Genomic DNA, 57,671 nt, shown 5'->3' on the forward strand with positions numbered 1-57,671 from the left:
CTTCATGGCATGGTTTTCCAAACTGACGTCGGCAAACATTTTTTTGAGCTTGGCATTTTCTGCCTCTAGCTCCTTGATGCGCTTCAGTTCAGACGCGTCAAGCCCACCATACTTGGCTTTCCAATTGTAATAAGTTGCGCTGCTGATGCCGTGTTGGCGACAAATATCGTCAACTTTCATGCCTGCGTCGGCTTCTTTGAGGATCGTGACTATCTGTGATTCAGTAAACCGTGACTTCTTCATGATGATCTCCTGCTTTTTCTGTGGCAGAAAACTCCAGTTTAGACTGTCTCAGCATAGGGGAAGTGGACACTTTGGCAAGCAGAGAGACTGCTGCTGATAACAATACAATGTCTTTCAGCAGGAATTGCCCGGGTGCGACTGAGATTGCAGGGAAGCCACCCAAACTTGCTTCGGCTATCGGTGCAGTGAACAATAAGCTAGTGGTAACAGCAAATGTCACTGTCGCGCCAGCCGCACCAATAATGGTGATAGTGCGATGAAACGGAGCAAGCAACAGAGCAACGGCGGTGGCAATTTCAACAGTACCAATCAAGTTAGAAGCACCTTGTAAGCTGAATACGCTATAAAGCCAGTTTGTCAGAGGGCTTGAGGCGACAAGACCTTGGATCGCACCTGCTTCATAACCCGTAAACTTCATGGCACCAATCCATGCCAATACAATGACGATGGAAAAGCGCACTGCATTGTCTGCAATATGGTTGAGTGCGTGAGCGCGTTGGTTGTTGATTCGGCCGTGTACATTATTAATCGTTGTCATGATGCTTCTCCTAACATTTTCGTTTTCTTAATGGGTTGGATTAAACCGCGTTGGTTTGGCTTTCCAGAATTTTTTGAAACTGACCTTTTCTTATTGCGCTTTGTAAGTCGTCGTTACCGCCTACATGAATGTTTCCGACGAAGACTTGCGGCACTGTTCGGCGTTGGCTTCGCGATGTCATTTCATTGAACAATGCTGCGTCATCACTCACTTCAATTTCGCGATAAGCAAGACCCATACGGCCTAGTGTCTGTTTTGCCGCTCGGCAGTGAGGGCAGTAGCTCTTGGTGTAGATTTCAATCATCGGCATGGTTGTGCTCCGTCGTGTTTGTGTATGGTTCTACTTTAGGTGTTGCGCTTCGGACTATCTATGCACAATAATCTTGAATAAATACATCGATCGTATATTGGTAAGGAAGGTACACAATGGAAGTGATGAGCGATATTCTCCGCGCCATCCGCGTGGCGGGCAGTGTGTATTTCTGTAGCCAGGTCGAGGCTCCGTGGACGAAAACGTTTCAGGATTTGGATTACGCCAGCTTCCACATGATTCGCCGTGGCGCATGTTGGGCGAATGTGGATGGGCAGATTGAAAAGCTAGAAGCTGGAGATTTGATTTTCCTCGGCCCCGGTCAAAACCATGTACTTTCCAGCCTTTCACCCGAGAAAAGAAAGCCGGATCTGGATGACACGATCTTACTGCTTTGCTGCTCCTTCAGTTTCTCGCGCACGGCAACAACGCCATTGATGGACGTGTTCCCCCGTATGACGATAGTGCGAGATAAAGACTTTCTCGATCACCCTTGGCTGCGCAGTACCTTTGATCAACTGAGTTCGGAATATATGTCGCAAGGGCCAGGCTCTGAGCTTATCGTCAACAAACTCACGGAGATCATACTGGTTGAGCTCATACGGATTAACTTCGGGCGCAAGCAATCCAGTTCGTTTTTGGATGCACTGAACGACAAACGCATTTCCCGTGCACTGCAACTTCTTCATGATAACCCTGAACAAAGTTGGACATTGGCTGCGGTTGCAAGTCAGATCGGTATGTCGCGTGCAGCTTTTGCTAGTCGGTTTTCTTCCTTGGTTGGTCAGCCAATGTTTGGTTACCTCACCAACCTTAGAATGCAAAAAGCGCAAGAATTACTGCGCGAGTCTTTGCTGCCGGTTTATGAGATTGCAGAACAAGTGGGATACGACTCGGAACGGGCGTTTACGCTCGCTTTTAAAAAACACATTGGAATTACGCCGAGACAGTTTCGGGCGCAGTAAAACGTAGATAGGCACTTTTGGATGATTATCGTGTTGTCAGTTTCACGGTTTCGATTTTTTTGGTTTATAAACCTGCATCGCTTATCAATGGCGATACTCGATTTTCATCTTCCCTTAAAACTTCATCGGTGCATTGGTTTTCACTTCTCTTACTACAAAGAAGGTTCGTGCTTGTCGAACGCCGGGCAGGGCGATGAGGTTTTGTGCGAGGAAGTGGTGATAATCTTCCATGTCTTTCACGCGTAGCCGCAATAAATAGTCAAAATCCCCTGCGACCAAATCACAATCTAGGATGGCATCTAGCACATCAACGGCCGCTTCAAATGCGGCGATGCTCTCTGGTGTTGAACGATCAAGCACGATGCCCACCATCACGAGCGTGTTTAAACCCAAGCGTTTGGGGTCCACCAACGCTCTCACACTTTTGATATAGCCTTCATCAAACAACCTCTGCGTGCGCCGATGGCAGGTTGCCGCGCTCACGTTCACTCTCTGTGCCAGCTCTGCGTTGGTTAAACGTCCGTTGTCTTGAAGCAACCGAAGGATGTTGAGATCGATGCGGTCTATTTCTGATGCGTAATTATCTTTCATAAAATAACCCAATAATTATCAGATATTCCATTCATAAACTAAATACTACGTCATTAGGGAATTATTAATGTGAATTTGAAAGCACATTTCAAACACTGATTGGTAGGATTTTTATAGGGTTCAGCAAGGGCGTTCTCTGAATAATGCCGAGTCGACAGCATTCAATGCGTCTGGTTCTTCGCCTTGCTTGAATATTTCTCTATCGAAAATCAGGACGATTCATATGCATGGAAACCGAGAGCAACAGAGCGACATTGATCCTTCAGAAACACAGGAGTGGGTCGATTCACTGTTAAGTGTGAAACAAGAAGACGGCGTGGATCGCGCAAAGTACCTATTAAAGACGTTAGAAGACACTGCGCGTGTTGAAGGGCTGAATGCGACAGAGCAACCTTACTCTTCTTATCGAAATACGATTTCTCTCGAACAGCAAGGTGTGTATCCAGGTGATCTTGCGGTTGAACATCGCCTAACTGCCATTATGCGCTGGAATGCGTTGGCAATCGTCGTGCGTGCCAATGAAGCTTATGGCGGACTAGGGGGTCATGTTGCCAGCTACGCGTCTGCGGCTGAAATCTTCGAAATGGGCTTTAACCATTTTTTCCGGGCTCGAACGGATACCTTTGGCGGGGATCTGGTTTATTACCAACCGCACTCAGCCCCAGGGGTGTATTCGCGCGCATTTTTAGAAGGCCGTCTGACGCGCACGCAAATCGACAACTATCGACAGGAAGTAGGGGGCAACGGCTTATGTTCTTACCCGCATCCATGGTTGATGCCTGATTTTTGGCAATTCCCAACAGGCTCTATGGGGATTGGTCCGTTGAATGCCGTCTATCAAGCGAGATACATGCGATACACACAAGCACGTGGTTTGTTGAATACAGATGATCGCCATGTATGGGGTGTATTTGGGGATGGCGAGATGGATGAACCCGAATCCATTGCAGGGCTGACGCTAGCGGCACGCGAAGGGTTGGATAATCTAACGTTCATCGTAAACTGTAATTTGCAACGGCTTGATGGCCCTGTTCGAGGTAACGGTCAGGTTATTCAGGAACTGGAGTCGCTGTTCATTGGTGCGGGTTGGAATGTCATCAAAGTGCTTTGGGGATCAGAGTGGGATGACATTTTTGCGCGCGATAAAGACAATGTTTTGCTCCGCCGCTTTGCGAACACGGTCGATGGTGAGTATCAGAACCTTGGTGCGAAAGACGGCGATTACAACCGCGACAAATTCTTCAATACCGATCCGCGCAGCGCCTCCTTGGTATCACACATGTCAGATGACGAGATAAACAACCTTAAACGCGGTGGTCATGATTTTCGTAAGCTTCATGCTGCGTTTGCTACGGCGAAAGCGCATAAAGGTCGTCCGACCGTGATCTTAGCAAAAACCAAAAAAGGCTTTGGCATGGGCGGTGCGGGTGAATCACGAATGATCGCTCACCAAGCCAAATCATTGGATACCGATGCGCTTTATCAATTTCGTGACCGCTTTAACCTTCCTATTTCGGACAGCGATGTTGAGAATCTCAACATTTTTGTGCCTGATGCGCACAGCGAAGAGATGACGTATTTGCACGCCCGCCGAAAAGCGCTGGGTGGGTATATGCCAGAACGGGTGCGGGCTGCGCCAACAGAAACCTTAGTCGCGGTGCCTGATATCAATACCTACGGGAAATTCGCACTAAAGGCTGACGGAAAAGAAATGTCGACCACCATGGCTGCCGTCCGCATGATGGGAGGGCTGTTAAAAGATCCTGCGTTTGGACAGCGCGTAGTCCCCATTGTGGCAGACGAAGCGCGTACCTTTGGCATGAACAACTTGTTTCGTCAGATCGGTATCTATTCACCAGACGGACAGCAATATGAGCCTGAAGATGCGGGCTCAATGATGTACTACAAAGAATCATCCAGCGGCCAATTGTTAGAAGAAGGCATCACGGAGGCTGGGGCTCTTTCATCTTGGGCTGCCGCTGCGACGTCTTACTCTATCCATGGCATGCCCATGCTGCCCATTTACATCTACTACTCGATGTTTGGCTTTCAACGTGTTGGCGATTTGATCTGGGCGGCGGCAGACCAACGTGCGCGCGGTTTCTTGCTGGGGGCAACGGCTGGTCGAACGACCTTATCGGGTGAGGGACTGCAACACCAAGACGGCACGAGCCAGCTCATTGCATCAACCATTCCTAATTGCCGAAGCTATGATCCTGCGTTTGCCAGTGAGCTTGCTGTCATCTTTGACTACGGCACAAAACGAATGATGGAAGCGCAAATTGATGAGTTCTATTACATCACGGTCATGAACGAAAACTATGCTCAGCCTTCACTAGTAAGCGGTGACGAAGAAGACATCATCAAAGGGTTGTACCAACTGCGTGGATACGAACAGAGCAATGCCATGATCAATTTGGTAGGCGCAGGCACGATCATGATGGAAGTGATTGCGGCCGCTAGGCTGTTAAACGAAGAGTTCGATATTCCGACCAAGATGTTCAGTGCCACGAGCTTTTCAGAACTGGCGCGTGATGCGGAAAATGTCGAGAGGCAACGACGACGAAATCTGGATGCCGCATCGCCGACGTCGCATGTGGAAAAAACCCTTGGGGTTACGTTACCCACGGTTGTTGCCACAGACTACGTGAGGGCGGTGCCTCAGATGATTGCTCAATACCTTCCTCGGCGTTTTGTCGCGCTGGGTACAGACGGGTTTGGTCGCAGTGATCAACGAGAGAATCTTCGCGCGTTTTTTGAAGTCGACCGCTATAACATTGCCCTAACAGCGATTGAAACATTGGTGAGAGAAGGGAAAGTGGATAGATCTGTGCAAGCCGCGGCGATTGACGCCTTTAACCTTGATCCAAACAAACCGGCCTCTTGGACACAATAAAGCGGTGTCGAGGCCGAGTGCGCTGTCGCTGGCATTGGATTTACTGTCTTTGTTTCGCCTTGCTCGCCAACCTTTTCGCGGCTTCACGATGGCGCGCGATCAAGGCGTGTTTATCAACATCAACAAGCGCGCCATTTTTCACTCGCCATTCCCCGTTGACCATCACATGATCGGCTTGCTGTGCGCCACAGAGTACCAACGCGGCGAGAGGATCATGGCTGCCAGAAAATCGAATGTCATCGAGGGTGAACATGGCGATGTCAGCCATCATGCCGGGCGCGAGTGTGCCGATATCGTTTCGGCCAATGTTACGCGCTGAGCCTTGTGTGGCCCAGCGGAACGCATCCAAATGGCTCACGTTGGCAGAGCCGTAACGCAGGCGTTGAATGTAGGTCGCCATGCGCAGTTCGTTGACCAAATTTGAACCGTCATTGGAGGCGGAGCCGTCAACCCCTAGACCAACGGACGCGCCCGCAGCTTCGAGCTCTAAGTTCCGACAAATGCCCGAAGCGAGCATCATATTCGAGCTCGGGCAATGGCAAATGCCGATGCCTGCGGCACCTAAACGAACAATCTCCTCATCATTGAAGTGAATGCCGTGCGCTAACCATGTTCGATCGTGTAACCAACCCACATCTTCTAGGTAATCAACGGGGCGTAAACCGAATTTTTCTAAGCAAAATGCTTCTTCATCGATGGTTTCACACAAGTGGGTGTGAAGCATCACATTGTGCTGTTTGGCAACGCGCGCCGTTTCTTTCATCAAGTCGGTGGTGACGGAAAAGGGCGAGCAGGGGGCGAGCGCGATTTGTGTCATCCCGCCGTGTTCCGGCTGGTGGTAGCGATTGATCAAACGAATGCTGTCATCAATGATGGCTTGTTCCGTTTGAATGGTATGTCTGGGTGGCAAACCGCCTTGATCTTCACCGAGACTCATTGAACCGCGCGTGAGTACAGTCCGAATGCCCATTTTCTGCGTTGCTTCTATCTGTACATCAATGGCATGTTCTAGGCCAGTTGGAATCAAATAGTGGTGGTCAGAGGCCGTTGTACAGCCCGACAGTAGCAATTCTGCAGAGGCAAGTTCCGTACTCAGCTGCATCATTTCTTCATCAAGACAGGCCCAAACCGGGTATAAGGCTTTTAGCCATTGAAACAGTTCTTTGTCCAACGCATCGGGGTAAGCACGTGTGAGTGTTTGGTAGAAATGATGGTGGGCGTTAATCAGCCCCGGAAGAACCACATGTTGGGAAGCGTCCACAACATGATCAATGGCGACAGAAGGTTGGCCATCTCTCGATATCAGTTCAACGATGTTTGCACCGTCGACGACAATCCCGCCTGCTGCGTCGTTTTCTGTGCCAGTCCAAATGGCGAGCGGGTGCTTTATCCATGTTGTTGCCATAGCCAATGTCCTTTATGAGTTTACGTGACTGTCGTTAGTCGACACCAGTGCGTAAAACACACCCTCCGATTCTGCAGAGGGTGTGTCGGCGGGTTGCGCTATTGAATAGGTTTTGTTGGAGGATCGCCGTCAGTTGTGCCTGCGCTGGTGGTTGGTGATGACGGAGTTTGAGAATTTGCCTTAGGGGTATCATCATCCAACGATGAGAAATCGCTGTTCTGTTGCGCGAGCTCTTCTTCCTCTGCCTCTTTTTCTGCCACCACGTCCTCTTTGGTTTTTGGCAATACGAGGTTAAGCATGACTGCCACGATCGTACCTGTGGTTATGCCAGAATGAAGAAGCTGTGCGATGTCATGGTGTAAGTGTTGAAGAATGTTGGGTTGAACAGTAACGGCGAGACCTGATGCGAGCGATACACAAATCACGAGCGCATTACGGCGTGTATCAGCGGCTTTGATCAACATGCGAATACCCGCGTAGGCAATCATGCCGAACATAATAAAGCCGACACCGCCCAGTACGGGTTTTGGCACGGTAACCGCCAGTGCGCCAAATTTAGGGAACAGACCCGCGAGAATGAGCAATGCGCCTGTTGCGCCAACCACAAATCGGCTTGCTACACCTGTTATGCCCACAATCCCGACGTTTTGACTGAATGATGCCAGTGGCAACGCATTGAACATGGCGCCAATGGCACTACCAATACCATCCCCAAGCAGGCCTCGTTTCAGATCCTTCCCTGAAATATTCTTGTGACAGTTGCTGGCAAGCGCGAGGAAATCGCCCGTCGCTTCTGCAATCACCACGATATAGGCCAACGACATACTCACGATGGCGGTAAGTGAAAATGTGAAGCCGTATTTAAAGGGCTCGGGCGCTGCAAACCAGCCTGCGTTAGCTATTTGTGTTAAATCCACCATGCCCATGCTGAGGGCCACCAAATACCCACCGGCCAAGCCAATGACGATGGCAGATGCCGCTATCGCGCCTTTTGCATAGGTTGATACCAACAGCACAACGCCCAGAGAAACGGCCGCTAAGAAGAGTTTGGGTAAAGTGGCAAAGTTTTCACTGTCGGCGGGGGCATCACCTACCCAATTCATTGCAACGGGCAAAATGGTTAAACCAATAAGGGTGACGACGACACCGCTGACAACAGGAGGAAACAATTTCCGTATTTGTTCCATGAAAAAGCTGGAAATGATCACCAAGAAAGCACCCACTAAGGACGCCCCGAGAATGCCTGACATGCCATCGACTTTACCGATGCCGATGGCAATGCCGAGAAAGGCAAAACTGGAGCCCATGACCACGGGCAATCGAATACCCACAGGGCCAAGGCCGAGACATTGAACGATAGTGATAGCACCTGATATAAACAGGGCTGCGTTGATCAATGTGACGATTTCTGAGCCCGGAAGACCAATGGCAGAACCCACAATCAGCGGCACTGCGATTATTCCTCCGACGGATGCAAGCATGTGTTGCACAGCGAGCATGAAGGTGACGCCCGTGGGCGGCTTGTCATTCAATTGATATAAGAGCTTCATCGTGCTTTCCTTCGTGATACTTTCTCGAATGGTTAAAGACACCGACACATAGTGGCACCACGTGTCGAGCTACTGTTTACGCTTCCAAATTGAAAACATTACTGTCTGAAAACGTGTTTTTTTATTGAATCGATAAAGATAAAGGGGCGTATTGCCCCTCAATTTTATTATCCCAGTAACACCAACTTGAACGCGAACAACACGCTCAATGCATACATGGCGATTGAGATATCAGAGAACTTACCCGTTCCCGCTTTGAGCACGGTATAGGTGATAAAACCCAGTGCTATACCGTTAGAAATTGAGAAGGTTAGCGGCATCATGAGGGCGGTTACGGCGGCAGGAACTGAGTCAGTAAAATCTTCCCAGTTCACGTTTTTGATGCTGCTCATCATGAGAAAAGCAACATAAATCAACGCCCCTGAAGTGGCGTAAGCAGGGATCATGCCAGCCAGAGGGGAGAGGAAGATCGCAGCCAAGAAAAGGAAGCCGACGACCACTGCGGACAAGCCTGTGCGAGCACCAGCGGAAACACCCGCTGCACTTTCCACATAGCTGGTTACCGGTGGGCAGCCAAAACATGCACCAATAACGCTCGACATGCTGTCAGCTTTTAGTGCACGAGGCAGGCCATCAATCTTACCCGTTTCTTTGTTCATCAAATTGGCGCGCTCCGCCACACCCATCAAGGTGCCAGCGGTGTCGAACATGTTAACGAACAAGAAGGCGAGAATGATGCTGATCATGCCAACATTCAGCGCGCCAGCGATGTCCATCGCCATAAAGGTGGGGGCAATGCTCGGCGGTGCAGAGAAGATGCCGTTGTATTGGAACAAATCCAGCCCAAGACCAATTAAAGTGACGCTGAATATACCGATGAGCACAGAGCCAAAGACTTGTTTGACGGAAAGCACAGAGATGATGAAAAAGCAGACTGCTGCAAGGATAGCTTCAGGTTTGGTGAAGTCGCCGAGCGTGACTAAGGTAGCCGAGCTGCCAACAACAATACCTGCGCTTTTCAAACCAATGATACCCAAGAATAAGCCGACTCCTGCCGTCATGGCGTAACGAAGGCTGCTTGGAATGCTTTCGATGATCCACTCGCGAACACGAGAGACGCTCAAACCAACGAAGATCACCCCTGAGATAAAGACTGCGCCTAACGCGACTTGCCATGAATACCCCATTTCACCAACGACGGTAAAGGCGAAGAAAGCATTCAAGCCCATCCCCGGCGCGAGTCCGACAGGCCAATTGGCGAACAGTCCCATCATTAATGTGCCAATGGCAGCACCAATACAGGTCGCGACAAACAACGCGCCCGGATCCATGCCGGACGCAGACATAATGTTTGGGTTTACAAAGATGATGTACGCCATGGTGGCGAAGGTGGTGACGCCACCTATCACTTCATTTTTTACTGATGTCCCGTTTTGGCTTAATTTGAACCACCTTTCGAGGAGGCCTTTTGGGGTTGATGACGTCTCAGTCGAGTCTTGCTTTTCCATGTGTATGCGTCCTTTTTATCGTGAATTGGACAGAATAAATTCCTTTGTCAACGTTGTTTTACATGCACATAGCGGGGTGGAATAGAAAGGTGATGTGTGCATGTAAGCTATATTTTTGTTAGCTACCTCTGTATGTCGAAAAGCTGTAGGGAGAAACTAAAAGAGGGACATGGTAGTGGGCGTGACGATCACTAATACCAAAGCGAATGACGACATCATCAAGAAAAGGAATGTCGTCTAAAGAAGTGCCTCGGTTGATAAAATATTGCGCCGTGTTGAATTGAAGCTGATATTTGCCGGGCTCAATGTTGGCATCTTCAAGGAGAGGCGAGTCGGTGCGTCCATCTTGGTTGGTGAGCGTACGAACGATGGGTATAAAACCATCACTTGTTTGGCGAAATAGCGTGATTTCTATCCCTTCTCCGGGCGTGCCATTTGCTGTGTCTAAAACGTGTGTCGTGAGCCTGCCCATTCGTTCAATCCTTTTTTAATTGTGTACATTCCTTAGAAATTCACCGTGATAATAGAAGCGCTATAAGGTGTGACTTTCCTTAATTAACAACATTGAATACATTGCCATTAACTAAATGTACACAATTAATTGAGCGTGTGAAGTGCTCCATTTTTGGGAATTTAAGACATTGCATGATTAATTTATGGGTTTAAAAACAATGGCTAAGTTTAATTTTGTGTGATGCCGTAGCGAACAAAGTGAGTTTTCAAAAACTTGATCTTCATAACAAACCGTTTACTTGTTCTTGTGAATTGTATACAAAATGCGGATACTTGAATTGTTCTTAGGTTTTAACGAAAAGATGTTTCGCGCTAGATGAAGCAAAAGAACATAACGCGATTGTTGCGACTGTTTAAAAGCGTGAGTGTTGGAGAGTTGGCACTATGAGTAGTGATTACCCAAGAGACTTGATGGGCTATGGAGAGCATCCTCCCCATCCGAGATGGCCTAACAATGCAAAGATCGCGGTATCGTTTGTGTTGAACTACGAAGAAGGTGGCGAGCGTTGCGTTCTTCATGGAGACAAAGAGTCAGAAGCATTTCTGTCTGAAATCCCGGGTGCGCAACCTTTAGCTGGCGTGCGTCACATGAGCATGGAATCCATTTATGAATATGGATCGCGAGCGGGAGTGTGGCGTGTATTGCGTTTGTTTAGGCAACAAGACGTGCCATTAACCATCTTTGCGGTCGGTATGGCTGCGGAGCGACACCCCGACGTGATCAATACAATGATGGCGGATGGGCATGAAATATGCAGTCATGGATATCGTTGGATTGATTATCAATATGTGCGTGAAGACGATGAAAGAGCAGATATGCAAAAAGCCATTGCCGCGATTGAATCCGTCACTGGCGAGCGTCCGTTGGGATGGTACACAGGAAGAACGGGACCCAATACGAGAAAACTCGTTGCCGAGGAGGGTGGATTTCTTTATGACTCCGATGCTTATGACGATGATCTTCCGTATTGGCACGAAGAAGGCACACAGCCTGGAAAACCACAATTGGTGATCCCCTATGCATTGGATACGAATGACATGCGTTTTTCGACGTCCCAAGGCTTTAACTCGGGCGAGCAATTCTTCCAGTACTTAAAAGACAGCTTTGATGTGCTTTATGAAGAGGGTCAAGATGCGCCGAAAATGCTGTCCATCGGGCTGCATTGTCGATTGGTGGGTCGTCCTGGGCGGCTTGCTGCACTCAAACGTTTCGTTGAGTACGTAAAGCAACATGACGATGTATGGATGACGCGGCGCATTGATATTGCAAAGCATTGGCACACGCATCACCCCCATCCGTCAATGAAGTAAACCAATAGACGCTGAGTCTTAGCGTGATATTGATAGGTAAGGAGAATTCATACATGGCACGTTTTACACGTTGTGTCCCAAACCAAATGAGTGAATCTGCGTTCTTGGACATGTTTGGTGGTATCTACGAACACAGCCCTTGGGTTGCCCAGCGCGCATTCAATAAAGGGCTAACGGAATCTCACAACGACCATAACGGGCTTCATGACAGTATGGCGGCAATATTGAACCATGCGACGGTCGACGAAAAAAGACAGGTCATTTTGGCTCACCCTGATTTAGCGGGTAGAGCAGCCGTTGCAGGAGAGTTAACGCCTGAATCTACATCTGAACAAGCAAGCGCGGGCATAAATCAATGCAACGATGAAGAGTTCGCGCGTTTCACGCGTTTGAACGAACGCTACAAAGCGAAGTTCCAATTTCCTTTCATCATGGCAGTGAAAGGGGCGAACCGACATTTGATACTGGCGGCCTTTGAAGAACGTATTGAGAATGATCTAGACACAGAATTCGACACGGCAATCAAAGAAATCAACAAGATTGCTCTGTTCCGGCTGCAAGACTTGTAGCCAACTCACTGCCGACAACATGTCGGTGCATTGAGCGTCTCGCAAATTGAAGCTGGACAGACACACATGAAGTAAAACATTCGTTCATGTTTGACTGCACAAAGTGAAAGGGGAAAAGACGCATCCTTTTTATCGATCACCTTGCAAACATCGTTTCCTTTGGGGGCGAGTTTAACTTTTGCAGGAGAGAGATAATGACAATGAGAAAGGAAGCAAACACGATGGATGTAACACCACCTGATTTCACCAAATTGGTCAATCTCGCCAGTAGCCGTCTAGGTACACAAGCGATCTTCGCGACAGACGATTTCTTCGCCGATAAACAACGCTTAGTCGATGATAGCGAAGCCCAATGGAAAGAAGATGTTTATGACGACAATGGCAAGTGGATGGATGGCTGGGAATCTCGCCGCAAGCGTGGAGAAGGCTATGACTACTGTATTGTGCGCCTGGGATTAGCAGGCGTTATACACGGTATCGATATCGACACGTCCCATTTTACGGGCAATTATCCGCCTTCCGCATCGCTTGATGCGTGCTATTCCCCTGATGGTGATCCGACTGAAAACAGCGAATGGCACGAAATCCAGCCCTCGACCAGCCTCTCTGGCAATAGTCACCATTTTCTTCCTGTCAGTGATGACCGCGCGTTTACGCATGTTCGATTGAATATCTACCCCGACGGCGGTGTTGCAAGGCTTCGTGTGTTTGGTAATCCAAACATGGATTGGTCCGGCATTTCACCCTATCAAGAACTGGATTTGGTGGCGGTTGAGCACGGTGGCCGTGCACTGGCATGTAATGACCAACACTTTGGCCATATGCGAAATCTCATTATGCCGGGCCGTGGTATCAACATGGGTGATGGCTGGGAAACCGCGCGTCGTCGTGAGCCGGGAAATGATTGGGTGATTCTGTCGTTAGGACACGCTGGCGATATCGCCCGCATTGTTGTCGATACTGCGCACTTTAAAGGTAACTTCCCTGACAGCATTTCCATTCAAGCGGCGAACGTGAAAGGCGGAACGGACGATCAGATCGCAACACAGAGCTTGTTTTGGCGTGAACTACTCCCGAATCAAAAAATGTCCGCAGATAACCTTCACGAATACGCCGATCAAATCAACGACATTGGCACGGTGACGCATGTTCGTGTGAATATCTTCCCCGATGGTGGCGTGAGTCGAGTGCGTTTGTTCGGTACTAAGTTCGATAAAGACTTAGCCTAAATATATTCACGCAGAGAGCATGTTTGTACGCAGGTGTTCGAGTGACACAACCATACAAGTGATACAACCATAAACGAACGCAGCCATTTGACGATGTTTAACCGCAGATGTTGATAGACGATAACCAAGAGAGTGAAAAATGCGCACCGATGTTTTGTTAAAGATAGAGCCGTTAACCCGAGCAGCATTCGCTGAGTTTGGGGATGTTATCGAAGCAGAAGACCGTGAGTTTTTCATGATCAATGGTGGGTCGACAAGTCGCTACCATAAATTAGCAACGACAGAAGTGGATGAAGGAGCCCGTGTCATCATCAATATTTTTGAAGCGATGCCACTGCAATATCCGCTTCATATCGCCATGTTGGAAAGGCATCCGAAAGGGTCGCAAGCGTTCATTCCGTTACAATGTAACAACTATTTGGTTGTTGTTGCGCCGCGTGGCAATCTGCCAGAGAAGGCGGGTATTCGCGCGTTTTATGCCAAAGGCACACAAGGCGTGAATTACCACGCTGGTGTATGGCATCACCCTGTTTTAGCGCTGAAAGATCATGACCGATTTTTGGTGGTAGATCGCGAGGGTGAAGGGAATAACTGCGATGAGCATTTCTTTTCTGCTGAGACGAAAGTGGTTTTAGCGTTGGACGGTATTAGCATGTGAATGTAGCTGATGCTTTGCTCGCGAGAACACACATAGAGACAGGATAACAACGCGGACGTTGAACAGTGTCTGCGTTGATACAGGAGTTATATATGGATCCGTATATCACAGAGTGGCTAAATCTGGCGATACGATGGGCACACATGATCACTGGTGTTGCGTGGATTGGCGCGTCGTTCTATTTCGTATGGCTAGAAAACAACTTAAATCGAGTCAATCCAAAAGATGGCCTTTCGGGTGACCTTTGGGCCATTCACGGCGGCGGGATTTACCATCTTGAAAAATACAAGCTTGCGCCACCAACCATGCCTGAAACGCTGCATTGGTTTAAATGGGAAGCGTATTTTACTTGGCTAACAGGTGTGGCATTGCTGACCGTGGTGTTCTACTCCAATGCCGACCTTTACTTAGTTAAACCCGGTTCTGGGTTGTCATCAGGCACGGCGATAGCGATGGGTATCGGCGCTCTGGTAGCTGGCTGGTTTGTCTATGATCTTCTTTGTGACTCTCCGTTAGGTAAAAAGCCGTTGCTACTTGGTGTCGTCTTGTTTGCAGGTTTGGTCTTTGCGGCGTGGGCGTTGAGCCTTGTGTTCAGTGGGCGAGGCGCTTACATTCATGTCGGTGCGATCATCGGTACCATCATGGTGGGCAATGTTTTTCGCGTCATCATGCCAGCACAGCGTGGTTTAGTGAAAGCCATAGAAGAAAACCGAGAGCCTGATCCAGCATTGCCCGCGAAAGGCTTGTTACGCTCACGTCACAACAATTATCTCACATTGCCTGTTCTGTTCATCATGATCAGCAATCACTTCCCAAGCACGTATGGGCATGAATACAACTGGGCAATTCTAGCGGCTTTGTCGGTGCTCAGTGTGATGGTTCGTCATTACTTCAACACACGCCATGGAAGCCAAAAGTTTGCGTGGACAATTCCAACCGCTGCATTAGGTCTGGTGTGTTTGGCCTTTGTGTCATCGCCAGCAATGAAATCAGGTTCTGGAGTTGTGCCTGCACAAGCACAAGTTGCCCCTGTGTTTGTCGAAGTGAATAACATCATTGCTGAGCGTTGCACTGTGTGTCATTCGCAGAGTCCGACACATCCTGCTTTTGCAGTTGCTCCCGCTGGCGTCATGCTGGATACACCAGAACAAATCAAATTGGAAGCCGCGAGAATTGTGGCGCAGTCGGTTACGACCAACATCATGCCACTTGGTAACATGACTCAGATGACTGACGATGAACGATCATTAATTGGACAATGGGCAGAGGATGGGGCGCAGATTCAGTAAAAGGCACTGATATAGTATGTCATTCCTTAAATGTAATTTAACAGCCTGTTAACAAAGTCGCCGAGTATCTCGGCGACTTTTCAATTTTGCGCACTATATCCTATAAAATTTAGCGAGTTAGGCGCGCCGTCATAGTCACAAACGACGATGTTTCACTATAATATTGCTTGTCTGATAGCGTTAAAACGTAAATTCACGTGGAAAACACCAATTAGCAGACAAATAATTAACAATTCCTAATTTCTTGCAACTAAAATTACTGTATACTCTTGCGCAATTTATGTTCAATGGCATGTAAATCCGAAGTATATAGTCAGTGAACAGCGCATTTTTAACGCCCAATAATCGAAAGGAACATATCGTGGAAACACTACTGGTAATCGCATTTATCGTTGCAGCATTCTTCATCGTTAAGAAAGAGCGTTCTTCACGTTCATAAGCGATACACACTGAACGATTTGCTGCTGATAGACTTTTGAGTACCACGTTTCAGTTGCGATAGAGTCAGTTTTACTATTGACCAGCGATCCAAATATCGCCGGTGAATAGATGTTGTCTTTGTGCGTTTTGTTGAAATTCGAAAGACAGTGTAGAAAGATCCCGAGCATCGATTTCTATGAATGGCTGATGACTGACATTGGCCGACAGTAGAGACAAAAAAGCAGAGCCCTAGGGCTCTGCTTTTTGTTTTTGGATTCTGTGATTGTTTTTTATTACGGCACTGAATGGTGTGGGAGCGGTGAACAATCACGTCACTGTCTATTCTCAGGCTATAGCACCTCACGGGCTATGAAACTTTGCAGACGATGCAATTCCAAGTCGATGCAATCTCAGAGACTATGTAATCTCAAAGACTATGCAGTCTCACAGACGATCGTATCCGCCGATGTTGATGTGAAAACATGTGCCAACGCCGCACGTTTGGCATCTTCGTTTACACCAAACACATCGTATATTCCCGCAACACTTCCCGTCTCTTCTTCACTGGTAAATACCATGCCTGTCGCAACAGGTGTTCCCTCTGACATGGCAACATATAAGGTAATGTCTGTTCCCGGTGCTGGGTCTAAGTCGGTGAGAGATAATTGTGAAAGAAACTCTAGCATCAGCGCCTGATCAGGCTCAGGCCATTTCATTGCCAGCGTTTTGGCATAGCGAACCATGAGTGGGTGGCAATCGACAGCGTAAACAGTAATACCTTCAACAAGGCTGCTGGAATCTTCTTTACCAGGAAGGGCAGGAAGAGATTCAGCCGTTTGGTAAATCGCTAAACCTTGCTTGCTTTCTGCTGTGGGAAATTGCGCAGCGTTTATATGACTCGCCATCCACGCTTGTTTTTTGTGGAAATGCGAAAGAATTGCCGTGTCAGCCATGCGGGCTCCTGCTGCTTTGCATGAAATGCGTAGTGCATGTGAGCCTCGATAATAGCGATCTAGAACAAAATAACAATGCTCGAATTCGAAATAGGGGAAATAAATTGTGAGTATGATCGCGCTATAACCCCTTGATTGTATGAAGCGAACCCGCCGAAATTCGGTTAAAATAGGAAGTCTAAGCGTTATTTTTTCTGAATTTGGGTTCCTCTTTTATGTCAGGCCAACGTCTTCAAGCGCAATTTTCAAAGATCTATGCGCACTTTCGCGGTAAAGACAGCGATACAAACCTTCAAGATATGTCTGAAATATTGTTCTGTACCCGCCGTAATGCACGCATGGTATTGAACAAAATGGCGGAGCAGGGGTGGTTAACCTGGGATCCTGCTGTTGGACGTGGAAAACAGAGTCGGCTAACGTTCCATCGCTCACAATCCGACCTTCAAATGAAGCGTGTGAGAGAATGGGTAAAAAACGGAAAACTCGATGCAGCGTTAGAGCATCTCGATAACGATGCCGCTAAGCTGGCGCAACTCATTCAAGAGCAATTGGGCGTTACTACGCAGGAAGGTAAGCAGATCATTCGCTTGCCTTATTACCGCGCGTTTCCAAGCTTGAACCCTTCTAAACCCCAGCGCCGCTCAGAACGGCATTTAATTACCCAAATATTCAACGGACTTACTCGGATCAATGAGCGAACCAACGACGTAGAGCCTGATTTGGCGCACCATTGGGAAGCTTTGAGTGACATGCACTGGCGTTTTTACCTGCGTCCCGCCGTGAAGTTTCACGATGGCAGTTTGCTGAGTGCCGCTGACGTGATTGCGTCATTAGAAAACCTGCTTGATAACGCATACTTCTCCCACATTGAAACTATCGAATCACCCACTGAGAATGCCGTTGATATCTATCTGCGCTCTCCAGATTGTCGCCTACACGAAACCTTGGCAGTTCCAATGGCGGCGATTCAATCTAAGTCTTCAATGGGGACCAAAAACGCAGAGCGTTTGCCGATTGGGACAGGGCCTTACTTAGTGGCTGAAAACAACAGTCGCCAGCTCGTGTTGCGCGCGCACGATCAATACTTTGGCTTTCGTGCTCTGACTGATGAAATAGAGATTTGGGTCTTGGACAGCGCAGCAATGTGTTATTTGCAGCCCACAGCGTCGCTTGACCCAACGGTATTGGATTCCCGACAGGGCGCTTTGCACCAAAACGTGCTTAGTAATAGCGAAAACGATCGTTTGGCCTTGGATGAAGGGTGTAACTACCTTCTGTTAAACAGGCGTACTGGCATTGCCAAAGATCCGCGTTGGGCGGAATACCTGCATTCTCGTATTGCTTCTTTCTCTTTGATGCCCTATTTGGCGCAAGATGGTATTGGTGAATATCGTCTTACAAACGCTTATGGGCTGATACCCGGTTGGGTGCATACCAATGCGGGATCAAGCGAACTCACTGCGCCAGCAGTCACACGCCTGCGCTTGGTGCATCAGGCTGATAATCCGCAGTTTCCGAAACTCGCCCAGGCGTTGAAAGCCATGCTCGCGGCTGATCATGTTGTCCTTGATATTGACGTTCTGAGTTACGAAGACATGATGCAAGGGAAGTCTGCAAAGAAAGTGGATATATGGCTTTGTGGGATGAGCTTAGGGAACCAACGCAGTGATGCAATACTGCCATGGCTGATGAATTTCAATCATATATCGGTGGCGATGCCAGACGAAGACTACGCAAAGCTGGAAGAAAGCATGATGACGTGGCGCAGGACGCCAAACAAAGCGTTCCCTGCTGAAACTTTGGGCCGGATGATCGTGGAACAACGTCAGATCATTCCTCTGTTCCATATCTGGCTAGGTGTGGTGGACGGGCGTGATTTGGAAGATGTTTCTTCAAACAACGTGGGTTGGTTCGATTTTAAATCTGTATGGAAGAAACCCAGCTTCTAAGCTTTATCCGAATTAGCCAAACTCGGCTCGTACAGGCACCACACTTAAAACCATGCAAATGCAATATACAGCAACGCGGGAAGCGTAATAATGGTCAGGAAGTTGCCAAATAATACCATGGAGGCGACTTCCTCAGCACCTGCGTCGTAACGCTGCGCCAATAAAAAGTTCATCACTGCTGGTGGCAGCATGGTGAACAATACCATCATCCTCATGTGTTCAGACGGCAAAGGAATGAACACATAGATTGTTGCGAAGGCTATTGCCCCTGTAACAAGGCTGAGCAACGTGCTGAGCATACCAATTCTCATACCACTCCATCGTATCGCGGTGAGCTGAACCCCAAGTGAAAGCAGCATGACCGGCACGGCAGCATTCCCAAGTAACACCATGGCTTCATGAAGTGGCTGCCATACCTTGATGTCTGCGAAATTTACCGTCAGCGCTAAACATGCAGCGATAAGAAGGGGCGTTTTCAAAATGGAGAAAAAGCGCTGTGATTGGTTGCTTAGCAGAGAAATACCTACCGTGGTGTGTAGCACTACCGATACCAGAAAAAGCATGATGGCAGGGGCTTCGGCACTTTGACCGAACGCATACCCAAATAACGGTATGGCGAGGTTTCCGCTGTTTCGGAACATCTGTGCGGGGCCCCATACGCGAAAAGGCATATTACAAAACTGCGCCAAGACCGCCATGATCATGCCGGGCAGCAACACGGCGACAACCGCTGCGATGATCAGTGAAGATTGTTCCATGCCAAGCGGCATCACAGACAAAGTAGAGAAAACTAAACACGGCACCATGACATCAATGTTAATACGATTGATGGGACCCATATCTGGTTTAAAGGTTTTTCCTACGATAAACCCTGCCACCACGACGGCAAAAACGGGAAAGAGAATACTAATGACTTTTTCGAGCATCCAAGCCCCGCGAAGAAGAGAAATGACGTTGAAAATCAAAGATACAGTGAGCCTACAGACTTTGTATATACCCAAGCAACCTCAAGGTGCGCGTTCTATGAGAATTTGCCGAGTTTCAAGTGCGGGTGGCGTGAAAAACACAGTGTGTATGTGAGTAGCGAGCACAGTTCCAAGGAACGTTGACCATATAAGGTCAACAGTCATCTAGTCATTGCTTAACGGGTAGACCGCAGAAAGTAGGAGGTATTTAAACAGTGGAAGGCCGTCGCGATGACGGTGGAAAGGGTGGAAAATACGATGCATACCATCGTGTAAGCGACAATCTGCTTGAAGATCGACAGCAAGAGAGTTCGGGGAGTCAACAAGCTTGACGCCTTGAGCAATAAACTCTGGTAGGTGAATGGGCTGGTGGCCCAACCACCAACTTGGGATCGACTTACTTGCCGCGGAACGGTCAATCCAGTGGTCGGAAATAATGATTAAGCGTTTTTCTTTGTTGTCGTTTGCGTCAAGTCGATCGAGCATCCAACAGGTGTCTTGTACCAATCCACGGCGACAAGCAACGTTGGCACTAATTAAATTGTGCGCGACGATATATATTTGGTGATCGGGAGAGTCAACACGAAATACCATTTGTTTTAGTGAAGAGGCATCTTCAAGCTGAACAAAACTGGCTGGGATATCGATATTTTTGTAGGAGTGGATCAGCCGTCGAGACAATGCCTTACCAAGGTGGCTTTCTTTCATTCCACGATTATGAATCGTAGGATAATGTTGTTCACAGAAACGTAAACAATCAGACTGAAAGTCACGTAGACTCTGCGAGATAATTTCATCCAGCAAAAACGCCCACTCCAAAAATAAGAACGACTACATAGGGTTGCCTTAAAGTATGGCAAAAATTATGAGAATTCTAGAAATAGTTAACTCAATTAGGAGATATGGGTCAAAATAGGGCACTAAGTACGACGAACGGCTGGGCGAATAACGATCCTTTTAATCGATTTCCAACGAATTGCGAGCAATCCCACTGACAGCAAGATATAAATTGCGGGTTCAATAAGACCAGATTTTACTGACCAGTAATAGTGAATAGGTACTAATAGCGCGGCAAGATAAACCGTATTATGAAGCTTCTGCCACTTCGCGCCCATTTTACGTTGAATTGCGCTGGTGGACGTCACCGTTAGCGCGAGCAAAATAAGCCACCCGACAGCGCCGACCGTCATGTAAGGACGTGTGACAATTTCTTCCCACAGAAAGGCAAAATTAAATGCCAGATCCAGCGCGAAGAAAGTTGCCATATGCAGGGTTGCCCATGCAAAGCTGTAGATACCGACAACACGACGACACCTCACCAACATGCCTTGTTTTGCAAATTTTGCGATAGGGCTGATCAGTAGGGCAACCACCAAGGTGTTAAGAGCAGCAATGCCCGTAAAATGCGTGATGCCTTCGACCGGGTCTGCGCCAAAACCATTGTTAAAGGTTAGCCAGACTAAATTGATGAAGAAACCAAGGCTGATGAGATGCACACCTGCCTTGATACCCCAAATGTGTTTCTGCGTTAGTCGCATCAATAGTTAGCTCGCAAATCCATACCAGAATACAAACTCGCGACTTCTTCACCATACCCATTGAACATGGCTGTCGGTTTTCTGCGCGAACTGAAGATAGAACCTTCACCAATAAAGCGCTCTGAAGATTGACTCCAACGAGGGTGATCAACTTGCGGGTTTACGTTGGCAAAGAAACCGTATTCGTGACGAGCAAGCAGGTTCCATGTCGTGGGTGGTTGCGCTTCGAGTAAGTGGATTTTGACAACAGATTTTATCCCTTTGAAGCCATATTTCCAAGGCACAACCAAACGAACCGGCGCCCCATTTTGTGGTGCAAGGGTTTGACCATAGAGACCCACGCTGAGCATTGTCAGCGGATGCATCGCTTCATCAAGGCGTAAGCCTTCTACATACGGATAATCAATACCGCCACCTACAAACTGGGAGCGTTGCCCTGGCATTTGATCAGGGTCATAAAGGGTTTCAAAGGCGACGTATTTTGCGCTACCAAGCGGGTCAGCTTCTTTAAGCAACGCCGCCAGCGAAAAACCGATCCACGGGATGTTCATTGACCATGCTTCTACACAGCGCATACGGTACAAGCGCTCTTCGAGTGGGAAGCGCTTCAGTAAATCTTCATATCCTAAGGTAATAGGATTGTTAACCAATCCCGTCACTTCGAGTTTCCACGGGTCTACTTTGAAGTTTTGGCTGTTCTCTACGGGATCGCCTTTCCCTGTACCAAACTCATAGAAATTGTTGTAATTGAGTACTTTGGTTTCCGGCGTGAGCTCTATGCCTGTGCCATACGCGTTGTTCTTAGGTGCTACGATTGGGGAGCGCTGAAAAATCGCACTTGATTCGCTTTTTTTGTCATCACCACCGAAGATATCAAAAATGCCAGCTTGGCTCTGTGCTGCAAAAGGCAATCCAGCGGTAACAATTCCCAGCTTCTTAAGTATCTCTCGGCGCGATTTATAAACCGACTCTGGCGTCAGGTCGCTTTCCTTTAGCTCAGATTTTTTCGTTCTACGGATCAACATGCCCGCTATCTCCTCAAACTAGATACATCCAACACGCCTGCAACTGCAGGTTACGTATATAGACCTATTAAACGTTGTTTTTCTTTCATTAGTTTATGCCTATTGCGAGTAACTGATTATTTTGATGTGTTGAACATCAAACTTTGGGCAATCAGGCTATTAGGTTAAAAAATGCACGCAGACTTTATCAATCGTTGGTCCCATTGATTGGAGGCATGGATTGGAGGCATTGATTCGAGGCATCGATTGGTGGTGTTGATTTGAGGCATTGATGGGAAATTGGTTGCGTTACGCTGGTTTAACTGAGATCCCCAAGGTAAAGTGATTTGGCTTTTTCTCGACGAATGACATTGGACATTTTAGGGGGATCAGTCTTGTTGGCTCGCATTGTTATGCTGACGGTGAATTTTTAGATATGGATAGAGTAATGAAAAGGGTTCTTCTTCTACTGGCATTAGCAACACCAATGTCATCAATGGCTGCTCAAGGGTTTTCTGCGGGTGTATTTTTAGGTGCACCCATGTCAGGTGTGACGGTGTCACAAGATGCAATTCGACTATCCTTCGGGATTGAAGAAACAGGTGTGGCTGTTGATGGGCTTTGGAATCTTGGCGATTGGTTGGCAAGGCCAGAATTTGCGCCAATCTATGGTTATACCGGCTTTCAATGGGTGGACGATGAACACCATGAGTGGGGCCCGCGCGCGGGATTAGGCTTGGCCGTGCCATTGGGCTACGGGAATGTAGAGCTTTACGGAGAAGCGGGTTCAACATGGTATTGGCAGGAAGACGCTGCGTTCAAGTTTGAAGGTTCGCTAGGCGTTCGCATGTACTTCTAAATACGTGGTGATTTTTTCGCCATTCGTAATAGAGCACCTCAAGGTGCTCTTTGTGTTTTGTGTCATTCGCAAGAATAGCGCATTGATATATACATTCTCCCGAAATGTTAGGCACCAGCAAAGGTCATATTGCGTGATATCTTTAATAAGAGAAACATCACGGACAATGAACATAGAGATTGTGGTTAGATGAAAAGCTTTAGATTAACGCTTGCGCTGATATTCAGTGCATTGCTCGTCAACAACGCTCAGGCAACACAGTATGCTTGGCCAGAGGCAAACACGCGTTTGGTTGGGGAAAACCCCGTGCATGTTGTTCAACAGGGCGAACATTTAGAAAAGATTGCCAAACAGTACAATGTTGGCTTTCTCGCACTTTTGTCTGCCAACCCAGGTGTTGACCCATACCTTCCCAAAGCCGGCTCGTTTGTCACTATTCCCCAGCAGCTCTTGCTCCCAGACGTTGATTACGATGGCATCGTGATCAACCTTGCTGAACTGCGCTTGTATTACTTTGATAAAGCCGCAAAGGAAATGTACATCTTCCCGATTGGTATTGGTCGCATTGGTCGAGACACGCCGATCATGACAACCAAGATAAGCCAGAAGCGCGAAAATCCCACATGGACACCGCCGCAGAGCATTCGCAAAGAGTATTTAGAAACCAAGAACATTGTTCTACCAGATGTTGTACCAGCAGGGCCTGAAAACCCGTTGGGTTTGCACGCGTTGCGTTTAGCGTATGGTACGGGAACGTATTTGATTCATGGCACCAACAAAGATTTTGGTATTGGCCTTCGTGTAAGTTCGGGGTGCATTCGCATGCGACCCACTGACATTGCATGGTTGTTCAATCGTGTGCGTGTTGGTGAGAAAGTGCGTGTGATCAACCAACCGGTTAAAACCAGTTTCGAACCAGATGGCGCCGTGTATGTTGAAGTGCATCGCCCATTGTCAGCAGACGAATCACAGGCAGGTCAGCGTTTGTTGACGCAACCAGACGCGCGTGTCTCTACGTGGCTAACATCAAACCACATGAACGAGCGCCGCTATCGCGCAGCATTGGCGATTCAATCTGGTATGCCTATCGAAATGGGGCAACAAATCCTCGCTGATAACGACATTTAACCTAACACCGCATCATCTTACTAAACGCGCTGTTCCCTTATTGGGCAGCGCGTTTTTTATCTGTGTTTCACTTTTCTGCTTCTGCTTCTGCTTCTGCTTCTGCTTCTTCCGACAGTCTTAACGTTAACCCGGTGTCATCTGCACTGTGCTCAGCCAATGAGTGCTCAGCCAATGCGCTCAAAGGCCTATATTCACGTTCGCGATAAATATGATGCAAACGACACACGTTGGACAGAGCGCGAGGTTGAGCTTGGGGAAGAGTCAGAGAAAGTTAGGCAACAGAAAATCATGCGTAGCGACGGAATAGGTGAGGAATCGAGGGATTGTGGGTTAAGAGGAGTACAGCGCACAAATAGCTGCGGCACCCGAAGGTGCCGCAGAAATATAGGGGGTGTTACTGGCTAAAACTTACTTAGTGTAAGACTGAGCCATGTTGTCAATACGCTCATTAGCGCGTGCTGCTTCGTCATAAGAAAGCGCTGACGCCGCTGCTACATCTGATACATCGCCTTGTAGAGCTGAAACCTGGTTAGATAGAGAATCTACTTTAGACGAAAGATCAGCAACGCTTTGCTCTAGTGATGAGCTGCCTGAACAACCTACCAATACTGCACTAGAAGCGATTGCCGCTAAAGTTAGAAGACGCATTTTCATAGTCAAAACCTCATTATTTTTGTTTAGATGCTGAACTGCTTTTTACCTGTTTAACAACTGGCAGCAGTTTAACAATAGACCGCGATTGCCTATTCTGCCGCCTTAGGTAGACATCGACGCGACTCATTTTTGATACAGCACAAAAACTAATCCTGATGTCAGCCTAAAAGTTTAGAATTTTAGGAGTTTAGTGGTGATCTTTGCTCTTGTGCTTATGCATTTTTCCCATCATGATTTTCTTTACGGGGATGTTTTGATTAATTTTTGACCCGTCTGAAAACGTTAGAGACAGCAAAACCTCATTGCCTTCTTTCATTGGCGACGCCAAATCAAAAAACATGACATGCAAACCACCCGGTTCCAATACCACTTTGCCATTCGCTGGCACTTCAATCTCTTTCACTTGACGCATTTTCATCAGACCGTCATGCATAACATGACTATGCAGCTCCACCTTGCCTGCGGCAGGGGATGTTGCGCTGATTAATGAAATATTATTGCTTGTTGTGTTCTCTAGCGTCATAAACGCTGCGCTATTCGGGGCGCTTGGTGGCATAGCTCGCGCGTATGCGTCATGTAAATCAACATTTGCAAACGCCGAAAGTGAGGACAGTCCCAGTGCTAACCCGAGTAGCGAAGAACAATATTTCATGAAGTAGCTCCGTTGTAACGACAATAATAGCGATAAAAAATAATAATGTAGGGTAAATACTGAATCTATTTTTGATTATTGTGTTTGCATGTTTGTGGTCAGTCGAGAAATTGCATCAGACACCATGTTTGGGTTGAGTGTGTGCGGTACTTTCTCAAGCAAGTTCCCGTTTGGCGCTAAGAAATAAAAGTATGAACTGTGGTCAACGGCATACTCCATGGCTGAATCTTCAAGCTCTGTAATTTGATAGAGAACGCCATATTTTTTTGCCAGTGCATCGATAGCATCTTCTGTGCCGCTGCTGCCTTCGATACGTGGGTGAAAGTAACCGGCATACTCTTGCGCGGCATCACCATCATCACGTTTTGGATCCAGTGTGACGAATACCGGGCGAACCTTATCGAGAGTGTCGTCAGGCAATGATTTGAGAGCAGCAGAGAGGATAGCCAAAGATGTAGGGCAAACGTCTGGGCAATGCGTGTAACCGAAGTAAACCACACGCACCCGTTCATCTGCGTTATCGAAAAGGTTGATAGTCTCCTGTCCACTTTGAAGTAATCCCATATTTACGTTTGAAGACGCGACGTGTTCATCTGTTGCGTTCTGTTCAATGAAATATCGGACACCGAGTCCGGCGATTAGCGCAGTGGCGAGTACAAGGATTTTTAGTTTCATCGCACCATTCTTACGTCAATGGGAAGAGAAATGGATTTATCAGGGCTGCTAATCGAGCCACGCCATGTCATTTCTGCATCCATGCAAATAGGTAACATCACATCACCTTGAAATTGGTTCTTGTTGGTTTTAACCAACTTTAGCTTGTAGATACCCATGTTCATTTCTACGCCTTCAAGCGCAACGAGCAAGTAGGGCGCTTCGCTTTCCGTGTTCACACTCAGCGTGGAAGGCACAAGCGGTTCTACCGTGTCACTTTCCAAGGTAGCCGTGGCATTGGAGAAATTACAGGTTGTGGTGCTCAATACGCAATCTGGTGCGACGGTATTTTGCTCACTTGCAGAGACAAACAAAAAGCTGTCAGCAAAAAAGTAGCCAATCCATAAACATGCAAAGAGAGAAAACACGCTGAAAATACGGTGAAGAAGGTGTTGCGAACTTTTCATTAGGTGATGTTTTAGTAGTGAATACATCAAAAAGCTTACCACCAATTGTTGTGAATCTGTGTGAGGGATGTCTTGAAATTTCGCCTATAAAAAGGGCTACATAGCGCAGCCCTGAGTGTTTGGTTGAATAGTGAACGATTAGTCAGCGAGTTTCTCGGAAACCTTTTCGAGTCCAATAACAATGCCAAAGCCAACGATCATCATCACAACGGCGATCATCAGCTGAGACGGCTGACCAGTAGCCGCTTCAAATGCTGAAGGAGAAAGGACTTTCTCAACCAATGGCACTTTCTCACCCGATGAGTTTATGCGGAAACTGATGGCTTCTTTCCACGGCCATACTTTACCTAGCGCACCGATCAAAAGGCCGGTGAGGAACGCAATGGTTAGGCTGCGGTAGTTATTAAGTAGCCAAGACAAAACATGGGAGAAAGAGAGGATACCGACAAGGCAACCTAGCGCAAACAACGCCAGAATAGGCAGGTTTAAGCTCTTCACCGCATCGAGTACAGGCGCATACATGCCAAGCAGAAGCAGAATAAAGCTACCGGAAATGCCTGGAAGGATCATCGCGCAGATAGCGATTGAACCGGCAATGAATACCGTCAGCATACTGAATTCGAGCGTAATAGGACTCGCGACAGTAATGCCGTAGGCAAATATCGCGCCGCCAATCGCCAACGCGATTTCACCCATTGCCCAGCGTTCGACTTGTTTGATCATGTGGATGGCAGACGCAACAATCAAACCGAAGAAGAATGCCCAAATAACAACAGGGTGCTCAGTGAGTGCATAGGAAACGGCTTTTGCTAGCGTCAAAATTGCCGTCAAAATACCTGAAAGCAAAGAGACTAAGAATGTGCCGTTAACGTGCGTCCAAACAGCGGAGAAGCCTTCTTTGCGCCATTTTGAAAATAGAGAAGGGTTCACACGGCGAATACTTTCTAGCAGTGTGTCGTAGATACCTGTTATGAATGCGATGGTACCACCTGAAACGCCCGGGACAACGTCAGCTGCGCCCATGGCCATACCTTTGAAAAAGGTGAGAATATTTTGCTTCATGAAAAGTTGATTTCTACTGTTGAGAGAAAATTGCGCATCATTATAGCGAGTTAACAATAAAGGGCTATGAATAACTTGACGTACTCAATGTCCGAGCAGCCATGCATATGCATTCGCCAGTTTCTTTTTACCGTCGAACCATATTGGATCTCCATGTATAGGTAAAATGTGCTCAAACGGCCAAGTTAGAATTTCTTGCAGGGACCACCTGAGCAGATTGCGTTCTTTCACAGACATTTGGTGATAGAAAGGAATAGAAGCTTGATTGTGACAACCCAATAGCTTTCCCGCCAATTGTCGACCCAGCGATCCTTCGTTTAACCAAAGTATGCTCTCTCCAAAGAGTAACGTTTTACTCAAAGGGTCACAAAAAACGACGTCTTCGCTTCGATCGTTGCCACGCACGATGGTTTGGTAAAGTTGTCCTTTCCAACGGGGTGAAGTGGTTGAGTTCAGCGTGCCATCAAAGCCAATGTCTGTTCGAACTGACGCAAGGCCAGGCGCGGAATAAAAGTATGCATCAGGATACGCGAGCCACCAATCAGACAGCGCAGCATGAAGATGGCTGTTAACGGTTGTGATGATACTGACGGTACCCAACTTGGCGATGTGTTGGCGAATGTCTTCTGTCAGTGTCGTAGGGTTGTGAATGAGCAATTCACCGCTTTCTAAGCGGACAATCATCATTCGCTGACCGATATTCACGCCAAAGCAGCGGTAATCATCAGATTGATACCACAGCCGGTTTGCTTGCCACTCGATCATTTGTGCTCATCCGTGAAAAACCTTGTGATCGATAAATATCAAACATTGCACGATCCACAAAGAGAATCTTTTCGCTCACCAAAAGCAAAAAGCGTTATGGAGACTATCTGCACGTTTCCTGCCGAATAGGATGTAACTAACTTTACCGATAATTTTGTTGGTGAGGTGCGTATCGTTCGAAATAATTGAATGACTTGTTCTTGTCTGGGTGGTGTTGTCTTTCATCACTCCTTCGTAAACTGGGTGCAACTAAGGAGAGAACAATGACAACAAGAAATGTAACTCGCATCATTCGCTCACATGCCTCGAAAGACGGTGACGGTGTAAAAATCAACCGAGTGCATGGCTTTAACGATGCTAAGTTCAGCCCATTCTTATTAATCGACGAGCTGAAAAGCGAAAACCCTGATGATTACATTGGTGGTTTTCCGCCGCATCCGCATCGTGGCATTGAAACACTAACCTATATGCTTACTGGGCATTTCCAACACCGTGACCACATGGGCAATGTGGGAGAATTAAAAACCGGTGGCGCGCAATGGATGTCTGCGGGTAAAGGCGTTATCCACAGTGAAATGCCAATCATGAGTGAAGGTGGTCTGCATGGTTTCCAGATCTGGATTAACCTGCCTGCCGCCAAGAAAATGAACCCAGCGCAGTACCATGATTTTCAGACAGAAGAGATTAATGAGTACGGTACGGACAAGAACTTGCTTCGTGTTATCTCTGGCAATTTGACCGAGAGTGGTCATGCGCTAACAGGGCCCCTTCAAAAGACGGGTGTTGAAGCTGTGGTTGCTGACTGGCGTGCGGTGGAAAAAGAAACGCGTACATTGAATGTGTCAGAACGCTATCAAGTGAACCTGTTTGTGTATCGCGGCGATATTGATGTTGAAGGTACGCTGGTGCCTCAAGGGCATTTTGCGCAGCTTTCTGCAGGTGAGACCATTTCACTCACAGCACAGAAAGAAGCGGGCGTGTTGATTCTGGCAGGTGAGCCCATCAACGAACCTGTGGTGCATTATGGCCCGTTCGTCATGAATACCATGGAGGAGATAAACCAAGCCATGCGTGATTATGAAAACGGTGTGCTGACGGATTAAGTGGCTAAGAGCGCTTAGCCATCCACGTAAAACCGTGAAGAGGAGCTTGGCTCCTCTTTTTGTTGGGATGCAAGTGCCTTCACATCTAGGGCGCAAAAGCCAAACAAAACGTTGAATGTTTTCGGGTCATTTGTTTAATTTGAATAAGACATGACCCACGAAGAGAGAATTCAAGCGTGCTGATGGTTATCGCGCAGGCAGTTGAAACGGTTTTATTGGTCTCTGGCATTGTGATGCTGGTGCGCTGTGCGTTTCAATATGCTGCAAGAACGGACAATTGGCATCAAGTTAATGTGGTTCTTTTTCGTGTTAGAAGCCTTTCAAATGACGAGTTGAAATGGTGGTATGCCGCCATGATCAGTTTGTCTCTAGGGTTAATGATAAAAGTTCTTGTGCTTTTTCTCGCGCATTGACTAACCCATTAATCTGTTATCTCCCTGCATGTAAACGGTTTAACCAAAATGTGATGTATGTGAACTAGGCTTAGATTCTGATACCATCTCGTTTTGTGCACTGCATCAAAGGGAATCATGCCTAAAGTCACTCGCTTCACGCTCTCAATTGCACACATCAACGATACACACTCCCACTTTGAGCCAACACCTGTTTCGCTGTCTGTAAAAGGGCAGGAAAAGCGTGTTTACGCGACGAGTGGCGGTTTTGCACGTATTAAAACGGTGGCAACGCAATTTCGTGAAAATGCTGAACGCGAAGGGAATGCGTTTCTATTCCTACATGCTGGAGACTGCTTTCAAGGCACCTTGTACTACAACCTTTTCAAAGGCGATGCCAACGCTAAACTCTTGAACATGCTTGATCTCGATGCCATGGCATTGGGGAACCATGAATTAGATTTAGGCAACGCCGCGGTATCGAAATTCCTCGATCACATCTCCTTCCCATTGCTGGCTGGCAACTGGGACGTCAGCCAAGAAATTCAAAACAAGCCTTGCCCGTTAAAGGGAAAACCCTTGTTGTATGATTTCGATACGCAAGAACAGTGTGCGAAAGTGCTGGTGAAAACCTTCGGTGATCATCAAGTGGCTATTTTTGGTGTCTCTATCGATAAAATGGCACAGATCGCCATGCCAGATGCTGACACGCCTTTCCTCGAATCGAAAATGGTCGTGTTAAATACCATTGCATACATCCGCGATACCCTAGGAATCAACAATATCGTACTGCTTAGCCATCTTGGGTATGACCAAGATTTGAAAATGGCGGAAGAGGTAGAAGGTCTGTCTGTTGTCGTGGGTGGACATAGTCATGTACTGCAAGGTGATTTTAGCAATATAGGGCAGGGTAACGCTGAACCCTATGGCCGCAAAATTAACAATACGCTGGTGGTGCAAGCAGGGTGTCATGCCTTGGCCATTGGTAAACTTGATGTGACGTTAAACAGTGATGGCAGCGTCCTGTCACACACCGGTGATAATTACCTCATGCTCGGTCGCGGATTGGCGCTGGATGCCTCATGGGATGTGGCACTCGATGAGCATGATTTTGATGCGGCTAAATTGTATCTTGCTGAACAATCGAATGTTTTACACTGTCGTGGCAACAAAGACGTCAAAGCATTGCTGAATACGGAATACCGTCCAGCCGTCTTAGCTATGCGAAGTGACGTTGTCACTATGTTGTCCGATAGTCTACGCCATATTCGTGTTCCTGACGAAAAAGGGCCGAGCCAAATAGCACCACTGGTCTGCGAAGGTTTGCTTTATTCCGCCAATATTCGTGGTCATGATGTCGATTTCGCCATCCATAATGCTGGTGGTGTGCGTGTGTCACTCGAAGCAGGCAAACTCACAGCGGCAGATGTCGCTGGACGGTTATTGCCATTCGCGATCGATCTGATGGTTTATGAACCCACAGGTGCGCAGGTCAAAGCGGCGTTGGAAGGGGCGATCAACAATGCCACTAACAACGGTGTGGAAGGGACAGGCAATGGCAGTTTCCCTTATACGGCTGGATTGCGGTATACCTATGAATGCAATATGCCAGAAGGTCAGCGAATCACTCAGCTTCAATACCAGATAGTATCTGGAGAATGGCGCGATATTGAGTTAGAGAAAACCTACCGTGCTGTGTCGTCTGCTTACACATCACAAGGGAAGGAAGGGTATGACGCGTTGAAAAACCTCGTTACTCAGCCTGTGTCTATTGGCGTTATTTTGTCGGATAGTTTTATTGAATATGCTCGTGCTAATGACAACCTACGTGCGCCAAAAGATACCCTACAACATTATGTGCCGTGTGCTGAACTTAAGTAAGCCCCTGATTTTTCCATAATCATTCCAGAGCTACTCGAGATTACGGAGGACGTTACTCCGCATTCTTGACTCTCCCTATCTCACTCATTTTCAATTTGAATGGTTTTTTGCGCAATATGTGTCCGCTTTTTGCATAGAAGTCATTTGAGGAATAAATCGGCGATAACTTGCCGCATCAGCGCAAAGTGTTCATGCAGTGCCACCTGTTCCTCCAAAAACAAGATTCTTGAAAGCAGTATCGGTAAATGTTTCATGGGTGTCAGAAAACGTTAAGTTTTTTCGTGGCGTGCCGATAACTACAACAGGCTTTCCTTAGGGGGATACTATGGTGGAAAAGCGTGATTGGTTAGATTTTGGATTAATTGCCTTTTGGATCGTTGCTTGGGCGTCGCTCGTGTACTTCGTTCCTGCCACTGGCATGTGAAGATGTTCCCGCCTAGCGACGTGCAGGCGGGCCTTCTTATCGCCAGGTAGTACAAGAGGGCGTATTACCAAACAGGTCTAGGTTCGCTGTAGCTTTTGGTGTCGCTTCAGCAGAAAGCGAATGACGATGGGCTGCATATAGGTGGGTAGCTGTAATGCCCCAATAAGCGGCAAATAGAGTGGTCCTAAAAACGCGCCTGCCACTGAGTAGGTCAGTAACACATTCCTGTTTCCTGCGGTAATTGCAGCGATAAATGCTTCTTCCTTCCCATGCTTTCGATAGCAAACAAACCCAATGATGAAAAATAGTACGCAAATTGCTAATGCAAGGAAAAACATGGCAATGGCGAATTCACGATCGCTGTTCCACAACCACCGATATTGTCCTGCAAGCCCGAACGGGAAACTGAACACCAAGAGAACCGTAAATTGTGCCAACTTGCTATGAATTCGGGTGAGGCGCTCTTTAGACATGCTCTTGTGTATAAGGAAAGACAAGCCCATTGGGCCAAAGATGAATACCGCAAGCCTCAGGCAATAGCTCTTCATATCGAGCGCAAAGTTATCGCCGCTGAACAACGTTAGATTGATATAAAGAATCACAGGCATCATCAAGGTGCTGGCGATGGTAAATGCCATTGCCTTTAGCGGTTCAAATCCCATAGAGCGTACGATTGCAGGGGTCGCGAAGAGGCTCCCAGTGGCACAGACTGCTGTTAGTGCAAGCAGCAATTCGGAACTTGCGTTGAAGAGAGTTGCGATGCTCGCCACGACCACTGTTGTGACACCACCGTGCAATAAGGCATAAAGCCACGCCTGTTTTTTAAATAGGGCTTTCACGAGGAGAGGTTGATCGATACCAATGAGGGTAAACAACATCAAAACAAACAATATGTAAGGCAGAAAAGGCAATGTAGCTTGTGATAAATCAGGAAGCAAAAAGCCGAACACGGCAGCTAATGCAAGAAGGGTTGATGCATGTTTGCTAAGAAATGCTAACAAAGAAACCTCAGACGGAATCGGTAAAGCCAAATGCTATCAAATTGTAATCAGTATGATAAATAAAAATTAATAATGTCTCATTGCTTTCTGTTTTAATGAGAAACCATGTTTAAACAAGAAAATCTGGAGATAGGCCGTAGTCTCCAAATTCGTTCGCATTAGATATTCTAATTCAAAGTTCAAAAAATAGTCATTATGAACAATGCAATTAAATGACTAGAATTTGCATTGTAAAGTCAATCACATAGCGAGCATAAAATGACACAGGCAGTTGATTTCGGTCACGTTCTTACTTCTGTTGATAACTCTCAAAAAAGCTATGCGGTTTCTGTCAAAGGATTGTTTGCCCATGCAATGGATATTTTGCAGACGCGTCAAGTAAACAAAACGTTGCGTTCAACGTCTGATTTACCTGAGCACATCAAGCGTGACATCGGGCTGATCCGCTAGGTTTATTGCAGACCTATCATCGATAAAAGCGTTGGTTTTTGACCAGCGCTTTTTTGTATATGTTGAATATTAATGTGACGTTGTCACTATAATCTTAATCCTACTTATCTCTCTCTATTCTTAGACTTTTATGGTCTATCATATTGATTAACTATTCTTATTCACTTTGCTTATTCAACACATTTTCTTTATTGAAAAAATAATTATGTTGTCGAACTGTGGTATTTAGTCATGATTAAACATCATGCGGAAAGAGGCTAGACAAGGCGTTCTCAGTTCGTCACTATGAATCAAAGACAAAAAAAAGAGTGATTTAACGTGGGTCTATTTAATTGGTTGTTTGGTAGCAAAGAACAAGGGAAAACTGCTGTTGAGCCAACTGAGTACAAAGGCTATCTCATTTATCCGGAACCAAAAGCAGAAGGCGGACAGTTTCGAATTGCTGGACGTATATGCAAAGAATTGGATGGCGAAATAAAAGAGCATTTGTTCATCCGCTCTGATTTGCTTCCGGGTGAGGAAAGTGCGAAAGATCTCATGCTTCAAAAAGCACACACGTTTATCGACCAAATGGGCGACAGAATGTTTGGCTAACTGACCGAGATCAAAGCAAAAAATTGCTGTTTCGGTCAAAAAATATGTCTAGCACGATGCTTGTTTAGTCTTGTTCGGAACGATGGAAGTGCGCTTTTTAATAAATGAGTCTTTAATCAATAGCTTAAAACCAAAACGATATAAGAGGTCTGACCTCCGTCCATGGTTGAATTACGTTATTTTCTTACTAAAACTCGTTAGTATGGGTTTAAACACGGTTTGATCATTGATTGTTTTAGTTTTTTTCCTACATATCTTGATTGAGCACTTTTAGTTCGTTACAAACGGTTTACTTACACTGCCAATAGTCAGGGATTAACTATGCAAATTGGTGTACCAAAAGAAGTACTTGCGCATGAAACGCGAGTTGCTGCCACGCCGAAAACGGTGGAACAGCTTTTAAAAATGGGCTTCGACGTTGTAGTCGAAAGCGATGCAGGTCTGCTTGCCAGTTTTGACAATACTGCTTTTGAACAAGCAGGTGCCAAAGTGGTTGATGCCGAGACAGTTTGGCAGTCAGACATCATTTTCAAAGTTAATGCCCCTGCTCAGGTTGAAGGGAATGACGAGTTTGAGAGCCTAAAAGAAGGCACGACACTCGTTAGTTTCATTTGGCCTGCGCAAAACGAAGCATTGATGGAAAAGCTTGCTGCTAAAAATATCAATGTGTTGGCGATGGATGCGGTTCCACGTATTTCTCGTGCACAAGCCTTGGATGCATTGAGCTCAATGGCAAACATTGCGGGTTACCGTGCTGTTGTCGAGGCGGCTCATGAGTTTGGCCGTTTCTTTACGGGTCAAATTACTGCTGCGGGTAAAGTGCCACCGGCAAAAGTGTTTGTTGCAGGCGCTGGTGTTGCAGGTCTTGCTGCTATCGGTGCTGCGGGTAGCCTAGGTGCCATCGTTCGTGCATTCGATGTTCGTCCTGAAGTAAAAGAACAGGTCGAAAGTATGGGTGCAGACTTCTTGCAAGTGGCTTTTGAAGAGCAAGCAGGAAGCGGTGACGGTTATGCGAAAGAAATGTCTGATGACTTCAATCGCAAGGCTGCAGAGCTTTACGCTGAGCAAGCAAAAGACGTTGATATCATTATAACGACTGCACTTATTCCAGGTCGTCCTGCGCCTAAACTGATCACCAAAGAAATGGTCGACTCGATGAAGTCGGGCAGTGTAATTGTTGATTTGGCAGCGGCAAATGGCGGTAACTGTGAATACACAGAAGCTGACAAAGTTGTGCTAACGAAGAACGGCGTAAAAATCATCGGTTACACCGACATGGTGGGTCGTCTTCCTACCCAATCTTCACAACTCTACGGTACTAACCTCGTTAACTTGATGAAGCTGCTTTGCAAAGAGAAAGACGGCAACATCGATATAGACTTTGAAGACGTGGTATTACGCGGCGTTACTGTGATTAAAGAAGGTGAGGTCACTTGGCCTGCACCACCAATCCAAGTTTCCGCTCAGCCACAAGCGAAGCCTAAACCTGCGGCAAAAGTAGAAAAAGTTGAAGAACCTACGTCTCCAGTGAAAAAAGTCGTTGGCCTTGCCGCGGCTGTGGGTGCATTTGCTTGGGTTGCTTCTGTTGCGCCTGCTGCATTCTTGTCTCACTTCACCGTGTTTATCCTTGCTTGTGTGATTGGTTATTACGTGGTTTGGAACGTGACACATGCGCTTCACACGCCTTTGATGTCAGTAACAAATGCAATTTCCGGCATTATCGTTGTTGGTGCACTTCTTCAAATCGGTCAAGGTAATGGGGTCGTTTCCTTCCTCGCGTTTATTGCCGTTCTGATTGCGAGCATCAATATCTTTGGCGGTTTCACAGTCACCAAGCGCATGCTTGAAATGTTCCGTAGAGATAAGTAGGAGTAGCCGATAATGTCTGAAGGTTTAACACAAGCGGCATATATTGTAGCTGCGCTCTTTTTCATCTTGAGTTTGGCAGGTCTGTCAAAACAAGAGTCTGCACGTACGGGTAACTACTTCGGTATTGCCGGTATGGCGATTGCGTTGATTGCGACCATTTTTGGTCCTGACGCACAAGGCATCGCGTGGATCATTGTTGCAATGGTCATTGGTGGCGGTATCGGTATTTACTACGCAAAACGCGTTGAAATGACCGAAATGCCAGAACTGGTTGCTGTGCTTCATAGCTTCGTGGGTTTGGCTGCGGTATTGGTAGGCTACAACAGCTTTATCGATCCACCAGCAGTGAACCTTGCGAACCCTGCGGAGATTCATGCTGCGCATGTCATCCACATGGTTGAAGTGTTCCTAGGTGTGTTCATCGGTGCGGTGACCTTTACGGGTTCAATCGTCGCATTCGGTAAACTGCGTGGCATCATTTCTTCATCTGCACTGAACATCCCACACAAGCATAAGTGGAACCTTGCTGCGATCCTCGTTTCGACTGCACTCATGATTTACTTCGTGAAAGCAGACGGCAGCATGTTTGCTCTGATTGTGATGACACTGATTGCGTTCGCATTTGGTTGTCACTTAGTGGCATCAATCGGTGGCGCAGATATGCCAGTGGTTGTGTCTATGCTGAACTCCTACTCGGGTTGGGCGGCTGCGGCTGCGGGTTTCATGCTGGCAAACGATCTTCTGATTGTTACCGGTGCGTTGGTCGGTTCTTCGGGTGCGATTCTGTCTTACATCATGTGTAAAGCAATGAACCGTTCTTTCATCAGTGTTATCGCGGGTGGCTTCGGTCAAACTGTATCGGTATCAAGTGATGGCGAAGAAGAAGGTGAGCACCGTGAAGTGAGTGCAGAAGATGTAGCAGAAATGCTGAAAGATTCTCGCTCAGTTATCATCACCCCTGGATACGGCATGGCAGTTGCGCAAGCGCAATACCCAGTGCACGAAATCACTGAGAAACTGCGTGCGAAAGGCATTGATGTTCGCTTTGGTATCCACCCAGTTGCGGGTCGTCTACCTGGTCACATGAACGTACTTCTGGCTGAAGCGAAAGTACCGTATGACATCGTTCTAGAAATGGACGAGATCAACGAAGACTTCCCTGAAACAGACACTGTTCTTGTTATCGGTGCGAATGACACGGTTAACCCTGCCGCGATGGAAGATCCAAATAGCCCAATCGCAGGGATGCCTGTCCTTGAGGTATGGAACGCGAAAAACGTTATCGTCTTTAAACGTTCAATGAACACAGGTTACGCGGGCGTTCAAAACCCACTGTTCTTTAAAGAGAACACAGCGATGTTGTTCGGCGATGCAAAAGCATCGGTAGATGCGATTTCTAAAGCTATCTAATCTACCTTTAACGCGAAACAAACGTCATTGACGAAAAAGCCAGCAGCTCGCTGGCTTTTTTTTATGCAAACGCCAGCAATGGTATTGCTCTCTTACAAAATGCTGACATTCCAAAATGTTTTGATGCTAATCTCACGCTATGCGAATGTTTCTTCTTACCTTTCTTCTCTCTGTTAGCAGTTTTGCGATGGCAGAGGCGTCTTTCCCTGAACAGCTTAATGCGTTCAGAGCGTCGCTAATGGAAGAAAACCCTGTCGCAAGTTACGAACTCAATGCCATTCATAGTGAATACCCGAAGGCACTGTTGGTGCCAGACAGTCTTCTTCCGCAGTCGGCGTCATACCCACTCAAAGATCTAAAGCGACTTTATCAGGCGTCTGAAAAATGTCAGGGGCCTTGGCCGGTGAGTCCACTCGTTACCGATCCTTTGGTTTTCACCCGAGCGCTATGCTTTAACACACGCCTTCCACCTGTTTGGTTTTCACGCTCGAACTTAATCCATCCAGGTGGCGGAAGTTATGCTGCTAAGTTCGTAGAAAAGTATCCGGATGTACGCGAGGATCTATTACGTTTCTTTCATATCAAGGAACGTTTATTATCCCCGCCAGACACATTGCTCGGTCGTTTACAAAGAATGTCTGAAAATGGCATCAATGCACTGAATGGCGGGGCAGAATTTATACTTTCTGGTGACGAATTGTGGGTTCGCCAAGGTAGTGACTACGAGATCTTCGCTGCAGAGGAGTGGTTAGCACCACTTGAACATGCAGATTTGTTGGTAGCACCAACGGGATCAGAAAATTACTGCTTATCGCGTATCGGTAATGTTTGTTGGAATATCGAGCGTGCCCCTTCTTATTGGTCGCAGCTTGTTTTAGGGCTAGGTGCGATTAACTTAGTCTGGTTTGGCGTTTGGGTGTTTAACCGTTGGGCGATTAAACGACGTCTGATGCAAGAACGCATGCTGGTGTTACAGATTTTAACGCATGAACTGCGTACACCGATTGCAAGTTTATCGATGACGGTAGAAGGTTTTCGTCGAAAATTCGATAGCCTCCCTGAGCCTTTGTATGATGAATTCAGACGCCTCTGCGAAGATTCCATGCGATTGAAGCAACTTGCTGAAGCCAGCAAGGATTACCTTCAATCGAATCAACAACAACTATATCGCGAACACATTCCTTCGTATGTGGAATGGCTTTCTTTCCTCTGTGAAGAGCGCGAAGTTGAATTAATGGCGGGAGAGGATGCTGAGATCGCGGTGAACGTGTATTGGCTGACAACGTCTCTCGATAACCTGATAAGTAACGCCAAAAAATACGGTGTTACGCCTGTAAAAGTCATCGCGGAAGTGAATGGCGGTCTCCTGACAATAAAAGTGCAGGATCAAGGGCAGCTATCCGCGAAAGATTGGAAGACAATAAGAAAACCGTTTGTGAGTGAGAAAGGCCTAGGCCTTGGTCTCACGATCGTTGAATCAATGATTGATAGGATGGGGGGTCGCTTAACATTAGTCGGACCGCCTACCACGTTTATTCTGGAGATACCTTGTGACCCAAACGACACTGCTGCTCGTTGAGGATGACGCAAACTTAGCAGACGGCCTATTGGCGAGTCTGGAGCAAAATGGCTACAAATGTTTATACGCAGACTGTGCAGAGAAAGTGGAAGCTTTATGGGCAGATGCAGATTTAGTGGTACTTGATCGCCAACTTCCTGAAGGCGACTCAATGGATTGGCTTCCAAACTGGAAAAAGATCAAAGATGTTCCAATTATCATGCTGACTGCCATGGTGTCTGTGCGCGACCGTGTCGGCGGTTTGGATTCAGGCGCGACGGATTACATGACCAAACCTTTTGCTGAGGCTGAGTTACTCGCGCGTATTCGTGTGCATTTACGCCGCCCAGTAACGGAAGGTGACAGTGTGTCTGAAGATGACATCATTGTTGGCACCTTGCGCATTAACATGGCACAACGCAGTGTTATTTGTTCGGGGAGTGAAGTGATCTTGACCCGTACTGAATTTGACCTGTTGGCGTTTTTAGCCAAAAACGCAGGGCGAGTATTCACGCGTGATGAATTGCTTGATCAAGTGTGGGGTTACAACCATTACCCAACAACACGAACGGTAGATACGCACGTGCTTCAGCTCCGTCAGAAACTGCCTGAGATTGAAATCGAAACGCTGCGTGGCGTTGGTTACCGAATGAAGGTGCAATGATTTACAGGCTTGCTTGTTTCTTCCTTTTCTTGACGACGCCGTTATCTGTAACGGCGGCGTGGTTTAGTGGTTCTGATGCGCTAACGTCTGCGCATCAGCGATTACTTGAAGGTGATACAGCAGCCAGTTTTGATGCCATGGTCGAAGCATGGCAACAAGTCAAAAACGACACTGAAGATCGCCATTTAGCGGAGTTGCTTTCGCTAGCGATCAATGAAGATTGCGGCCGCAGTCTTAGCACGCTTTCATTGCCCAGTTGGCTTCAAAGTGTGGTTGTGCGCCGTGAAACGATTCAAACCCCTAACCGTGTTTACTACCAGTTTTCTTTGTATGGATCATCCAAACAGGGCATCGGTAACGTATCGTTTTCGGCATGGCCCGATCGTTCATTGGTTCAGGTTGATTTGCCCAAAGACAAAGCCAACGATTTTAAGCTAGAAATCGAAGGGCTTTCTCGCGCCGTTAAGTCTGGCCTATACAAACTGGAGCTAACATCGCTTTCCAGTGAAGTGTGGTCGTCATGGATCATTGTTAGTCAGCCTGAGCCTACTCAAAAAATCAGTTGGAAAGACAGTCGCAGCTGGCGTATATCACCACCTACCGATTTAAAAGGCACGTGCCCGAGACCTTTTCTTTCGATGAATCTATACCGCCAAGATTCCGATGATTTAGCACCGATTTGGTCTGAAGAAAAAGACAAAAATTTGCCTACTTCTTTGCCGGTGCTTGACGTGACGGATGGCCAATATTGGTTGACTGTTGCTTTGATAGAGCGCCGTTGGCAGGGGGCAATTTTGTTTGAAGAAGTACAGCGAATAGGCCGTGCTATTGATCTTCCTGACATCGATTTACGCACACTTTCTCCCTAATTTTCATTATGTAACCTGAATGTTATTCAGGTTACTCTTTCGAATCATCTCTCTAAAACGCTCAGCGCTATGTTTAATTCCTGTATTAACCTTTGAATAGCGTCACACCTTAGAGACACGTCGTCATCAACTTAAATCGCCTCGACTAGTATCAGTAAAAGAACTTAGGCAGCGTGCTTCCTTAGTGCGATTGCTTGTAACTGGTACTTGGAGATGGATTTCAAATCATGAAAAAAAGTATTGTGGCGCTCAGCGTAGCTTTTGCTTCTTTCTCAACCTATGCCGCCAACTACAGTGTAGATGCGCGTATTGATGCAATGGGTGGCGCAGGGACTGCTGCCGCAGATTATTTGGCAGCGGGTTTTCATAACCCAGCACTGGTAGCGCTTGAGCCCACCAGCGCGTTTGGCGTTTTGTTTCCGACAATTGGTATTCAATTTCGAGACCCCGATGAATTGGTTGATGGACTCGAAAATTTCGGTGATGTTTACGACAACTTCCGAAATAACCCCACGAATTCAGATAACCAAACCAACACAGCAAATGCATTGCGAAATCTAGATGACCGCGCGGCATATGTCAGTGGTGGTATTGGTGGTGCGATTGCCATCCCTACCAACACGGTGTCGGGTAACTTTTTTGTGAAAGGTTATACCGAAGCTATTGTCCTTCCAGAAATTTCAGATGCTGATGTTTCTGCGATAGAAAACGGCACATCTACATCTTTGTCATCCAATGCGCGTGTCCTTGCATTTGGTGTGGTTGACGTGGGTCTAGCTCTTGCGGGCAATGTTGAATTGGCGGGGCAACGGATCGCTGTTGGCGTTACGCCAAAATCCCAACAACTGTATACCTACCATTATGAGGTGTCGGTAGATGACTTTGATGTGGATGATTGGGATGCCGATGAACACCGCACCGAAGACAGTGCGTTTAACATGGACATTGGTGTTGCATGGCAGAATGGACCTTTTCGTGTCGCGCTTGCCGGTAAGAACTTGATTTCGAATGAGATCAAAACGGCTTTTCGTACCCGTGAATATACCTACCATGTTGATCCGCTTTATACACTGGGTACAGCTTATGTGACTGAACTTGCGACTTTCGCGTTAGACATTGATTTGAATGATCAGACGCGCTTTACGGGTTCAGGGCCAGAAATTAAAGACAATACACAACTCGTCCGAGTTGGTGCAGAGTTTAATGCATGGGGGTGGGCACAACTTCGAGGTGGCTATATCAATGACCTTGAAGACACGCTAGACGGCACCTTGACCTTGGGCTTAGGTTTGTCTCCAGCCAACACTGTGCACTTTGATATTTCAGCGTCGATCATTGATACCAATAGCTATGGTGCTTCGGCGCAACTCGCCTTTATGTTCTAGGTCGGTTCTAGGGCGTAACAACAAAACCAAATGCAAAAAAGGTGAATAGAAAAAGCGAACAGTGACAACTGCCTAAGTCGGCATTAGAATACGCGGCATCCTAACTGATAGATTTGAGATCGCCAATGAACAATATGCCGACGCTAACGCACAGTGAACAACAAGAAGCCGCTGAGCGAATTCACGCATTAATGGCGACAGGAATGAGCAGTGGCGAAGCCATTATGATCGTTGCTAATGAAATCCGCGAACGTGAAGCTGCAAAGAAAGACGATTAATGTGAAAACGGCCAATTTATTGGCCGTTTTCTTTTTCAATTCCCTTCAAAATGTCGGAAAATTAACCACATACCGATACTCAAACAACTCGCAATTAAAAACTCAGAGCTTCAAGCCACGTACACTGTAGAACCGCGATATTTCACATCAGCCTCGAGCTTGTGTGGGCGGGTTTCGCGGTCAACCGTGCGCGGCTGAATCAATGTCTTTAGGTTAATTGGGTATATTCCTCTCTCAGTCATCGTCTTTGTAGGGAACGCGCTTGAACGATCGATTGCTACTCGCCAGAACTTTTGCCCGCGCACGCCATGAAGGACAGAGGTATGGCGAATTTCCATATCATGTTCATCTTGATGATGTAGAGCGTCTTGCTCAGCCATTTGGCATGAATGCCATGATCATCGCACAACTCCATGATGTGCTTGAAGACACGACAACCAGCGTCGATGAAATCGTCCATGATTTTGGCGAGCTGATTGCGTTGTCGGTTAGCTATGTGACGGACCCTATTGCCAGTGATAGGGCAACACGCAAAAAACAGTTGAACAGCCGTTTACAATCTCTTGATGAGAATGACGATGCCGCAAAACTCGCGCTCATTGTAAAAGCGTGTGATCGATTGGCGAACGTTAAAACCTGCCGATTGTTTAGCCCCGACAAATTCGTGATGTATCAATCTGAACATGCGGAATTTAGAAAGGCTGCGTATCGACACGGTATGTGTGAAATGGTGTGGTGGGAGCTGGACATGTTAATTGAGGTGGGAGACAAACTCGCGCGATTTTAACACGCCGTTTATACAACAAATAACGTAAAAAAACGCCTGTTGTAAGACAGGCGATTCTTGTTCTAGCTGATTGCTTGATGAGCGATTATTCGTCGTCGTAAATTGTCGGAATAGGTTGGCGTTTGTGCTGCGTCATCTTGTAGATTGAGACTAAACGCTCAGAGACACGTGCTTCCACATCCTTGCCTTCCAAGAAATCATCGATTTCATCGTAAGTCAGCTGAAGTGCATCTTCATCTGCTTTTTGCGGTGCCAGTTCTTCCAAATCTGCTGTCGGTGTTTTCACCACTAACAATTCTGGCGCACCCAAGAAAGCCGCAAGCTGGCGGACTTGGCGTTTGCTCAAACCAAACAAAGGGGCAAGGTCGCAAGCGCCGTCGCCAAACTTGGTGTAGAAACCCGTGATGTTTTCTGCTGAATGGTCAGTACCCAGCACGAGACCACCAACAAGCCCTGCAATTTCGTATTGTGCAACCATGCGAGCACGGGCTTTAACGTTGCCTTTCACGAAATCTACTTTTGCATCGTCTTGTGGAATAAGACCGGTGTTTGCTAGCGCAGAAAGGGAAGACGCGTGCAGTCCGTCAACACCCTCTTTAATGTTAACGCTCACTGAGTGTGTCGGTTGAATGAAGCTCAGTGCAAGTTGGGCTTCGTCTTCATCTTGCTGAATACCGTAAGGAAGGCGAACAGCAATAAACTGGTAATCCGTTGTGCCGGTTTCTTGATTTAGCTGATCCACCGCCAATTGTGCGAGTCGACCACAGGTTGAAGAATCCACACCGCCACTGATGCCCAACACGAGTGAACGTGTGAAAGAGGCTTTGAGTCGGTTCTTGATAAAGTTAACACGGCGCTCAACTTCAAAGGCTGGGTCAATTGACGGGAGTACTTGCATCTCTGCGCGGATAGCTTGTTCCATTTCGCGGTTTTCCTCATTTTCGCTTTCGCTGAACAATTCAGGCTATTTTGCAATATCTTGACGATAAAATCATGTTCATTCATCGCTATAGCTTTTATTACGCAAGATTTATACGCGAATTACCTGAATTTAGTTTGTTGGTTTTATCTGTCGTCGAAAGGTAATCATCACGAGGGTGAGTGTTTTGTTCGTAATTTCATCAGTTGCACCATTAAGATGCCTCAAAATAAGCAAATCGACTTCTCCTTGATCATGAACTGTGTCAGATTAAGGACTACTAACAAATTGATAAACATTTTGAAATGACTGAGAAGAATACTCCCAAACAAATTGCTATATTTGGCAGCGCGTTTAATCCGCCTAGCCTTGGTCATCTCAGTGTTATTCAGAGACTCTCTCATTTTGACCGTGTATTGCTTGTGCCTAATTTTGCACATGCATGGGGCAAGAAAATGGCGGATTTTGGAAAACGTTGCGAGTGGGTAGAGGCATTTATTAACGATGCATCTCTCGACAGTGTTGAGTTGTGTTCTGATGAAAAAGATATTGCAGGCGGAGAGGCGGTTACAACCTGGGCGTTGTTAAACCATCTTCAGAACCAATATCCCAATTCTGAACTGACGTTTGTGCTTGGGCCGGATAATTTCCTAAGCTTTGCAAAGTTCCACAACTCCGCTGAAATTATGGCGCGATGGAACATTTTGGCTTGCCCCGAAACGGTGAATATCCGAAGTACGCATATTCGTGAGTGCCTGATTGCAGAAGGTGACGTATCTTCGTTAACCACTCCTACTTTGGCAAGACGATTGACGAAAAAGGATTTTGATTAGGCTCCCCATCGTGGTGATGTAATCATCGGGTCTTTTCGTTTTTTAAAAGAATAACAATGTTCGATATTTACGGGATTTTTGTACTGTGTTGAAACACTTTGTATGTGCAAGCCTCACTTTTTGTACGCTTGTGACGCCGTCACTTCTTTACGCAGCTTATTCTACTGATCATGAATCATCACAAATCATTATCAAAGATGGTGGTAAGTATCAGTTAAATAGCGATTTTGGTCGCCGATCTGATTTGATGGAGTGGAGAGTAGAAGACGTTGAGCTTCCTAATATTTGGGACGGCTGGCGTTATGGTTTGGATGCGCCAAACTATGTAACCGCAGAAGCGGGAAACAGCTATTATGGGTTCGGTGTTTGGAAGCCTGAAGAACTCCAAGAATACAGTTTGGGTTCAGACGGCGTTACCACACAGGACTGGTTAATGGACCACGGATTGAATTTTAGCTTTGGCACAGAGTCGGTTGATGGAGGTGCCAGATATCGGTTTGACGTGCGCTGGCATGAACAAACCGATACTGAAATTATGTTGCAGCTTCAAGTTCCTTTTCAGTAACCCGCAATCGCTTTCAGCTTGGCCGTCACATATTCTTCGTTGAGTGACGCCTTGCTCGCAATACTCTTTACTTTTTGCCCTGACTTCATCGCCCGTACCCATTCACGAACCAAAAGTTGATCTGAAAGCTTGCCAACAGACATCTGCAATGTCAGCTCTAGTGCATTGTTTTCTGCAATATCGCCCAACTGACCTTTCGCTAACTTATCGATCGCTTTTTCAAGCAACGCGGTTTCTTTCGGCATGCCCTGCAAAGGCGAATGAACGGTAACATAGTCGCGCAAACATCGAAGCAAGCGGCCATAGGCTGAATCCCAGTCTGTGGTGCCTTGTTTCTGATAGTGACGTAATTCTGCCATCAACCCATCGATGAGCGGAGAAGGCGAGAAAAAACCGGATAATGTTGGAAGCGCGACAACCGTTCGAACTGAGAAGTTCAATGTGGACACTTCTGCACCTTGTAATAACGTTACTGCACTCAAACAGCCAGATGGAAGCCAATAGCTTTGACCTGCGCACACTGGAAATTCGTTTTTGCCGAGTCGAATTAACGCTGCGCCTTTATGTACATAAAGGAAGGTAGCGTGATGCTGTGTTTTGCGCCCACCCACAAAAAGTGTATCGGCTTGATGAAATTGAAACTCGATGGCTTGCTTCATGTAATGATTCTCTTGTTACAAGGCGCACATACTCATTGGTTTTGCTGATGAGATCAAGCAACTCGCTATTTGATTGGAGAAGAAATCGCCAGCTTGTTACATTCTTAGTATATTAGGGTGTGGTTAGACCTCCAACCTCTCAGGATTCACGATCAAAACCATGTTTGAAATCCTTTATCCACGTAGAATGGCGTGGTTTTCAACGGAGTAAGTAGAGTCTCGTGCAACAAACTAATGATCCTTTCTCAGAAATCCGTCCTTTTCGTGATGACGAAGTACCTGGCGCACTTGATCGCTTGGTGAATGACGAAGAGTTTATCACTGCAATCCTAAAATATCGTTTTCCACACATCTCGGGTGTAGCAGGTTGGTTAGTTAAACCTTTCCTTAAGCAGTACCTGCGTTCTAAGTGGAAAAAGATCTCGACGATACGTGATGTGCAATCACACATAGCGAAATACATGGAATCAATGATAAAAAACACGTCGGAAGGATTGTCGACGAGTGGCTTAGATAAACTTGACCCTAACCAAAGCTATTTGTTTGTATCTAACCACCGCGATATCGCGATGGATCCTGCAATGGTTAACTGGTGTTTATATAATAATCAGTTCGACACAGTGCGTATCGCGATTGGCGATAACCTACTGAAGAAACCGTGCGCAACTGAGCTAATGAAATTGAACAAAAGCTTCATTGTTAAGCGTTCGGCAAAAGCGCCGCGTGAAATGATGAAAGCACTCTCGCAATTGTCTGCGTATATCAAATCATCACTGGATGAAAAACAGTCTATTTGGATTGCGCAGAAAGAAGGGCGAGCAAAAGACGGCGACGATAAAACGGATCCTGCGATCTTAAAAATGTTCTCGTTGGAAGGCCGTCGTCAGAAAATTGGTTTCGCCGACTACATTGCTCAACTGCGCATCGTGCCCGTGACAATCTCTTACGAGAATGATCCCTGCGATGCCGCAAAAGCGAACGAGCTGTTTCAGAAAGAAACTGCCGGTGCATATGAGAAAGGCGAGTTTGAAGATATCGAAAGCATCGTTCAAGGGATTGTCGGACAGAAACGCCGTATTCATGTTTCTTTTGGTGATGTGATCGGCAATGAGTTCGATACGCCAGAAACGTTAGCTGCGGAAATTGATCGCCAAATTTACAAGAACTACCACTTGTTCCCGTCCAATTACATTGCTGCAGGCCGTGAACACGAGTCTGTGACAGACAAAGAACGTGTGCAATTTGACACTAAGCTGTCCGTGTTGCCAGATGGTGTAGCTAAAATCGTTCGCGCCATGTATGCGATGCCAGCAGGTAAGAAAGTAGACATCTAACACGCTGTTTTTATTTATAAAATGAAGAAAAGAGGAGTGTGTGACAACGTCACTCACTCCTCTTTTTTTTCGGCAGATAAAGTGTAAAAAGGTTATTTATAGCTGGCCGTCACTCAACGGTGCTATTGCTGAGCGCTGTATGTTCTCAGCAAGAAAATCGACAAAGCGACGAACCTTGGGCGCGAGATATTCACGACGTGGGTAGACAGCATAGATCGGCAGTTTTAATGTTGGCTTCCAATCTGACATCAATACCTTGAGCTTTCCGTCCTTTAATTCATCTCCAAGCAGGTAGGTTGCAATGTAGGCGATACCGACACCTGACTTTGCTGCTTCTAGTACCGCAGGGGCGTTATTGATTCGGTACCCGCCACGCACGGTGACTGACTGATCACTGCCATCCCGAGAAAACGGCCATTGGTCATAGGTACGCTGAACACTTTGATACGTAATACAGTTGTGTTCTCGCAAATCAGAAGGGTGAGATGGCATGCCGTGTTCTTCAATATAATCGGGCGACGCGACCAACTTAAACTGACAGTCCGCCAATTTTTTCGCCACCATCCCTTCCGGCAAATTCTCATGAATGGCTAGCCAGCAATCAAACCCATCCTCCAAAAGATTAGGACGATGGTCAAACAAATGCACTTCTAATTCTAGAGAAGGGTTTTGTTGTTGAAAGGCCGATAGAAGGCGGGTTATTTGCACATTACCGAAAGACTGCGCAATACCAATCTTGAGTCGACCCGATACTTCGTTTCGATATCCAGCGACCATTGCTTCGGCATCTTGCATGGTCTCCATCAGCTTACGCCCATACGCGGCATATTGTTCGCCAGCTTCTGTGAGAGAAACTGAGCGGGTATTCCTTTGAACAAGCTGAACACCTAGGCGCTCTTCAAGATAGCGGATTTGTTTGCTGACTTGAGATTTTGAAATCCCCAAGAACTCTGCTGCACGGGTGAAGTGTTGTTCGTGTGCAACGGTCGCCAGTACGACCATCTGCTGAAGGTTATCTAACATGCGGTATTTAGGTCACTGATAAGATAGGGGATAAGACTACCACATTTCTGCGTTTATTCATGAGTGACGTTGTCACAATATAAATCTAATCGTTGTCGATGGTATTAGGCTGTGATCTACCTAGCGATAACAATCCACTGCTTCGCATTTTTATCTTCCACACTGCGCTATTCCAAGCACCGATCATAACTAGGGACGTGCGGTCTCTCTTGTCTCTTCAGTCTTTCTCCGATCTTTCTTTCTTGGGCGTTCATCGCCTAGAGATCAGTAAATGGTCAGCATGTAAGTGACTTTCAATCAGAATTCAATGGTTTATAGATAGTTGGGGTGTTATTTAATTCCATTTAAAACAGGTGCTTATGGCTTTTGTTTATTTGTGGAAACAATAGTCACTTAAGTTAGTAGGTACTTACATACATTTGTAGTAAATATACAGATCCATATGATCTTCATGAGAATGTGAGCGGATTACAGGGATGGTGTTTATGTTGGAAACGGTGCCAAAACGGGGCTTATTTACCATCGATGACATTAATAACCATGATTAGTACAAAGTGTTTTCATTGATGGGATGGGCTCCGTTAAACTTGACGGCATAAATGGAGGTACACGAACAATGTTTGAAGTTTTTTATCGTTTCTTTGTTTTGGGCTGTATGAGTTTTGGTGGCCCAGTTGCTCACATCGGATATTTCCAACGTGAGTTTGTGGAGAAACGTCATTGGATAGAAGAAGAGACGTTTTCGACGGGGTTAAGCTTGTGTCAGTTTCTACCTGGACCTGCAAGTAGCCAGTTAGGCATGTACATTGGGTATCACAGAGCAGGCTACTTAGGTGCGTTAGCAGCGTTTGTCGGTTTTACGTTTCCCTCTTTCGCGTTGTTAACACTGGCCGCGGTATACAGTGCAAAATTGGGCGATTCGACGGTTCTTGCGTTATTGATTTCAGCAGCGAAATTATTGGCTGTTGTTGTCGTTGCGGATGCAATTTGGACGATGGCGAAGAAGTTTCTCACAGATGCTGTGACCGCGCTGGTGTGTTTTGTGTCAGCGGCATGGATCTTGTGGCAAACCGGACTGGTTGCGCAGCTTATGCCTATCGTGATTGCTGGCGTATTAGGGTGGGTGTTTATCAGAAAGCCGGAGTCAGTAGCACCGAAAGCGCGTGAAGGGGTGAACCTGACCCAGACCGTCGCTTTGTTCGGTGTGTTTGCGGCTTTGTTGGTGCTTCCTGCATTAGCGAGCGGTTCAGGCCTTATCAGCGTATTCAATCACTTCTATCAAGCGGGTAGTTTTGTATTTGGTGGTGGTCACGTCGTGCTGCCATTGTTACAGCCCTTGATTGGTGACGTTGTGTCGGGTGATGCCTTGGTTGAAGGCTATGCGGCGGCACAATTGGTTCCTGGCCCTATGTTTACCATTGCAAGCTACATTGGTGCTTCAATGGACGGGATTCACCCTGTGCTTGGCAGTGTCATTGCTACCTTGGCGATATTCCTGCCTGGCGCGTTGCTGTTGTTCGCTGTATTGCCTGTGTGGCAAGCGGTGATGAGCCATCATAAGTTTGCTGGCGCTGTAACACTGATTAACGCGGCAGTGGTGGGGTTATTGGTGGCTGCATTCTATCAGCCTGTTTGGGTGTCTGCTGTCCACGGTATCGCTGACATCGTTGCAGTCGTTGTTGGCTTTGCGGTGATGCGTAAATTCAATATCTCGGTGTTCTGGTTACTGGGTGGCATGTTGGCCTATGTGGTTGCCAGTTCGATGATCTGATTCATATCAGCCTCTGATTAATTGATACCATGTCGATATCGAAAGCCTGCCTTTGCGCAGGCTTTTTTACGTCATAACAGTCGGTTAATCGGTAGAAATAACACCTCATAATGCACTATAACTTATATGTGGTGACGGATTTATAAAATGATTGGGTGTGATGTATTCATAGGTGTCGGACAGCAAAGGCAAGGAAGGATGTGCAGTTTGGTTGCGAGAGTGGAACCCTAAGCAGCTTCTATCAAGGTGCTGGCATTAAGACGATGAGCGTTGTATCTCGGCGAGTTAAAGAGGAGAAGGGCCTGTGCTAGCGGCTTTTCTACTTAAAAGGGAAAATTAAAAAAAGCGCCGAGGCTAATCGATAGCCACGGCGCTTTTTGCTTGTCTTTGATTGCACATCTACGTCGTGATAACCCTATGGGCTAGGCTTTCGCGACAAGCGCTGAATTAGAACTCCCAGCGTTCTGTCTTACCTGCATCTGACGAATGTTGGGCCAGTTCCAGTGCATAGATGACTTTAACCGCGTCATACGCATCAACAGGTGATGAACCCGCATTCAGTATGGCGTGGGCAAGTTCTGCGAAGAGCTGACTGTAGCTGCCATACTCAAGGTCGATCACTTTATCAGTGACGCTGTCACCGATTTCCAGCTTTCCTTGGTGCTGTTGGCGGCCAAATTCCGAATACGTAATAGTGACACCGTCACGTAGTTGCTGTTCTTGGATGTCTAACCCGCTGCAAGAGAAGGTGGCGCGCTCTCCTTGCACAACAAATCGCATTCCCGTCCCTGATCGATAAGGGCTAGATGACAACATCACGTCTTTATCCGGGTAGTGAAGTGTCATGTGGAAGTAATCGGTGGTTTGAGACTGCTTACGAATGGCTTTGCAGGTTGCCGTTATCGAATCGGGATCGCCGAACAACACTAAGGCCTGATCAACCAAGTGAGAACCAAGGTCAAACAGAATGCCTGCACCATCACCCGGTTGTTCACGCCAGCGTGGACGTACATCAGGGCGGAATCGATCGAAATGCGATTCAAAGACGCGCACTGTACCGAGTTCGCCAGATTCAATCAGTGCCTTTGCGGTCAAGAAATCACCGTCCCAGCGACGGTTCTGGTACGGACAAAGGATCTTGCCGCGTTCTTTGGCGATTTTGATGAGGTCGAGGCCTTGGCCACTTTTCACAACGAAGGGTTTTTCGAGTAATACGTGGCAATCCGCTTCGAGTGCCTGACGCGCGAAATCGTAATGCGTGTGGTTTGGCGTGGTGATCACCACCAAATCGAGGTCTGCTTCACTGAGCATCTCTTCGATAGAGCCATAGAGCCCAGCATTGGGGAGGGCGTGATGAACCGCGTCACGTTGCGTTGAAACAACCGCCACAGGTTCGAAATCTGGTAGTACTGAGAGAAAAGGGAGATGGAATGTTTGAGCAGACAAACCAAAACCGACAATACCCGTCCGAATCATTCTAGTATCCTTGCATGTGATGTAATTTCGGCGACCTAAAAACTATAAGGTACTTCGGTGTAACCAAGCAACCTGAAGGTGACGGATACCTGTTCTCCCGAGGTGTTAAACAACAAAGCCCTCCTCAAGAGGACTTTGTTAGAAAGGCAGTACGTATGGCATTTGCACCATACTCATTCGCTTGTGCATCATGCTAATACGATTAGGCACCATGCCAAGACCACCGGACGCCATGTCAATATGATCGGACGTTATGCCAATACCACCGGATAAGACGCTTGCGGGTGAGGGATAACTTGTACCGCCCAGCCGTACACATTCTCGATATTGCTCGGTGTGAGCACTTGGCTTGGGGAGCCATCCGCCACGATATGTCCATTATTTAGCATAATAATACGGTCAGCGTATTGTGCAGCGAGATTAAGATCGTGGATCACGGCGATCACCGTCGATCCCTCTGAGGCCAACTGCTTTGCCAATCGCAATGTCTTGTGTTGATGCCCGATATCCAGTGCCGATGTGGGTTCATCCAACATCAATACCGTTTCTCTTGGTGATTGTGAAAGCTGAGTCAGAACACGCGCTAAATGCACACGTTGCTTTTCGCCACCCGATAGACTTGGGTAGAGACGCTCCGCAAGATGCAGAACATCCGTTACCTGCATCTTTTCTTCTGCAATCGCAGCGATGGTCTTTTGCGAGGCGCGTAAGGCAAGGCCGCCCAGTTCAACCACTTCTCTTACCGTGAATGCAAAGGTCAGGGAACTATACTGAGGCAGAATGCCCACTGACTCCGCCAAATCTGCTGGTTTCCACGCGTTGACTGACTTGCCATAAAAAGATAACTCACCGTTACATGGCCACTCCTGACTGAAGAGTTTCAGTAGGGAGCTTTTTCCTGTGCCATTAGGGCCAAGGATAATGGTGAGTTCGCCACCACTAATGGTTGTGCTGAAATCATTCAGTAACACCTTGTTCCCAAGGGCTAACGACGCGTTCTTTATCTCGATACTCATTATGCCAAACGTCCTCGTTGTTTCAGGAGCAAGCCCAAAAAGAAGGGGGCACCGATCGCGGCAGTGATGATACCAACAGGGACTTCAAGCGGCGCAACGATCGTGCGAGCAATCATGTCAGACACCAGCAATACCAAACCACCAAGCAGCATAGAAACAGGAAGTAGGGTGCGGTGGTCAGGGCCCGTGAGCATACGTCCGATGTGCGGAACAACAAGGCCGATAAAGCCAATCATGCCTGACAGTGCGACGGTGACACCCACGCCGGCTGCCGTCAGCAAAATCAGCGTACGTTTTAACGTTTGCACATTAATGCCCAGATGACGCGCTTCTGCTTCACCCAAAAGCAACGCGTTTAAGTGCTTAGCGTGGCGTTGGTATAAAAACGCAAGAATTGCGAGTGAGGCGTAGGCCAGAATGATCGCATCCCAGGTCGCGCCAGCAAGTGAACCCATGGTCCAAAGTGACAAATCACGCAGTGCTTGGTCATCGGCGAAGTAATTCAGCAACCCCATGCCTGCGCCCGCAATTGCGCCAAGCGCAACACCAGCCAACAACATAATGGTTACCGACGTCCCGTTGCTGCTTGTGCCGAGGAAATAGATGGCATAGGTCGCCAGCGCACCACCAAGAAAGGCGAACACCGGCACTGTGCCCAATACAAGAAACGCGGTATGGCCAATCACACCGCCAAACAACACAATGGCAATGGCTGCCCCCAACGAGGCACCTGCGGACACACCAATAATGCCAGGATCTGCCAGCGGGTTGCGGAACAAGCCCTGCATTACAGTGCCACACATGGCAAGAATGCCACCAATCGCAATCGCCAACAGGGTGCGAGGTAAACGCACTTGTTGAATGATCACGGTCGCGTAAGCAGGAAGATCGGCTTCAATTTGGAGAAGCGCTTTTAGACTGTCGCTGAAACCAATGTTCATTGGCCCCAAAGTGATGGAGCTAACAACGGCGATATACAGCAAGATCGTCGCCATCATCATCAGCATTTTTGCTGGCAAGCGACGGATCATCATATCGTTCATGGGATATCCAAATTACTTAGCAGCGACGATGCGGCCATTCAGTGAGGTAGCCAGTTCAAGGCTCGCCAAACCAAAGCCCCCCAAGATCGAATAGCCATTGATCGCAATGATTCGATTGTTCTGCGCAGCAGGCGTTGCAGCAAGCAAAGGCTGTTGCTTCAAGACGCCGTCAATGCCGCCCACTTGATCGAGCGTACGCTGAGAAATCAAAATGAATTCTGGCTGCATCTGCACAATGGCTTCACTGGAAAGCTGCTTATAGCTGGTGGTTGACGCAGCAGCAGGGTTTACACCGCCTGCCAGTTCAATCACGGTATTGACGGTGGTTTCATCACCCGCAACGGTCAGAGGACGACCGTCAGACAGCATCATGAACATCACGCTTGGTTTCTTCGCTGGCGCATTCTTCTTCAGTTGCAGAATGTGCGTTGCGACATCGGTTTTAATCTCTTCGCCTTTCTCTTGTGTGTGCGTTAAAGAAGAGAGGGCATCAACACGGGTATTGAAATCTTGCAGCGTGTTGCCTGTTGGTAACGCTTCTACTTTCACATCTGCCGCTTGAAGCAGAGACAAGGTCGAATCTGGGCCCATTTCAGCAGAACCGATCAAGTGTGACGGGCTCAATGCCAATAGACTTTCAGGGGCAAGTTGACGGTGATATCCCATCACAGGAATGTCACGGCCATCGAGGTAATGGCGGCTGGTTAAATCCACGGCAACCACGTTTTTATCTGCACCCAGCGCGAACAACAATTCGGTCACTGTTGAACCTGCACTGACGATACGAACGTCATTTACGCGAGACGCGCTGTTATCGTTTGCCATTGAAAAAGGAGAAAGCACAGCGGCAAGAAGAAAAGAGGCCGCTTTCATTGACGTTTTGTGAGATTTTTTCATTGTTCTTCCATCACGATATTGGTGGCGTTGATGTTGTTGTTCTGCATAAAGGCGAGAACCTTCAACATGCTTTCGACGCTCGCTTGTTTGTCGGCTGCAATCACAACCGGCTTATTTGGATTGGCTTTGATCATCTCCAGAAGGGCATGGGCAAACAGATCCCATTCAGGAATCGCATCACCTTGTAATGCCCAAGACGGCGATCCATTGAGAACGGTAATCGCAATCACGTCCTGATTGGGCGATTCAAGCACCGCAGCATCCGACGTTTGTGGTATCGCCACTTCCATGGTTTTGATTTGAATGTTCGCGGTCAGCAGCAGGAAAACCATCACGATGAAGATGATGTCCAACAGCGGCGTCAAATCCGGTGTAAAGGAACTGGCTTCTTGTTGAGGTTGAGAACGGATCATGATGCGTTCGCTTCCGACATTTTTACGCCGTTAGAGGCACCGTCTTGCTGATTCTCACAGTTCGATGGGCACACCTTGGTGCAGCAAATGCCTTTCTCATCCACAGACACGCCCGCAAGGTGCAAGTTGAAATGGTTCAGCACATATTCGATTTTTGCCAAGGTGCGATCTGCCCACAGGCTAAACAGCTGAGACGCCGCAATAGCAGGAAGGGCAATTAACAGGCCAGCAGCCGTGGTCGACATGGCCAAACCCAAACCGTCAGCAAGTTCCGATGGAGAAATTGCGCCTTGCGTGACCGACAACCCTTTAAACATTTCGATCAGGCCAATCACGGTACCCAGCAAACCGATTAGCGGGCTAAGCACGCCAATAACATTCAAAAGCTTTAGGCCAGAGGTAAATTGTCGGCGCTTCTTCTGCAGCCAAATGCTCACCGCTTCTTCACGCAATGACTTGGTGAATTGACGGTGGCTAATCAACATACAAAGACCTTGAGACAAGGTGGCTTTATCTTGATGGTGCGCTTTAACGTATTGTTCTAACTGCGCGTCGTCAGTCAGAGAAAGGGTATAGATCTCTTGCTGAAGGCTTTTACTGCGCGTTTTCGTATTTAGCGCGGCAAAGATTGAACGCTCGAAAATGAGCATAAGCATCAATGCTGACAACAGTGTCAGCGGCCAAGTCATGATGCCAAGTTGTGCGTGAATGGAGGAGAAAAATTGTAGATCCAACATGATTAATCCAGATTAAAACGAACAGGAATTCTTACTCGGTGTGCTAAGGCCACACCGTCATTTTTGTAACCGTTAAAGTGCCATTTCTTCACCGCCTTCAACGCGGCGTCGTCTAATTCATTGAAGCCAGAACTTTGCAAAATATTCTGTTTGGTTTGGTTACCGTCTTCATCAAGCCAGACTTCAATCAACACATTGCCTTCCATCCCTTTGCGTTTCGCAATGCGCGGGTATTTCGGTTGGCTAGGACGAACCTTGAAAGTAGGGCGTTTTACCAATACAGGGGCACTGTTCTTTGCTTGGTTTACCTGCGCGTTAGCCTTGTTGACGTTGGTTTTTTTCTCTACCTGCTTTTCCTCTTTCGGTTTCTCTTCGAGGTTTTTTTTCTCAACAGGCTTCTTTTCGACAGGCTTAGGTTTTGGCGCGATCTTTTTATCAATCGGCTTTTTCACCTCGGGCGCTTTCTTAACCGCTGGCTGTTTAACCATGGGCTTCTTAACGTCTGTTTTCTTCACAACGGGTTTCTTGAGCGCCGGTTTTTTCTCGACAACAGGCTCTTTCACCACAGGCTGTTCAACAGGTGGTGTTTCGATGACTTTGGGTTCGATTTTTTCAGGTGAGGGTTCAGGCTCCGGCTGGGGTGCAGCAACAAGTTGTATTACGACACGTGTGCCCGTGTCGGCATCATTCATCGAAAATTGGGGTGGTGGCGGTGTTTGAGCGGAAAGCGCCAAACTGTGTAATGCAACTGAAACGACACCACAAACAACGTACCGTCGAGCGTTCACACTTTTCTCCTGCTTCGTGAAAACGACTGAAACTATGTGCATTATGCACGAAATGAAAATGATATCAATTATCAGTTGCATTATAATTTGATATGCATAAGATGGAAAAGAATTGAAGACAGCCCGAAGTGTGGCGCTGTTATCTGTATAAGGTCGTTTTCGGCGATGATGTTTGATTTAAGCAACGTTGAACTGGTTGGCCAACGCACACCAGACCCACTCCGTTTTGCCTTCCAACGTAAAAAAAGCCCGCATGCTGGTGGCATGATGCACGCAGTAAAAGGGGATGATATTCAGTCGTCTCTTGAAGCTGCACATTCACTGGTACCTGCGAATCGCTTCGCACCACGCTGCCTGTATATTCATATTCCTTTTTGTCGCGTGCGCTGCACTTACTGCAATTTCTTCCAATACGCGTCGAGCAAAAACCTGATCGACAGCTATGTGGATGCGCTTCGTAAAGAGATCGAATGGAAAGCTGCCCAAGCGTGGACACAAGGCGCACCATTCCAAGCGATTTATATCGGCGGTGGCACACCGACTGACATTTCGGCTGCACAGATTCACACCATTGTTTCGGACATTCGTCGACTGTTCCCATTGACGCCAGATTGCGAAATCACCCTAGAAGGGCGCATTAACCGCTTTGGCAAGGATAAGTTTGAAGCGGCACTGGAAGCGGGTGTAAACCGTTTCTCATTCGGTGTTCAAAGCTTCAACACTAAAGTTCGTCGTAGCGCGAAGCGCCTTGATGATCGCGAAGTCGTCATCGAAAAAATCCAACAATTAGTGTCTTACAATGCCGCACCGATTGTTCTCGATCTTCTTTACGGATTGCCTTACCAAACGTTAGACGTGTGGCAGCAAGATCTTGAAGATTACCTGGA

At 47.1% G+C, this 57,671-nt stretch carries 57 protein-coding genes and 1 pseudogene (1 of these 58 running past the window's edge); 27 read left to right on the forward strand and 31 right to left on the reverse strand.

The genetic code is table 11. The features are described from left to right. From BM082_RS10435 to grxC, 3 genes and pseudogenes are all read right to left on the reverse strand, one after another. A partial coding sequence (locus BM082_RS10435; RefSeq protein ID WP_139218783.1) for a transposase occupies positions 1-243 on the reverse strand: 243 nt, incomplete at its 3' end. 70 nt (positions 244-313) lie between these two features. Further along, a pseudogene (locus BM082_RS10440) lies at positions 314-781 on the reverse strand (YkgB family protein); the annotation flags it as partial. Positions 782-821: 40 nt separating this feature from the next. Next, the gene (grxC, locus tag BM082_RS10445) at positions 822-1,091 is read right to left on the reverse strand and encodes a glutaredoxin 3 (protein ID WP_074926891.1); all 270 of its coding nucleotides are present in this window, start codon (positions 1,089-1,091) and stop codon (positions 822-824) included. 116 nt (positions 1,092-1,207) lie between these two features. Here grxC and BM082_RS10450 point away from each other — a divergent pair, with 116 nt between their 5' ends. Then, positions 1,208-2,056 carry an AraC family transcriptional regulator gene (locus BM082_RS10450; RefSeq protein ID WP_074926893.1) on the forward strand — a complete coding sequence of 283 codons (849 nt, stop codon included), beginning with the start codon at positions 1,208-1,210 and terminating at the stop codon, positions 2,054-2,056. Between the two features lie 114 nt (positions 2,057-2,170). Here BM082_RS10450 and BM082_RS10455 read toward each other — a convergent pair whose 3' ends face one another. Continuing rightward, positions 2,171-2,647, reverse strand: coding sequence for an Lrp/AsnC family transcriptional regulator (locus BM082_RS10455; protein ID WP_017015613.1), 477 nt, complete (start codon positions 2,645-2,647; stop codon positions 2,171-2,173). A 223-nt stretch (positions 2,648-2,870) separates the two neighbouring features. Here BM082_RS10455 and mdeB point away from each other — a divergent pair, with 223 nt between their 5' ends. Further along, positions 2,871-5,543 (forward strand): alpha-ketoglutarate dehydrogenase, encoded by a 2,673-nt coding sequence (mdeB, locus tag BM082_RS10460; RefSeq protein ID WP_074926895.1) that lies wholly within the window; start codon positions 2,871-2,873, stop codon positions 5,541-5,543. 40 nt (positions 5,544-5,583) lie between these two features. Here the strand turns inward: mdeB and BM082_RS10465 are convergent, their stop codons facing one another. The 4 genes from BM082_RS10465 to uraH all read right to left on the reverse strand — a co-directional run bounded on the left by BM082_RS10465 (position 5,584) and on the right by uraH (position 10,478). Then, a complete protein-coding gene (locus BM082_RS10465; RefSeq protein ID WP_074926897.1) occupies positions 5,584-6,948 on the reverse strand; it encodes an 8-oxoguanine deaminase in 1,365 nt (454 codons plus the stop codon). Between the two features lie 98 nt (positions 6,949-7,046). Next, positions 7,047-8,498, reverse strand: a complete 1,452-nt coding sequence (locus tag BM082_RS10470; protein WP_017015610.1) for a nucleobase:cation symporter-2 family protein — start codon at positions 8,496-8,498, stop codon at positions 7,047-7,049. A 167-nt stretch (positions 8,499-8,665) separates the two neighbouring features. Then, on the reverse strand, positions 8,666-10,006 hold the full coding sequence (locus tag BM082_RS10475) for an NCS2 family permease (protein ID WP_017007967.1): 1,341 nt from the start codon (positions 10,004-10,006) through the stop codon (positions 8,666-8,668). 118 nt (positions 10,007-10,124) lie between these two features. Further along, a complete protein-coding gene (gene uraH / locus BM082_RS10480; protein WP_017007966.1) occupies positions 10,125-10,478 on the reverse strand; it encodes a hydroxyisourate hydrolase in 354 nt (117 codons plus the stop codon). Between the two features lie 425 nt (positions 10,479-10,903). Between uraH and puuE the strand changes: the two genes are divergently transcribed. The 5 genes from puuE (at position 10,904) to BM082_RS10505 (ending at position 15,575) form a co-directional block, all read left to right on the forward strand. Continuing rightward, a complete protein-coding gene (gene puuE, locus BM082_RS10485) occupies positions 10,904-11,830 on the forward strand; it encodes an allantoinase PuuE (RefSeq protein WP_026024394.1) in 927 nt (308 codons plus the stop codon). A gap of 53 nt (positions 11,831-11,883) precedes the next feature. After that, the gene (uraD, locus tag BM082_RS10490; protein WP_017007964.1) at positions 11,884-12,399 is read left to right on the forward strand and encodes a 2-oxo-4-hydroxy-4-carboxy-5-ureidoimidazoline decarboxylase; all 516 of its coding nucleotides are present in this window, start codon (positions 11,884-11,886) and stop codon (positions 12,397-12,399) included. Positions 12,400-12,620: 221 nt separating this feature from the next. After that, the gene (alc, locus tag BM082_RS10495) at positions 12,621-13,628 is read left to right on the forward strand and encodes an allantoicase (RefSeq protein WP_074926898.1); all 1,008 of its coding nucleotides are present in this window, start codon (positions 12,621-12,623) and stop codon (positions 13,626-13,628) included. Between the two features lie 139 nt (positions 13,629-13,767). Further along, positions 13,768-14,286 (forward strand): ureidoglycolate lyase, encoded by a 519-nt coding sequence (locus tag BM082_RS10500; RefSeq protein ID WP_074926900.1) that lies wholly within the window; start codon positions 13,768-13,770, stop codon positions 14,284-14,286. Positions 14,287-14,378: 92 nt separating this feature from the next. Beyond that, the gene (locus BM082_RS10505) at positions 14,379-15,575 is read left to right on the forward strand and encodes a urate hydroxylase PuuD (protein ID WP_017015607.1); all 1,197 of its coding nucleotides are present in this window, start codon (positions 14,379-14,381) and stop codon (positions 15,573-15,575) included. A gap of 854 nt (positions 15,576-16,429) precedes the next feature. On the opposite strand, the gene BM082_RS10510 is transcribed toward BM082_RS10505, so the two are convergent. Next, complete coding sequence (locus BM082_RS10510) at positions 16,430-16,948, reverse strand: hypothetical protein (protein ID WP_017015606.1); 519 nt, start codon at positions 16,946-16,948, stop codon at positions 16,430-16,432. 215 nt (positions 16,949-17,163) lie between these two features. Here BM082_RS10510 and BM082_RS10515 point away from each other — a divergent pair, with 215 nt between their 5' ends. Continuing rightward, a complete protein-coding gene (locus tag BM082_RS10515) occupies positions 17,164-18,897 on the forward strand; it encodes an SgrR family transcriptional regulator (protein WP_017015605.1) in 1,734 nt (577 codons plus the stop codon). A 44-nt stretch (positions 18,898-18,941) separates the two neighbouring features. Here BM082_RS10515 and BM082_RS10520 read toward each other — a convergent pair whose 3' ends face one another. The 4 genes from BM082_RS10520 to msrP form a co-directional block, all read right to left on the reverse strand. Beyond that, a complete protein-coding gene (locus BM082_RS10520) occupies positions 18,942-19,823 on the reverse strand; it encodes an AEC family transporter (RefSeq protein ID WP_017016452.1) in 882 nt (293 codons plus the stop codon). Between the two features lie 204 nt (positions 19,824-20,027). Continuing rightward, entirely contained in the window at positions 20,028-20,570 is a 543-nt protein-coding gene (locus BM082_RS10525; protein WP_229491772.1) for a hypothetical protein, read from the reverse strand. Positions 20,571-20,782: 212 nt separating this feature from the next. After that, positions 20,783-21,400 (reverse strand): protein-methionine-sulfoxide reductase heme-binding subunit MsrQ, encoded by a 618-nt coding sequence (gene msrQ, locus BM082_RS10530; RefSeq protein WP_017007956.1) that lies wholly within the window; start codon positions 21,398-21,400, stop codon positions 20,783-20,785. Further along, positions 21,400-22,425, reverse strand: a complete 1,026-nt coding sequence (gene msrP, locus BM082_RS10535; RefSeq protein WP_017007955.1) for a protein-methionine-sulfoxide reductase catalytic subunit MsrP — start codon at positions 22,423-22,425, stop codon at positions 21,400-21,402. Before msrP ends, msrQ begins: the two co-directional genes overlap by 1 nt. 427 nt (positions 22,426-22,852) lie before the next feature. On the opposite strand from msrP, the gene BM082_RS10540 reads away from it, so the two are divergent. Next, on the forward strand, positions 22,853-23,263 hold the full coding sequence (locus tag BM082_RS10540; protein ID WP_017007954.1) for a hypothetical protein: 411 nt from the start codon (positions 22,853-22,855) through the stop codon (positions 23,261-23,263). Positions 23,264-23,452: 189 nt separating this feature from the next. Continuing rightward, positions 23,453-24,391: a L,D-transpeptidase family protein gene (locus tag BM082_RS10545; RefSeq protein ID WP_017015602.1), complete on the forward strand. Its 939-nt coding sequence runs from the start codon at positions 23,453-23,455 to the stop codon at positions 24,389-24,391. A 67-nt stretch (positions 24,392-24,458) separates the two neighbouring features. Here the strand turns inward: BM082_RS10545 and BM082_RS24955 are convergent, their stop codons facing one another. The 7 genes from BM082_RS24955 to BM082_RS10575 form a co-directional block, all read right to left on the reverse strand. Next, on the reverse strand, positions 24,459-24,608 hold the full coding sequence (locus BM082_RS24955) for a hypothetical protein (RefSeq protein ID WP_017016454.1): 150 nt from the start codon (positions 24,606-24,608) through the stop codon (positions 24,459-24,461). A gap of 191 nt (positions 24,609-24,799) precedes the next feature. Beyond that, the gene (locus tag BM082_RS10550) at positions 24,800-25,045 is read right to left on the reverse strand and encodes an LPP leucine zipper domain-containing protein (protein ID WP_017007952.1); all 246 of its coding nucleotides are present in this window, start codon (positions 25,043-25,045) and stop codon (positions 24,800-24,802) included. A gap of 187 nt (positions 25,046-25,232) precedes the next feature. Then, the gene (locus tag BM082_RS10555) at positions 25,233-25,697 is read right to left on the reverse strand and encodes a copper chaperone PCu(A)C (protein ID WP_017007951.1); all 465 of its coding nucleotides are present in this window, start codon (positions 25,695-25,697) and stop codon (positions 25,233-25,235) included. Between the two features lie 75 nt (positions 25,698-25,772). Next, entirely contained in the window at positions 25,773-26,372 is a 600-nt protein-coding gene (locus tag BM082_RS10560) for an SCO family protein (protein ID WP_017016456.1), read from the reverse strand. Beyond that, positions 26,369-26,818: a hypothetical protein gene (locus tag BM082_RS10565; protein WP_017007949.1), complete on the reverse strand. Its 450-nt coding sequence runs from the start codon at positions 26,816-26,818 to the stop codon at positions 26,369-26,371. Before BM082_RS10565 ends, BM082_RS10560 begins: the two co-directional genes overlap by 4 nt. Positions 26,819-26,956: 138 nt before the next feature. Then, entirely contained in the window at positions 26,957-27,880 is a 924-nt protein-coding gene (locus tag BM082_RS10570; protein ID WP_017007948.1) for a polyprenyl-phosphate transporter, read from the reverse strand. A gap of 84 nt (positions 27,881-27,964) precedes the next feature. Next, a complete protein-coding gene (locus tag BM082_RS10575) occupies positions 27,965-28,645 on the reverse strand; it encodes a DUF4336 domain-containing protein (protein ID WP_017016457.1) in 681 nt (226 codons plus the stop codon). A gap of 263 nt (positions 28,646-28,908) precedes the next feature. On the opposite strand from BM082_RS10575, the gene BM082_RS10580 reads away from it, so the two are divergent. Both BM082_RS10580 and BM082_RS10590 read left to right on the forward strand, forming a co-directional pair. Beyond that, positions 28,909-29,748, forward strand: coding sequence for a pirin family protein (locus tag BM082_RS10580; RefSeq protein WP_017015599.1), 840 nt, complete (start codon positions 28,909-28,911; stop codon positions 29,746-29,748). Between the two features lie 530 nt (positions 29,749-30,278). Continuing rightward, a complete protein-coding gene (locus BM082_RS10590; RefSeq protein WP_074926901.1) occupies positions 30,279-32,021 on the forward strand; it encodes a bifunctional metallophosphatase/5'-nucleotidase in 1,743 nt (580 codons plus the stop codon). A 501-nt stretch (positions 32,022-32,522) separates the two neighbouring features. Here the strand turns inward: BM082_RS10590 and BM082_RS10595 are convergent. After that, a complete protein-coding gene (locus BM082_RS10595) occupies positions 32,523-33,446 on the reverse strand; it encodes a hypothetical protein (RefSeq protein ID WP_017015597.1) in 924 nt (307 codons plus the stop codon). 258 nt (positions 33,447-33,704) lie between these two features. On the opposite strand from BM082_RS10595, the gene BM082_RS10600 reads away from it, so the two are divergent. The 10 genes from BM082_RS10600 (at position 33,705) to BM082_RS10645 (ending at position 43,310) form a co-directional block, all read left to right on the forward strand. Next, complete coding sequence (locus BM082_RS10600; protein ID WP_017007941.1) at positions 33,705-33,896, forward strand: hypothetical protein; 192 nt, start codon at positions 33,705-33,707, stop codon at positions 33,894-33,896. A gap of 318 nt (positions 33,897-34,214) precedes the next feature. Beyond that, positions 34,215-34,490, forward strand: a complete 276-nt coding sequence (locus BM082_RS10605) for an HlyU family transcriptional regulator (RefSeq protein ID WP_017007940.1) — start codon at positions 34,215-34,217, stop codon at positions 34,488-34,490. A gap of 321 nt (positions 34,491-34,811) precedes the next feature. Then, on the forward strand, positions 34,812-36,359 hold the full coding sequence (gene pntA, locus BM082_RS10610) for a Re/Si-specific NAD(P)(+) transhydrogenase subunit alpha (RefSeq protein ID WP_017007939.1): 1,548 nt from the start codon (positions 34,812-34,814) through the stop codon (positions 36,357-36,359). A gap of 12 nt (positions 36,360-36,371) precedes the next feature. Continuing rightward, entirely contained in the window at positions 36,372-37,769 is a 1,398-nt protein-coding gene (gene pntB, locus BM082_RS10615) for a Re/Si-specific NAD(P)(+) transhydrogenase subunit beta (protein ID WP_017007938.1), read from the forward strand. A gap of 139 nt (positions 37,770-37,908) precedes the next feature. Next, entirely contained in the window at positions 37,909-39,348 is a 1,440-nt protein-coding gene (locus tag BM082_RS10620) for an ATP-binding protein (protein WP_026025107.1), read from the forward strand. Beyond that, entirely contained in the window at positions 39,320-39,991 is a 672-nt protein-coding gene (locus BM082_RS10625) for a response regulator transcription factor (RefSeq protein WP_017007936.1), read from the forward strand. Before BM082_RS10620 ends, BM082_RS10625 begins: the two co-directional genes overlap by 29 nt. Then, on the forward strand, positions 39,988-40,860 hold the full coding sequence (locus BM082_RS10630) for a DUF2861 family protein (protein WP_017016460.1): 873 nt from the start codon (positions 39,988-39,990) through the stop codon (positions 40,858-40,860). The genes BM082_RS10625 and BM082_RS10630 overlap by 4 nt, the downstream gene beginning before the upstream one ends. A gap of 227 nt (positions 40,861-41,087) precedes the next feature. After that, positions 41,088-42,245 (forward strand): conjugal transfer protein TraF, encoded by a 1,158-nt coding sequence (locus BM082_RS10635; RefSeq protein WP_017007934.1) that lies wholly within the window; start codon positions 41,088-41,090, stop codon positions 42,243-42,245. Positions 42,246-42,370: 125 nt separating this feature from the next. Then, positions 42,371-42,523 (forward strand): YoaH family protein, encoded by a 153-nt coding sequence (locus BM082_RS10640; protein ID WP_074926903.1) that lies wholly within the window; start codon positions 42,371-42,373, stop codon positions 42,521-42,523. Between the two features lie 262 nt (positions 42,524-42,785). Next, entirely contained in the window at positions 42,786-43,310 is a 525-nt protein-coding gene (locus BM082_RS10645; protein ID WP_017016461.1) for a nucleotidyltransferase family protein, read from the forward strand. Between the two features lie 85 nt (positions 43,311-43,395). On the opposite strand, the gene nadE is transcribed toward BM082_RS10645, so the two are convergent. Continuing rightward, on the reverse strand, positions 43,396-44,232 hold the full coding sequence (nadE, locus tag BM082_RS10650; RefSeq protein ID WP_017007931.1) for an ammonia-dependent NAD(+) synthetase: 837 nt from the start codon (positions 44,230-44,232) through the stop codon (positions 43,396-43,398). Between the two features lie 302 nt (positions 44,233-44,534). Between nadE and BM082_RS10655 the strand changes: the two genes are divergently transcribed. Further along, the gene (locus BM082_RS10655; RefSeq protein WP_017015594.1) at positions 44,535-45,062 is read left to right on the forward strand and encodes a nicotinate-nicotinamide nucleotide adenylyltransferase; all 528 of its coding nucleotides are present in this window, start codon (positions 44,535-44,537) and stop codon (positions 45,060-45,062) included. Positions 45,063-45,147: 85 nt separating this feature from the next. Next, positions 45,148-45,627, forward strand: a complete 480-nt coding sequence (locus tag BM082_RS10660; RefSeq protein WP_017015593.1) for a hypothetical protein — start codon at positions 45,148-45,150, stop codon at positions 45,625-45,627. On the opposite strand, the gene BM082_RS10665 is transcribed toward BM082_RS10660, so the two are convergent. Continuing rightward, positions 45,621-46,286: a hypothetical protein gene (locus BM082_RS10665; protein ID WP_017016462.1), complete on the reverse strand. Its 666-nt coding sequence runs from the start codon at positions 46,284-46,286 to the stop codon at positions 45,621-45,623. The two genes, BM082_RS10660 and BM082_RS10665, sit on opposite strands and share 7 nt — an antisense overlap. A gap of 221 nt (positions 46,287-46,507) precedes the next feature. On the opposite strand from BM082_RS10665, the gene BM082_RS10670 reads away from it, so the two are divergent. Further along, positions 46,508-47,620 carry a 1-acyl-sn-glycerol-3-phosphate acyltransferase gene (locus BM082_RS10670; protein WP_017016463.1) on the forward strand — a complete coding sequence of 371 codons (1,113 nt, stop codon included), beginning with the start codon at positions 46,508-46,510 and terminating at the stop codon, positions 47,618-47,620. A gap of 96 nt (positions 47,621-47,716) precedes the next feature. Here the strand turns inward: BM082_RS10670 and BM082_RS10675 are convergent, their stop codons facing one another. Then, the gene (locus BM082_RS10675) at positions 47,717-48,643 is read right to left on the reverse strand and encodes a LysR family transcriptional regulator (RefSeq protein ID WP_017007926.1); all 927 of its coding nucleotides are present in this window, start codon (positions 48,641-48,643) and stop codon (positions 47,717-47,719) included. Between the two features lie 616 nt (positions 48,644-49,259). Between BM082_RS10675 and chrA the strand changes: the two genes are divergently transcribed. After that, complete coding sequence (gene chrA, locus BM082_RS10680; protein ID WP_017016464.1) at positions 49,260-50,414, forward strand: chromate efflux transporter; 1,155 nt, start codon at positions 49,260-49,262, stop codon at positions 50,412-50,414. Between the two features lie 447 nt (positions 50,415-50,861). Here the strand turns inward: chrA and BM082_RS10685 are convergent, their stop codons facing one another. The 7 genes from BM082_RS10685 to BM082_RS10715 all read right to left on the reverse strand — a co-directional run bounded on the left by BM082_RS10685 (position 50,862) and on the right by BM082_RS10715 (position 56,784). Beyond that, positions 50,862-51,890 carry a Gfo/Idh/MocA family oxidoreductase gene (locus BM082_RS10685; RefSeq protein WP_074926905.1) on the reverse strand — a complete coding sequence of 343 codons (1,029 nt, stop codon included), beginning with the start codon at positions 51,888-51,890 and terminating at the stop codon, positions 50,862-50,864. 251 nt (positions 51,891-52,141) lie between these two features. Further along, positions 52,142-52,906 carry a heme ABC transporter ATP-binding protein gene (locus BM082_RS10690; protein ID WP_074926907.1) on the reverse strand — a complete coding sequence of 255 codons (765 nt, stop codon included), beginning with the start codon at positions 52,904-52,906 and terminating at the stop codon, positions 52,142-52,144. Continuing rightward, entirely contained in the window at positions 52,906-53,949 is a 1,044-nt protein-coding gene (locus tag BM082_RS10695) for a FecCD family ABC transporter permease (protein WP_074926908.1), read from the reverse strand. Before BM082_RS10695 ends, BM082_RS10690 begins: the two co-directional genes overlap by 1 nt. A 12-nt stretch (positions 53,950-53,961) precedes the next feature. Further along, positions 53,962-54,846 (reverse strand): heme/hemin ABC transporter substrate-binding protein, encoded by an 885-nt coding sequence (locus tag BM082_RS10700; RefSeq protein WP_074926910.1) that lies wholly within the window; start codon positions 54,844-54,846, stop codon positions 53,962-53,964. Then, positions 54,843-55,259 carry an ExbD/TolR family protein gene (locus tag BM082_RS10705; RefSeq protein WP_074926912.1) on the reverse strand — a complete coding sequence of 139 codons (417 nt, stop codon included), beginning with the start codon at positions 55,257-55,259 and terminating at the stop codon, positions 54,843-54,845. The genes BM082_RS10700 and BM082_RS10705 overlap by 4 nt, the downstream gene beginning before the upstream one ends. Further along, positions 55,256-55,996: a MotA/TolQ/ExbB proton channel family protein gene (locus BM082_RS10710; protein ID WP_017008948.1), complete on the reverse strand. Its 741-nt coding sequence runs from the start codon at positions 55,994-55,996 to the stop codon at positions 55,256-55,258. The genes BM082_RS10705 and BM082_RS10710 overlap by 4 nt, the downstream gene beginning before the upstream one ends. A gap of 2 nt (positions 55,997-55,998) precedes the next feature. Further along, positions 55,999-56,784: an energy transducer TonB gene (locus BM082_RS10715; protein WP_074926914.1), complete on the reverse strand. Its 786-nt coding sequence runs from the start codon at positions 56,782-56,784 to the stop codon at positions 55,999-56,001. Between the two features lie 165 nt (positions 56,785-56,949). Between BM082_RS10715 and hutW the strand changes: the two genes are divergently transcribed. Continuing rightward, a protein-coding gene (gene hutW / locus BM082_RS10720; protein ID WP_074926916.1) for a heme anaerobic degradation radical SAM methyltransferase ChuW/HutW crosses the window boundary here: on the forward strand, positions 56,950-57,671 show its 5' portion. It continues 796 nt past the right edge of the window; only the first 722 of its 1,518 coding nucleotides appear in the window; its start codon is at positions 56,950-56,952; its stop codon lies beyond the right edge, outside the window.

Origin of the sequence: Enterovibrio norvegicus DSM 15893, from assembly GCF_900115495.1 — a bacterium.
GTDB classification, from domain to species: Bacteria; Pseudomonadota; Gammaproteobacteria; order Enterobacterales; family Vibrionaceae; genus Enterovibrio; species Enterovibrio norvegicus.

Bases quoted from the DNA above. Each gene is read 5' to 3' on its own strand.
- BM082_RS10465 (WP_074926897.1), bottom strand. From the start codon at position 6,948: ATGGCAACAACATGGATAAAGCACCCGCTCGCCATTTGGACTGGCACA.
- BM082_RS10695 (WP_074926908.1), bottom strand. From the start codon at position 53,949: ATGAACGATATGATGATCCGTCGCTTGCCAGCAAAAATGCTGATGATG.
- BM082_RS10685 (WP_074926905.1), bottom strand. From the start codon at position 51,890: ATGATTCGGACGGGTATTGTCGGTTTTGGTTTGTCTGCTCAAACATTC.
- BM082_RS10555 (WP_017007951.1), bottom strand. From the start codon at position 25,697: ATGAAATATTGTTCTTCGCTACTCGGGTTAGCACTGGGACTGTCCTCA.
- BM082_RS10690 (WP_074926907.1), bottom strand. From the start codon at position 52,906: ATGAGTATCGAGATAAAGAACGCGTCGTTAGCCCTTGGGAACAAGGTG.
- BM082_RS10600 (WP_017007941.1), top strand. From the start codon at position 33,705: ATGACACAGGCAGTTGATTTCGGTCACGTTCTTACTTCTGTTGATAAC.
- BM082_RS10520 (WP_017016452.1), bottom strand. From the start codon at position 19,823: ATGCTCGAAAAAGTCATTAGTATTCTCTTTCCCGTTTTTGCCGTCGTG.
- alc (WP_074926898.1), top strand. From the start codon at position 12,621: ATGGATGTAACACCACCTGATTTCACCAAATTGGTCAATCTCGCCAGT.
- pntB (WP_017007938.1), top strand. From the start codon at position 36,372: ATGTCTGAAGGTTTAACACAAGCGGCATATATTGTAGCTGCGCTCTTT.
- BM082_RS10505 (WP_017015607.1), top strand. From the start codon at position 14,379: ATGGATCCGTATATCACAGAGTGGCTAAATCTGGCGATACGATGGGCA.
- BM082_RS10575 (WP_017016457.1), bottom strand. From the start codon at position 28,645: ATGATCGAGTGGCAAGCAAACCGGCTGTGGTATCAATCTGATGATTAC.
- BM082_RS10470 (WP_017015610.1), bottom strand. From the start codon at position 8,498: ATGAAGCTCTTATATCAATTGAATGACAAGCCGCCCACGGGCGTCACC.
- chrA (WP_017016464.1), top strand. From the start codon at position 49,260: ATGTTTGAAGTTTTTTATCGTTTCTTTGTTTTGGGCTGTATGAGTTTT.
- BM082_RS10635 (WP_017007934.1), top strand. From the start codon at position 41,088: ATGAAAAAAAGTATTGTGGCGCTCAGCGTAGCTTTTGCTTCTTTCTCA.
- msrP (WP_017007955.1), bottom strand. From the start codon at position 22,425: ATGTTGATCCGTAGAACGAAAAAATCTGAGCTAAAGGAAAGCGACCTG.
- BM082_RS10515 (WP_017015605.1), top strand. From the start codon at position 17,164: ATGTCAGGCCAACGTCTTCAAGCGCAATTTTCAAAGATCTATGCGCAC.
- BM082_RS10500 (WP_074926900.1), top strand. From the start codon at position 13,768: ATGCGCACCGATGTTTTGTTAAAGATAGAGCCGTTAACCCGAGCAGCA.
- BM082_RS10560 (WP_017016456.1), bottom strand. From the start codon at position 26,372: ATGAAACTAAAAATCCTTGTACTCGCCACTGCGCTAATCGCCGGACTC.
- BM082_RS10675 (WP_017007926.1), bottom strand. From the start codon at position 48,643: ATGTTAGATAACCTTCAGCAGATGGTCGTACTGGCGACCGTTGCACAC.
- uraD (WP_017007964.1), top strand. From the start codon at position 11,884: ATGGCACGTTTTACACGTTGTGTCCCAAACCAAATGAGTGAATCTGCG.
- BM082_RS10710 (WP_017008948.1), bottom strand. From the start codon at position 55,996: ATGTTGGATCTACAATTTTTCTCCTCCATTCACGCACAACTTGGCATC.
- BM082_RS10665 (WP_017016462.1), bottom strand. From the start codon at position 46,286: ATGAAGCAAGCCATCGAGTTTCAATTTCATCAAGCCGATACACTTTTT.
- BM082_RS10450 (WP_074926893.1), top strand. From the start codon at position 1,208: ATGGAAGTGATGAGCGATATTCTCCGCGCCATCCGCGTGGCGGGCAGT.
- BM082_RS10655 (WP_017015594.1), top strand. From the start codon at position 44,535: ATGACTGAGAAGAATACTCCCAAACAAATTGCTATATTTGGCAGCGCG.
- BM082_RS10590 (WP_074926901.1), top strand. From the start codon at position 30,279: ATGCCTAAAGTCACTCGCTTCACGCTCTCAATTGCACACATCAACGAT.
- nadE (WP_017007931.1), bottom strand. From the start codon at position 44,232: ATGGAACAAGCTATCCGCGCAGAGATGCAAGTACTCCCGTCAATTGAC.
- BM082_RS10510 (WP_017015606.1), bottom strand. From the start codon at position 16,948: ATGGCTGACACGGCAATTCTTTCGCATTTCCACAAAAAACAAGCGTGG.
- puuE (WP_026024394.1), top strand. From the start codon at position 10,904: ATGAGTAGTGATTACCCAAGAGACTTGATGGGCTATGGAGAGCATCCT.
- BM082_RS10580 (WP_017015599.1), top strand. From the start codon at position 28,909: ATGACAACAAGAAATGTAACTCGCATCATTCGCTCACATGCCTCGAAA.
- pntA (WP_017007939.1), top strand. From the start codon at position 34,812: ATGCAAATTGGTGTACCAAAAGAAGTACTTGCGCATGAAACGCGAGTT.
- BM082_RS10475 (WP_017007967.1), bottom strand. From the start codon at position 10,006: ATGGAAAAGCAAGACTCGACTGAGACGTCATCAACCCCAAAAGGCCTC.
- BM082_RS10540 (WP_017007954.1), top strand. From the start codon at position 22,853: ATGAAAAGGGTTCTTCTTCTACTGGCATTAGCAACACCAATGTCATCA.
- BM082_RS10570 (WP_017007948.1), bottom strand. From the start codon at position 27,880: ATGAAGCAAAATATTCTCACCTTTTTCAAAGGTATGGCCATGGGCGCA.
- BM082_RS10640 (WP_074926903.1), top strand. From the start codon at position 42,371: ATGAACAATATGCCGACGCTAACGCACAGTGAACAACAAGAAGCCGCT.
- BM082_RS10525 (WP_229491772.1), bottom strand. From the start codon at position 20,570: ATGAAAGAAAGCCACCTTGGTAAGGCATTGTCTCGACGGCTGATCCAC.
- BM082_RS10545 (WP_017015602.1), top strand. From the start codon at position 23,453: ATGAAAAGCTTTAGATTAACGCTTGCGCTGATATTCAGTGCATTGCTC.
- BM082_RS10700 (WP_074926910.1), bottom strand. From the start codon at position 54,846: ATGAAAAAATCTCACAAAACGTCAATGAAAGCGGCCTCTTTTCTTCTT.
- grxC (WP_074926891.1), bottom strand. From the start codon at position 1,091: ATGCCGATGATTGAAATCTACACCAAGAGCTACTGCCCTCACTGCCGA.
- BM082_RS10565 (WP_017007949.1), bottom strand. From the start codon at position 26,818: ATGAAAAGTTCGCAACACCTTCTTCACCGTATTTTCAGCGTGTTTTCT.
- BM082_RS10550 (WP_017007952.1), bottom strand. From the start codon at position 25,045: ATGAAAATGCGTCTTCTAACTTTAGCGGCAATCGCTTCTAGTGCAGTA.
- BM082_RS10620 (WP_026025107.1), top strand. From the start codon at position 37,909: ATGCGAATGTTTCTTCTTACCTTTCTTCTCTCTGTTAGCAGTTTTGCG.
- BM082_RS10705 (WP_074926912.1), bottom strand. From the start codon at position 55,259: ATGATCCGTTCTCAACCTCAACAAGAAGCCAGTTCCTTTACACCGGAT.
- msrQ (WP_017007956.1), bottom strand. From the start codon at position 21,400: ATGCGACTAACGCAGAAACACATTTGGGGTATCAAGGCAGGTGTGCAT.
- BM082_RS10455 (WP_017015613.1), bottom strand. From the start codon at position 2,647: ATGAAAGATAATTACGCATCAGAAATAGACCGCATCGATCTCAACATC.
- BM082_RS10630 (WP_017016460.1), top strand. From the start codon at position 39,988: ATGATTTACAGGCTTGCTTGTTTCTTCCTTTTCTTGACGACGCCGTTA.
- uraH (WP_017007966.1), bottom strand. From the start codon at position 10,478: ATGGGCAGGCTCACGACACACGTTTTAGACACAGCAAATGGCACGCCC.
- mdeB (WP_074926895.1), top strand. From the start codon at position 2,871: ATGCATGGAAACCGAGAGCAACAGAGCGACATTGATCCTTCAGAAACA.